The 57671-nt window shown below is 43.0% G+C and carries 52 protein-coding genes and 6 tRNA genes (2 of these 58 only partly in view); 16 read left to right on the top strand and 42 right to left on the bottom strand.

Going from position 1 to position 57671, the window contains the following annotated elements:
- Positions 1 to 152 carry the 5' end (the start) of a hypothetical protein gene (locus BDE36_RS19895; protein ID WP_141816253.1) on the bottom strand. 193 nt of this gene lie to the left of the window's left edge, so 152 of the gene's 345 nt are visible here — the first part of the coding sequence; the start codon lies at positions 150 to 152; its stop codon lies off the left edge, out of view.
- A gap of 165 nt (positions 153 to 317) precedes the next feature.
- The gene (locus BDE36_RS19900) at positions 318 to 851 is read right to left on the bottom strand and encodes a sigma-70 family RNA polymerase sigma factor (protein WP_141816254.1); all 534 of its coding nucleotides are present in this window, start codon (positions 849 to 851) and stop codon (positions 318 to 320) included.
- A gap of 143 nt (positions 852 to 994) precedes the next feature.
- On the opposite strand from BDE36_RS19900, the gene mdh reads away from it, so the two are divergent.
- Genes mdh through BDE36_RS19915 form a run of 3 tightly spaced genes read left to right on the top strand, consistent with a single transcriptional unit; the run spans position 995 to position 2878 of the window.
- Entirely contained in the window at positions 995 to 1924 is a 930-nt protein-coding gene (gene mdh, locus BDE36_RS19905; RefSeq protein ID WP_128768547.1) for a malate dehydrogenase, read from the top strand.
- 46 nt (positions 1925 to 1970) lie between these two features.
- Positions 1971 to 2414, top strand: coding sequence for a retropepsin-like aspartic protease (locus BDE36_RS19910; RefSeq protein WP_128768548.1), 444 nt, complete (start codon positions 1971 to 1973; stop codon positions 2412 to 2414).
- 47 nt (positions 2415 to 2461) lie between these two features.
- The gene (locus BDE36_RS19915) at positions 2462 to 2878 is read left to right on the top strand and encodes a group III truncated hemoglobin (RefSeq protein ID WP_128768549.1); all 417 of its coding nucleotides are present in this window, start codon (positions 2462 to 2464) and stop codon (positions 2876 to 2878) included.
- A gap of 19 nt (positions 2879 to 2897) precedes the next feature.
- On the opposite strand, the gene gyrB is transcribed toward BDE36_RS19915, so the two are convergent.
- On the bottom strand, positions 2898 to 4856 hold the full coding sequence (gyrB, locus tag BDE36_RS19920) for a DNA topoisomerase (ATP-hydrolyzing) subunit B (protein ID WP_128768550.1): 1959 nt from the start codon (positions 4854 to 4856) through the stop codon (positions 2898 to 2900).
- A 198-nt stretch (positions 4857 to 5054) separates the two neighbouring features.
- Here gyrB and BDE36_RS19925 point away from each other — a divergent pair, with 198 nt between their 5' ends.
- Together BDE36_RS19925 and BDE36_RS19930 are read left to right on the top strand one after the other, a co-directional pair.
- A complete protein-coding gene (locus BDE36_RS19925; protein WP_141816255.1) occupies positions 5055 to 5654 on the top strand; it encodes an OmpH/Skp family outer membrane protein in 600 nt (199 codons plus the stop codon).
- A gap of 163 nt (positions 5655 to 5817) precedes the next feature.
- Positions 5818 to 6291 carry a nucleoside deaminase gene (locus BDE36_RS19930; protein WP_141816256.1) on the top strand — a complete coding sequence of 158 codons (474 nt, stop codon included), beginning with the start codon at positions 5818 to 5820 and terminating at the stop codon, positions 6289 to 6291.
- Here BDE36_RS19930 and BDE36_RS19935 read toward each other — a convergent pair.
- Positions 6288 to 6710: an RNA-binding S4 domain-containing protein gene (locus tag BDE36_RS19935; RefSeq protein WP_128768553.1), complete on the bottom strand. Its 423-nt coding sequence runs from the start codon at positions 6708 to 6710 to the stop codon at positions 6288 to 6290. The two genes, BDE36_RS19930 and BDE36_RS19935, sit on opposite strands and share 4 nt — an antisense overlap.
- A gap of 104 nt (positions 6711 to 6814) precedes the next feature.
- Between BDE36_RS19935 and BDE36_RS19940 the strand changes: the two genes are divergently transcribed.
- From BDE36_RS19940 to miaA, 6 genes are all read left to right on the top strand, one after another.
- Positions 6815 to 7633 (top strand): 2,3,4,5-tetrahydropyridine-2,6-dicarboxylate N-succinyltransferase, encoded by an 819-nt coding sequence (locus BDE36_RS19940; protein ID WP_128768554.1) that lies wholly within the window; start codon positions 6815 to 6817, stop codon positions 7631 to 7633.
- Complete coding sequence (locus BDE36_RS19945; protein WP_141816257.1) at positions 7633 to 8631, top strand: glycosyltransferase family 9 protein; 999 nt, start codon at positions 7633 to 7635, stop codon at positions 8629 to 8631. The genes BDE36_RS19940 and BDE36_RS19945 overlap by 1 nt, the downstream gene beginning before the upstream one ends.
- Complete coding sequence (locus tag BDE36_RS19950) at positions 8621 to 9184, top strand: L-threonylcarbamoyladenylate synthase (protein WP_128768556.1); 564 nt, start codon at positions 8621 to 8623, stop codon at positions 9182 to 9184. Before BDE36_RS19945 ends, BDE36_RS19950 begins: the two co-directional genes overlap by 11 nt.
- Positions 9185 to 9316: 132 nt before the next feature.
- Entirely contained in the window at positions 9317 to 10732 is a 1416-nt protein-coding gene (locus BDE36_RS19955; protein WP_128768557.1) for a CCA tRNA nucleotidyltransferase, read from the top strand.
- Between the two features lie 76 nt (positions 10733 to 10808).
- Positions 10809 to 11459: an IS1096 element passenger TnpR family protein gene (locus BDE36_RS19960; protein WP_128768558.1), complete on the top strand. Its 651-nt coding sequence runs from the start codon at positions 10809 to 10811 to the stop codon at positions 11457 to 11459.
- 63 nt (positions 11460 to 11522) lie between these two features.
- Positions 11523 to 12425, top strand: a complete 903-nt coding sequence (gene miaA / locus BDE36_RS19965) for a tRNA (adenosine(37)-N6)-dimethylallyltransferase MiaA (RefSeq protein ID WP_141816258.1) — start codon at positions 11523 to 11525, stop codon at positions 12423 to 12425.
- A gap of 39 nt (positions 12426 to 12464) precedes the next feature.
- Here the strand turns inward: miaA and BDE36_RS19970 are convergent, their stop codons facing one another.
- The 31 genes from BDE36_RS19970 to BDE36_RS20120 all read right to left on the bottom strand — a co-directional run bounded on the left by BDE36_RS19970 (position 12465) and on the right by BDE36_RS20120 (position 46319).
- Entirely contained in the window at positions 12465 to 12776 is a 312-nt protein-coding gene (locus BDE36_RS19970; RefSeq protein WP_128768560.1) for a DUF3467 domain-containing protein, read from the bottom strand.
- A 65-nt stretch (positions 12777 to 12841) separates the two neighbouring features.
- The gene (gene rpoC, locus BDE36_RS19975; RefSeq protein WP_141816259.1) at positions 12842 to 17125 is read right to left on the bottom strand and encodes a DNA-directed RNA polymerase subunit beta'; all 4284 of its coding nucleotides are present in this window, start codon (positions 17123 to 17125) and stop codon (positions 12842 to 12844) included.
- Positions 17126 to 17205: 80 nt separating this feature from the next.
- Positions 17206 to 21012 carry a DNA-directed RNA polymerase subunit beta gene (rpoB, locus tag BDE36_RS19980; RefSeq protein ID WP_128768562.1) on the bottom strand — a complete coding sequence of 1269 codons (3807 nt, stop codon included), beginning with the start codon at positions 21010 to 21012 and terminating at the stop codon, positions 17206 to 17208.
- Between the two features lie 149 nt (positions 21013 to 21161).
- Positions 21162 to 21542, bottom strand: coding sequence for a 50S ribosomal protein L7/L12 (gene rplL / locus BDE36_RS19985; RefSeq protein ID WP_128768563.1), 381 nt, complete (start codon positions 21540 to 21542; stop codon positions 21162 to 21164).
- A gap of 56 nt (positions 21543 to 21598) precedes the next feature.
- Positions 21599 to 22117, bottom strand: a complete 519-nt coding sequence (gene rplJ / locus BDE36_RS19990) for a 50S ribosomal protein L10 (RefSeq protein WP_128768564.1) — start codon at positions 22115 to 22117, stop codon at positions 21599 to 21601.
- 2 nt (positions 22118 to 22119) lie between these two features.
- A complete protein-coding gene (gene rplA, locus BDE36_RS19995) occupies positions 22120 to 22818 on the bottom strand; it encodes a 50S ribosomal protein L1 (protein ID WP_128768565.1) in 699 nt (232 codons plus the stop codon).
- Between the two features lie 20 nt (positions 22819 to 22838).
- Entirely contained in the window at positions 22839 to 23282 is a 444-nt protein-coding gene (gene rplK / locus BDE36_RS20000; RefSeq protein ID WP_128768566.1) for a 50S ribosomal protein L11, read from the bottom strand.
- Between the two features lie 172 nt (positions 23283 to 23454).
- On the bottom strand, positions 23455 to 23997 hold the full coding sequence (gene nusG, locus BDE36_RS20005) for a transcription termination/antitermination protein NusG (protein WP_128768567.1): 543 nt from the start codon (positions 23995 to 23997) through the stop codon (positions 23455 to 23457).
- 13 nt (positions 23998 to 24010) lie between these two features.
- The gene (gene secE / locus BDE36_RS20010; RefSeq protein ID WP_128768568.1) at positions 24011 to 24205 is read right to left on the bottom strand and encodes a preprotein translocase subunit SecE; all 195 of its coding nucleotides are present in this window, start codon (positions 24203 to 24205) and stop codon (positions 24011 to 24013) included.
- Positions 24206 to 24221: 16 nt separating this feature from the next.
- Positions 24222 to 24292, bottom strand: a tRNA-Trp gene (locus BDE36_RS20015).
- Positions 24293 to 24410: 118 nt separating this feature from the next.
- A complete protein-coding gene (gene tuf / locus BDE36_RS20020) occupies positions 24411 to 25598 on the bottom strand; it encodes an elongation factor Tu (RefSeq protein ID WP_128768569.1) in 1188 nt (395 codons plus the stop codon).
- A gap of 58 nt (positions 25599 to 25656) precedes the next feature.
- Positions 25657 to 25728, bottom strand: a tRNA-Thr gene (locus tag BDE36_RS20025).
- An 85-nt stretch (positions 25729 to 25813) separates the two neighbouring features.
- A tRNA-Gly gene (locus tag BDE36_RS20030) sits at positions 25814 to 25886 on the bottom strand.
- Positions 25887 to 26015: 129 nt separating this feature from the next.
- A tRNA-Tyr gene (locus BDE36_RS20035) sits at positions 26016 to 26096 on the bottom strand.
- Between the two features lie 63 nt (positions 26097 to 26159).
- Positions 26160 to 26232 (bottom strand) — tRNA-Thr (locus BDE36_RS20040).
- A 301-nt stretch (positions 26233 to 26533) separates the two neighbouring features.
- On the bottom strand, positions 26534 to 26872 hold the full coding sequence (gene hpf, locus BDE36_RS20045) for a ribosome hibernation-promoting factor, HPF/YfiA family (protein ID WP_128768570.1): 339 nt from the start codon (positions 26870 to 26872) through the stop codon (positions 26534 to 26536).
- Between the two features lie 15 nt (positions 26873 to 26887).
- Positions 26888 to 27766, bottom strand: a complete 879-nt coding sequence (locus BDE36_RS20050) for a tyrosine-type recombinase/integrase (protein WP_141816260.1) — start codon at positions 27764 to 27766, stop codon at positions 26888 to 26890.
- Positions 27767 to 27834: 68 nt separating this feature from the next.
- On the bottom strand, positions 27835 to 28026 hold the full coding sequence (gene rpsU, locus BDE36_RS20055) for a 30S ribosomal protein S21 (protein ID WP_128768572.1): 192 nt from the start codon (positions 28024 to 28026) through the stop codon (positions 27835 to 27837).
- A 620-nt stretch (positions 28027 to 28646) separates the two neighbouring features.
- Positions 28647 to 29174: an adenine phosphoribosyltransferase gene (locus tag BDE36_RS20060; protein WP_128768573.1), complete on the bottom strand. Its 528-nt coding sequence runs from the start codon at positions 29172 to 29174 to the stop codon at positions 28647 to 28649.
- A complete protein-coding gene (locus BDE36_RS20065) occupies positions 29174 to 30085 on the bottom strand; it encodes a ComEA family DNA-binding protein (RefSeq protein WP_141816261.1) in 912 nt (303 codons plus the stop codon). The genes BDE36_RS20060 and BDE36_RS20065 overlap by 1 nt, the downstream gene beginning before the upstream one ends.
- A gap of 50 nt (positions 30086 to 30135) precedes the next feature.
- Positions 30136 to 30936 (bottom strand): polysaccharide lyase family 7 protein, encoded by an 801-nt coding sequence (locus BDE36_RS20070; protein ID WP_141816262.1) that lies wholly within the window; start codon positions 30934 to 30936, stop codon positions 30136 to 30138.
- A gap of 13 nt (positions 30937 to 30949) precedes the next feature.
- Positions 30950 to 33304 (bottom strand): polysaccharide lyase 6 family protein, encoded by a 2355-nt coding sequence (locus BDE36_RS20075; RefSeq protein ID WP_141816263.1) that lies wholly within the window; start codon positions 33302 to 33304, stop codon positions 30950 to 30952.
- Between the two features lie 74 nt (positions 33305 to 33378).
- Positions 33379 to 34968: a hypothetical protein gene (locus BDE36_RS20080; RefSeq protein WP_141816264.1), complete on the bottom strand. Its 1590-nt coding sequence runs from the start codon at positions 34966 to 34968 to the stop codon at positions 33379 to 33381.
- An 11-nt stretch (positions 34969 to 34979) separates the two neighbouring features.
- Positions 34980 to 36566 carry a RagB/SusD family nutrient uptake outer membrane protein gene (locus tag BDE36_RS20085; protein WP_141816265.1) on the bottom strand — a complete coding sequence of 529 codons (1587 nt, stop codon included), beginning with the start codon at positions 36564 to 36566 and terminating at the stop codon, positions 34980 to 34982.
- A 12-nt stretch (positions 36567 to 36578) separates the two neighbouring features.
- Positions 36579 to 39809, bottom strand: a complete 3231-nt coding sequence (locus BDE36_RS20090) for a SusC/RagA family TonB-linked outer membrane protein (protein WP_235904360.1) — start codon at positions 39807 to 39809, stop codon at positions 36579 to 36581.
- 265 nt (positions 39810 to 40074) lie between these two features.
- Positions 40075 to 40827 (bottom strand): SDR family NAD(P)-dependent oxidoreductase, encoded by a 753-nt coding sequence (locus BDE36_RS20095; protein ID WP_141816266.1) that lies wholly within the window; start codon positions 40825 to 40827, stop codon positions 40075 to 40077.
- Positions 40828 to 40838: 11 nt separating this feature from the next.
- Entirely contained in the window at positions 40839 to 42119 is a 1281-nt protein-coding gene (locus BDE36_RS20100) for an MFS transporter (protein WP_128768580.1), read from the bottom strand.
- 12 nt (positions 42120 to 42131) lie between these two features.
- Positions 42132 to 43019 (bottom strand): alpha/beta hydrolase, encoded by an 888-nt coding sequence (locus tag BDE36_RS20105; protein WP_128768581.1) that lies wholly within the window; start codon positions 43017 to 43019, stop codon positions 42132 to 42134.
- 19 nt (positions 43020 to 43038) lie between these two features.
- Positions 43039 to 43380 (bottom strand): cupin domain-containing protein, encoded by a 342-nt coding sequence (locus BDE36_RS20110; RefSeq protein WP_128768582.1) that lies wholly within the window; start codon positions 43378 to 43380, stop codon positions 43039 to 43041.
- Positions 43381 to 43387: 7 nt separating this feature from the next.
- Complete coding sequence (locus BDE36_RS20115) at positions 43388 to 45529, bottom strand: heparinase II/III domain-containing protein (protein WP_141816267.1); 2142 nt, start codon at positions 45527 to 45529, stop codon at positions 43388 to 43390.
- A gap of 46 nt (positions 45530 to 45575) precedes the next feature.
- Entirely contained in the window at positions 45576 to 46319 is a 744-nt protein-coding gene (locus BDE36_RS20120) for a FadR/GntR family transcriptional regulator (RefSeq protein ID WP_141816268.1), read from the bottom strand.
- A gap of 221 nt (positions 46320 to 46540) precedes the next feature.
- Here BDE36_RS20120 and BDE36_RS20125 point away from each other — a divergent pair, with 221 nt between their 5' ends.
- Positions 46541 to 48298, top strand: a complete 1758-nt coding sequence (locus tag BDE36_RS20125) for a GNAT family N-acyltransferase (RefSeq protein ID WP_141816269.1) — start codon at positions 46541 to 46543, stop codon at positions 48296 to 48298.
- Here the strand turns inward: BDE36_RS20125 and obgE are convergent.
- The 5 genes from obgE to BDE36_RS20150 form a co-directional block, all read right to left on the bottom strand.
- Entirely contained in the window at positions 48295 to 49293 is a 999-nt protein-coding gene (gene obgE / locus BDE36_RS20130) for a GTPase ObgE (RefSeq protein ID WP_141816270.1), read from the bottom strand. The genes BDE36_RS20125 and obgE overlap by 4 nt on opposite strands.
- 128 nt (positions 49294 to 49421) lie before the next feature.
- Positions 49422 to 49994: an adenylate kinase gene (locus tag BDE36_RS20135; protein ID WP_128768587.1), complete on the bottom strand. Its 573-nt coding sequence runs from the start codon at positions 49992 to 49994 to the stop codon at positions 49422 to 49424.
- A gap of 62 nt (positions 49995 to 50056) precedes the next feature.
- A tRNA-Arg gene (locus tag BDE36_RS20140) sits at positions 50057 to 50130 on the bottom strand.
- Between the two features lie 171 nt (positions 50131 to 50301).
- Complete coding sequence (floA, locus tag BDE36_RS20145; protein WP_128768588.1) at positions 50302 to 51270, bottom strand: flotillin-like protein FloA; 969 nt, start codon at positions 51268 to 51270, stop codon at positions 50302 to 50304.
- A 22-nt stretch (positions 51271 to 51292) separates the two neighbouring features.
- Positions 51293 to 51754, bottom strand: a complete 462-nt coding sequence (locus BDE36_RS20150; RefSeq protein ID WP_128768589.1) for a redoxin domain-containing protein — start codon at positions 51752 to 51754, stop codon at positions 51293 to 51295.
- A gap of 233 nt (positions 51755 to 51987) precedes the next feature.
- On the opposite strand from BDE36_RS20150, the gene BDE36_RS20155 reads away from it, so the two are divergent.
- Complete coding sequence (locus BDE36_RS20155; protein ID WP_141816271.1) at positions 51988 to 52503, top strand: hypothetical protein; 516 nt, start codon at positions 51988 to 51990, stop codon at positions 52501 to 52503.
- 5 nt (positions 52504 to 52508) lie between these two features.
- Here BDE36_RS20155 and BDE36_RS20160 read toward each other — a convergent pair whose 3' ends face one another.
- Positions 52509 to 53678 carry an SDR family oxidoreductase gene (locus tag BDE36_RS20160; RefSeq protein ID WP_235904361.1) on the bottom strand — a complete coding sequence of 390 codons (1170 nt, stop codon included), beginning with the start codon at positions 53676 to 53678 and terminating at the stop codon, positions 52509 to 52511.
- Between the two features lie 118 nt (positions 53679 to 53796).
- Positions 53797 to 54045 (bottom strand): hypothetical protein, encoded by a 249-nt coding sequence (locus BDE36_RS20165; RefSeq protein ID WP_128768591.1) that lies wholly within the window; start codon positions 54043 to 54045, stop codon positions 53797 to 53799.
- Positions 54046 to 54357: 312 nt separating this feature from the next.
- Here BDE36_RS20165 and atpD point away from each other — a divergent pair, with 312 nt between their 5' ends.
- From atpD to ilvD, 3 genes are all read left to right on the top strand, one after another.
- Positions 54358 to 55863 carry a F0F1 ATP synthase subunit beta gene (atpD, locus tag BDE36_RS20170; RefSeq protein WP_128768592.1) on the top strand — a complete coding sequence of 502 codons (1506 nt, stop codon included), beginning with the start codon at positions 54358 to 54360 and terminating at the stop codon, positions 55861 to 55863.
- Positions 55864 to 55973: 110 nt separating this feature from the next.
- Positions 55974 to 56222, top strand: a complete 249-nt coding sequence (gene atpC / locus BDE36_RS20175) for an ATP synthase F1 subunit epsilon (protein ID WP_128768593.1) — start codon at positions 55974 to 55976, stop codon at positions 56220 to 56222.
- Between the two features lie 544 nt (positions 56223 to 56766).
- Positions 56767 to 57671, top strand: partial view of a dihydroxy-acid dehydratase gene (ilvD, locus tag BDE36_RS20180; RefSeq protein ID WP_141816272.1) — the 5' portion only. Its footprint extends 817 nt past the window's final position; the window shows 905 of its 1722 coding nt (coding positions 1-905); the start codon lies at positions 56767 to 56769; the stop codon falls past the right edge of the window.

Consider the following 57671-nt stretch of genomic DNA (forward strand, 5'->3'; position numbering starts at 1 on the left):
TTTGTTTTATCCCATATTTCCTGGAGTTCTTTAAGCAGATCAGTCCGGGCAGGATCACGATCAAGCCACTCTAACAAATCATTTGTTTCATCCAGCGATAGTTCGTTAGATAAATATCTGTTCATCAGATTCCAGTACTTTTCTTCTCCCATTATATTTAGGCAATAATTAACTGAGCCAGGTACAATACATCCAGTAAATCACTTAGAGGGGTATCATCTTCAAGACACCTGGCAATTGCTTCGTCTATGATCTGTTCATCCATATTTTGTCGTTTTATAGTAATACATCCTGCCTTTATTTTACCCCTATCCGGATTACAAAAAAACATCAGCGAAAAATATAAAAACGACTAAAAGATACTCCTTTAAATACCTGAAGGCCTTTGTCATCTGGCTCTCTACCGTTTTAACTGAAATATCAAGACGTTCGGCTATTTGTTTGTAACATAATTGCTCATAGCGGCTCAGTAAGAAAACCAACCTGGAGGGCTCAGGAAGCGACTTAACCGCCACTTCTACCAGATGACTTTCCTTAAGAGCAGGTGAACGCCCGATAAACCCGACTCCCGAGCCTGGTTCGCGACGAATCTGACTGGAGGGTTTAATAGCATTTCTATATAGTTTAATATAATTAACAGAATGATCAATAGTGCTTTGAAATAAATGAGCTTTAAGCGTAGAACTTACTCTTAATGAGTCTCTTCTCTCCCATAATTTATAGAATACATCCTGCACAATATCTTCGGCTATGTCTTTATCCTGCACAATACGATAAGCTGTTGCGCACAGCGGCTGATAGTTCACCTCGAAAAGTGCCTCAAAGCCCGAAATATCAAGTAATAAAGGCATTGTCTTTCTTCTATGTTTAATCCCTTGTAATACAGACGTAACGGCATTTAAGAACGATACAAATAGAAAAAGAATTTTATTAGTAAGGCCTTTTTTCTATATTGCGCGCATTTAATAAATTATTATTTAAACCCACAAAATAAATGAAAGTTACAGTAGTTGGAGCAGGAGCAGTAGGTGCTACCTGTGCAGACAATATCGCCAGAAAAGAACTAGCCCAGGAACTTGTATTATTAGATATCAGAGAAGGTTTTGCTGAAGGTAAGGCAATTGACATGATGCAGACTTCTGCATTACTTGGATTCGACACCAAAGTTAAAGGTGTTACCAGTGATTACGCTGCTACAGCTGGATCTGATGTAGTTGTCATTACTTCAGGACTTCCACGTAAGCCCGGGATGACCCGTGAGGAACTTATCGGAACAAACGCAGGTATCGTTAAATCGGTTACCGAAAATATCCTGAAACATTCTCCCAATACGATCATTGTTGTTGTATCTAATCCAATGGATACCATGACTTACCTTACTCTTAAAACTTCAGGTCTCCCTAAAAACCGCATTATCGGAATGGGCGGAGCTTTAGATTCATCACGTTTCAAATATTACCTGAGCCAGGAATTAGGCTGTTCTCCTGCCGACCTTAACGCTGTTGTTATTGGTGGCCACGGTGACACTACTATGATTCCTTTAATTAACCACGCTACATGGAACAGTGTTCCTGTAACTGAGTTCTTAAGCAAAGAAAAACAGGATGAGATCGTTGCTGCTACAATGGTAGGCGGAGCAACATTAACTAAACTGATTGGTACTTCCGCATGGTATGCACCTGGCGCAGGTACTGCAATGCTTGTTGAAAGTATCCTCAGAGATGAGAAAAAACTAGTTCCTTGCTGCGTTGCTCTTGACGGTGAGTACGGACAGAGTGATATCGCCATTGGTGTTCCTGTTGTGCTTGGCAAGAACGGCTGGGAAAAAATCGTTGATATTAAACTTAATGACGAAGAGCAGGCTGCATTTGCTAAAAGTGCTGAGGCTGTTCGCAGCATGAACAGTGTATTAGAACTTGCTTAATTCTATACTATTTAACTCTTCGGATTACGAAGATTAAAAAAATTGAATGATAGAAGTTTCTTTAGAAATTTTAAATCTGCACGACGACGGCTTCCACCCTTTAGTGGAAGTCGTTGCTTTTAACAGGCTGTTTAAAGCGGTGGTTGATACTGGCGCCTCGCGTACTGTACTGGATAAAACTACCATTGAGGCTTATATTGACACGGATACCCTTCTGTTGACTGATAAACTATCTACCGGCCTGGGTACCGATTCGATGGAAAGTTATACTATCAGAATCCCAGAGCTGTCTATCGGCGATCTCAGGATCTTTGACTTTGAGGCAGCAGTTCTTGATCTTTCTACAATTAATACTGCATATGAAAAAATGGAAATTACCCCTGTAATAGGAGTAATTGGCGGAGATATTCTTATGAAATATTCTGCGATCATAAACTATCGCGACCAGAAACTATCTTTTTGCCTGCCAGCACTGGATCCGGTCATCTGAATAGAATAACAACGGCTTCTGCTTTCAGGAAGTTTAAACATTACGCTATGGAAAGAGATATTGAATCACGACAGGATATCGAATTACTTGTTAACACCTTTTACGCCAAAGTAAAAGAAGATGATCTTATAGGATACATTTTCGAAGACATTGCAAAGGTAAACTGGGATCTTCACCTGCCTAAGATGTACGATTTCTGGGAAACCATTCTTTTTGGTCAGAAAGGGTTTAAGGGCAACCCCATGGAAGTACATTTTAAGTTAAACATGATACATCCTTTAGAAGCCGAGCACTTTGACCGATGGAAGGAGCTGTTTAATGAGTCTGTTGACGAACTCTTCTCTGGGCCGTTTGCCACCCTTGCAAAACAGAAGGCCGAATCTATCGCCGGGCTGATGTTATTTAAGATGAAAGGTGGGATACTAAACAGGCCAGGAAGTTCTTCCCGGCCTGATAAATTATAGTAACATAAGATATGTTATCTTAAACGTCTATACGTGCATATTTTGCGTTCCGTTCTATAAAGTCGCGCCTTGGTGCTACTTCGTCGCCCATAAGCATAGAGAATATATGATCGCACTGCGCTGCATTTTCGATAGTAGCTTGCCGCATTGTTCTGGTCTCAGGGTTCATAGTGGTATCCCAGAGCTGTTCGGCGTTCATCTCACCCAGACCTTTGTATCGTTGAATGTGAACACTGTCTTCTTTCCCTGCCCCTTTAAGCTTCTGAACCGCAGCATCGCGCTCAACTTCGTTCCACGCATAAACCTGTTCCTTTCCCTTTTTAACAAGATATAAGGGAGGGGCAGCAATATAAATGTATCCGAACTCTATAAGCTCCTTCATGTAACGGAAGAAGAAGGTAAGGATAAGCGTCGTAATATGCGATCCGTCGACGTCAGCATCGGTCATGATCACTATCTTATGATAACGCAGCTTATCAAGATTAAGCGCTTTATCATCTTCCGCAGTCCCGATACTTACACCCAACGCTGTAAAAATATTTTTGATTTCTTCGTTTTCGTAAATCTTGTGCTCCATTGCTTTCTCCACGTTAAGGATCTTACCTCTTAACGGAAGTATTGCCTGAAAATAACGGTTACGGCCCTGTTTGGCAGTACCACCTGCCGAGTCACCCTCGACAAGGAACAATTCGCATTTTGCAGGGTCCTTATCAGAGCAGTCAGCCAGTTTACCCGGAAGACCAGAGCCTCCCATAACAGTTTTACGCTGTACCATTTCCCTCGCCTTGCGTGCCGCTGCACGTGCAGTGGCGGCCAGAATGACCTTATTAACAATCATTCGTGCCTCTTTGGGGTTTTCCTCGAGATAATTACCCAGGATCTCACCCACAGCGACATCAACAGCGCCTATTACCTCATTATTACCCAGCTTGGTTTTTGTTTGTCCCTCGAATTGAGGCTCCTGTACTTTTACAGAGATCACCGCTGTTAACCCCTCACGGAAGTCATCACCGGCTATTTCTATTTTCACATTCTTAAGCAGCCCTGACTTTTCAGCGTATGCTTTCAATGTACGGGTAAGCCCTCTTCTAAATCCGGCTACGTGTGTTCCTCCCTCAATTGTATTAATATTATTCACATAGGAGTGGACATTTTCAGTATATGTATCATTATACTGCATCGCAAGCTCTACCGGGACACCCTGCTTGGTACCTTCGACATAGATGGGCTCAGGAATAAGCGGGGTTCGGGTACCATCAAGATATCTTACAAACTCCTTTAGTCCTCCCTCTGAATAAAACTCCTCTTTCAAGTAGCTTCCGTTTTCCGCCACTTCCCTCTCGTCGGTAAGCGACAAGCGAATGCCTTTGTTAAGGAACGCCAATTCGCGGAGACGAATAGCAAGGGTTTCAAATTTATACTCCCGTGTAAGCTGAAAGATTTCAGGATCGGGCAGGAAGGTTTGAATTGTTCCTGTGCGCTCACTTTCGCCAATAACCTTCACATCGAACAATGGTTTACCCCGCTCATATTCCTGGGTGAAGATCTTTCCTTCGCGGTGAACCACAGTGGTAAGATGTATGGACAGTGCGTTTACGCAGGATACCCCAACTCCGTGCAGCCCCCCGGAAACCTTGTATGTATCCTTATCGAACTTTCCGCCGGCATGGAGGACGGTCATTACTACTTCCAGTGCCGATTTCTTTTCCTTTTGGTGCATGCCGGTGGGGATACCGCGGCCATTATCTTCAACTGTAATAGAATTATCCGTGTGGATGGTTACTTTAATATCAGAACAATACCCTGCAAGGGCCTCGTCGATGGAGTTATCTACCACTTCATAAACAAGGTGATGCAATCCCTTGACACCAACATCACCGATATACATGGCCGGACGTTTACGTACCGCCTCCAAGCCTTCTAAAACCTGTATGTTTTCTGCTGAATAATTACTCTTGTCGTTCTTTTCTTCGCTCATAGTTTGTTTAAAAGCAATAGCTTCAAATTTAACGATTTTTAGCCGCATTTCAGGTAAACTGTTGAGAAAAACAGCGTTTGTGAAGCACTTTATAATAGAGTCGTTACAACTTCGAGCATATGCTTTGCCTCTATTGTATACTCAAACCTAAAGATTATATTTGCGTTAAATTTAAATAGTAAAAGAATTCTTACGTCAATGAACATATCATTCAAATCAATGTCTAAGCTCGCTGCCGGCCTTCTAATGGCAGCAGTTGTAGTTTCATGTAACAACAATAAGGAAAAGGCTAACGATAGCACTCCAGCCGCTGCTGCGGCAGAAGCAAAAGCTGACAAGATCGTTTTTGTAAACTCTGATTCACTGGTAAACAACTACGATTATTTTAAAGAAATAAAATCGAAGCTGGAGGTAAAATCTAAAAATGCACAACAGGACCTTTCGTCAAAAGGAAATGCATTTCAGAGAGAAGTTGCCGAGTATCAACAAAAGGCAAAGGACATGAGTGCTGATGAGCGTGCCTCTACTGAACAACGCCTTGCACGTAAACAACAGGAACTGGCTGCATTTAATCAGAATGCAAGCTCCGCTCTGGCAAATGAATCGGCTGCAGAAAATGAAAAATTGTACGACAAGGTTGCCGAGTATCTTAAAACATACGCAAAGCAAAAAGGATACAAGATGGTTCTTACCTATTCTAAAAGCAATCCTTCGCTCCTTTTCGCCGATGAAAGCCTTGATGTAACGCAAGACGTTGTTAAAGGGTTAAACGAAGCATATAAGAAAGATAAAAAATAGGATTAGTTAAAAAGTCCGTTAAAGAATAAAAGGCTGCAGGAACAACGTCTGCAGCCTTTTATTCTTTAAGCGTACGCCTGCCTCCCTAGAGCCGGCAGACTTTCAACTTTCAACTTTCAACTTTCAACTTGATACCTGATACTTGTTACCTGATACTAAAAACATGACGGAGCACGAAAAGTACATGAGCCTGGCAATCGCCCTTTCTGAAAATAACATACAAGAGGGATCAGGCGGCCCGTTCGGGGCGGTGATCGCAAAAGACGGAGAAATAATTGCCCAGAGCGCTAATACTGTTCTTTCAACTAATGACCCTACCGGTCATGCAGAGGTATCTGCCATACGTTTAGCTGCGAAAGCGCTTAACTCGTTCGACCTTAGCGGCTGTGTTATTTACACTAGCTGCGAACCCTGTCCGATGTGTCTTGGCGCTATTTACTGGGCGCGGATCTCTAAGATCTATTATGGGAATACGAGAACCGATGCCGAAGAAATAGGATTTGATGACAAGTTTATATATAACGAGCTGAGTTTGCCTGCTGAAAAAAGGCAGCTCCCTTCCGAACAGATCCTACATAGTGAATCTTTATCGGTGTTCAGAAAGTGGCAGCTATCAGAAGATAAAAAGCACTATTAATCTTCCTCATTCTCCCAGAATCCCCTCTTCTCCTGTTCGTTATCTAAAAGATCATCTATTTCGCGACGATCTTTTTTTGTGGGGCGCCCCGTCCCTCTGTCGCGGCTTAGCGCAGGAGCGTGAAAAGACGACTTAAATTTGAATGTATCCTCTTCCGGGGTAATATCCTCATAAAAAGTAACGGCAGTTTTAGCATCGGTACGGTTGAAAGAAAGTCCTGTCACTCTTATCTGCTTTCTCTCGATGCCTTTTGAAACGTGGTACACCTCGCCTATCTTCACCTCATACGATGGTTTGATATTTTGTCCGTTAAGTTTTACGCGACCAGCTTTACAAGCTTCGGTGGCAAGCGTACGGGTCTTAAACACACGTATCGCCCATAAATATTTATCGATTCTTAGTTTTTCCTTGTCAGCCATAACCACTCCAAAGTTCACAATTTACAGGCAGCGTGGTGCCTATAATTCCTAATAATGATAAAAGTCATCAAAAAACCTTTATTTTGCTAAAAAAATATTATTAAATGATTGCTCAACTACAAAAACAAATTGAAGAAGCCTGGGGGGACCGTAATCTCCTTAACTTTAGTGAATATGCTAACGCCATTCAGACTGTTATCCTCATGCTGGATAAAGGTGAGTTACGGGTAGCCGATCCTGTGGCCGGAGGATGGCATGTTAATGAGTGGATTAAAAAGGCTGTAATCCTGTACTTCCCTCTCAGACATATGAAAGAGATCGAAGTAGGCCCGTTTGTATTTCACGACAAGATGAAGCTCAAAACCAATTATAAAGAGTTGGGCGTGCGTGTAGTACCACATGGTATTGCACGATATGGCGCTTTTCTTGCTAAAGGGGTGATTATGATGCCGTCGTATGTAAATATCGGCGCCTATGTAGATGAGGGTACCATGGTGGATACCTGGGCTACAGTGGGCTCCTGCGCCCAGGTAGGGAAAAATGTACACCTGAGCGGAGGTGTAGGGATTGGAGGCGTCCTTGAACCCGTTCAGGCTGCTCCTGTGATTATTGAAGATAACTGCTTTATTGGTTCAAGAGCTATTGTAGTAGAAGGAGTGCGGGTTGAGAGAGAAGCGGTAATTGGTGCCGGAGTAGTTCTTACAGGATCAACAAAAATTATAGACGTGACAGGGAGCGAACCGATTGAATACAAAGGCCGTGTTCCTGCCCGCTCAGTTGTAATTCCTGGTTCTTATACCAAGAAGTTTGCAGCAGGCGACTATCAGGTTCCTTGTGCCCTGATCATTGGAACCAGAAAAGAATCAACAGATAAAAAAACATCTTTAAATGATGCGTTGCGCGAACATAATGTTGCCGTTTAATGCATAAGTTCCTCATTATACAAACTGCTTTTATCGGCGACGTCGTTTTAGCAACGGCTGTCGCCGAAGATCTGAAGCTGCATTTTCCGGAGGCACGTATTGACATGCTTCTTCGTAAAGGTAATGAATCACTTCTGAGCGATCATCCTTTTATCGGGAAGGTTTGGATATGGAATAAAAAAAAGAATAAGCTAAGGAACCTGTTCAAGCTTGCAAAAGAAATCCGCAGGGAAGAATATGACGATGTTATCAATCTTCAGCGATTCTTCTCTTCGGGTCTTTTAACAGTGCTGTCGGGAGCTAAAACAAAAAGAGGGTTTAATAAAAATCCTCTTTCTGCTTTTTTTGACATTAAGCGAGATCACATCATGACAAAAGACGGGCTTCTGCATGAGACTGAACGGAACAAACAGCTTATTGACGATATTGTAGGATCATCGATAGCCAGGCCACGCTTGTACCCCAGTGAAATTGATTATGAGAAAGTAAAGCACCTTAAGCAGAACCCCTATATTTGCTGTGCCCCGGCTTCCGTTTGGCATACAAAACAATACCCCAAATCACATTGGATTTCTTTTATTAATGCAGTTCCCGCGGAGATAGATGTTTATCTCCTGGGCGGCCCGGGCGACCAGAAACTTTGCCAGGAGATTATTTCAGGCTCCGCTCATTTAAAGGCTCGCGACCTTTCTGGTTCTCTTTCTTTTCTTGAATCCGCCGCCTTAATGAAAGGTGCTCTTATGAACTATGTAAATGATTCGGCACCTATGCATTTTGCTTCTGCTGTAAATGCGCCGGTTACGGCCATCTATTGTTCAACCGTAACAAATTTCGGATTTGGCCCTTTATCTGATAAAAAACATGTCGTTGAAATTGACTACGACCTCTACTGCCGTCCCTGCGGCTTGCATGGCTACAAATCCTGCCCTCAGAAGCACTTTAAATGTGCCCATGATATTCCACATAACCGACTTATAGAAATATTAAATGAACGCTGATATAGTAAATGCACTTGAAGTACTGAACGCCGGAGGACTGATTCTTTATCCAACTGATACCATTTGGGGTATCGGCTGCGACGCTACAAATGAGAAAGCTGTCGAACGAATATTCAAGCTAAAAGGCAGGGACGCTGGAAAAAGCCTCATCGTACTCCTCGACAACGAGAACAAGCTAGAACGCTACGTGAAAGAAGTTCCGGCCCTTGCTTACGATCTGATTGAATATTCCGAAAAACCGTTAACGATCATCTATTCGCAGGCAACGAACCTGGCTTCTAATGTAATTCATGCCGATGGAAGCGTAGGAATCCGCATTCCAAAACATCCTTTCTGCCAGCAACTTATTCAGCGTTTTCGCAAGCCAATTGTCTCTACCTCCGCTAATTTAAGTGGCGAAAAATCGCCGTCCAATTTCCTCGATATTGCACAGGAGATCATAGAGGGCGTTGATTACGTTGTAAACTTCGAACAGGATGATACCAGCCCTAAAACCCCATCCACCATTATGAAACTGGAGCCTGACGGAAAATTCGTATTTATAAGAAGGTGAGCTGCTGGATTCTAAAATACGGATGCTGCATTACGTTTCCCCAGGCTGGCACTCGTCCATTAAATAAAATAAGCTAAATGCGTTTTAGGCTTCATCATTTAGCTAATTCCATTATTTTTGCAAGTCAGGGTTATGGAACATTACCTTCAACATGCGGTATTTAAAAAACTTGGTAAACTTGCTGATGAGGCAGGTGTACCTATTTATGTGATAGGCGGCTTTGTAAGAGACATCTTTCTGGACCGGCCTTCGAAGGATATAGACATCCTTGTTGTAGGTAATGGAATCGAATTCGCTGAAAGGGCTGCTAATGCCCTTAAATGTCAGCTTTCGGTGTTCCGGAACTTTGGGACCGCAATGCTGCGGTATAAGGACGTTGAAATAGAATTCGTAGGTGCCCGTAAAGAATCTTACAGATCGCACTCCAGAAAACCGATAGTGGAAAACGGAACGCTTGAAGATGATCAAAAACGAAGGGACTTCACCATCAATGCGATGGCCATTTCGCTAAACAAGGAGCATTATGGCCAGCTGATAGATCCTTTTGACGGGATAAAAGATCTGGAAGACCGTCTTATCCGAACTCCATTAGACCCTTTGGAAACTTTTTCCGATGATCCGCTAAGGATGATGAGGGCAATCAGATTTGCATCGCAGTTAAGTTTTAAGATTGATGAGACGGCTTTGGAGGCTATCTCTAATAATAAACAACGCATTTCTATCGTATCGGAAGAAAGAATAAGCGATGAACTGAATAAAATCCTTCTCTCACCCTTACCCTCTGTGGGTTTCAATTACCTATTTGATACAGGCCTGCTTCATCTTATTTTCCCGCAGATGACTGAATTGTATGGCGTAGAGTACATTAATGGCAAAGGACATAAGGACAACTTCTATCATACGCTCGAAGTTCTTGATAACATTGCCCTGTACAGCAACGACCTTTGGCTGAGATGGGCGGCGGTTCTGCATGACATCGCCAAACCAGCTACAAAACGTTTTGATGAAAAGCAGGGATGGACATTCCATGGCCATGAGGACCGGGGAGCGCGCATGGTTCCTAAGATATTCGCACAGCTTAAACTCCCGCTGAATGAAAAGATGAAGTTTGTTCAAAAAATGGTACAACTTCATCTTCGACCGATTGTACTTGCACAGGACGTAGTGACAGATTCGGCAGTACGAAGATTATTATTCGATGCCGGAGAGGATATCGAAGCCCTGATGATGCTCTGCCATGCCGATGTTACTACGAAGAACGAATACAAAAAGAAAAAGTACCGACAGAACTTCGAACTTGTAAAACAGAAATTAAAAGACGTTGAAGAACGCGACCAAATCCGTAACTGGCAGCCTCCTGTTTCAGGAAACGACATCATGAACGCTTTTGGTATAAAGGCAGGAAGAGAAGTTGGTATCATTAAAAACCAGATAAGGGAGGCTATTCTGGAAGGAGAGATCAAAAACACAAGGGAAGAAGCTGTAGGTTTTATGATTGAAAAAGGGAAAAAGTTAGGCCTACGGCCGGTGAATGATATAAATAATTAATTTTCAAACTTTCTTAAAAAAAAGACGTTATTGTTACGCCAATTTTTTTTTATTTCGCATATAATTAAGATCAAGCATGGCTATTTACAGGTTCAGAGTTTCTTTTGAAGATTATGATGATGTTGTACGGGATATTGATATCAAATCAACTCAAACATTTGAGGATCTGCATCTTGCTATCCATAAAAGCACAGGATACAACCCTGAGCAATCCTCGTCTTTCTACGTCAGCAATGATCAATGGATAAAGGGCGACGAGATAGCATATCTGCCCAACCAGCGAAAAATCGACCGGGGAGTAACCCTCATGACGGGAACTAAGCTCAATAGATTTATTGAAGACCCTCATCAGAAGTTTTATTATACCTACAATTTTGATCGTCCTTTTGACTTTCACATAGAACTCATTAAGATATTGGATGAAGAAGCCAATAAGGAATATCCTTCTCTGGCCCGCTCTGTAGGAGAAGCTCCAAAACCAGCAGGAGCTGTTGTGGCTCCGGCGGTCGCTTCAACTGAAGACACCGAAGAATATGACTTTCTTAACGAGACTGAATACGGAGTAGGAGATGAAGATACAGAAGACATGGAAACTGTTGCCTCTGTAGACGAACTGGATGCTCCCGTAGACGTTGAAGAAGAAGAGGAAAAAGAAGAATTCATGGATGAATTCTCTGACAACGACAACTTCGAAAGTGACGAATATTCCAATAAGGACGATTATTGACGTCTCACAAATACTAACAGCCTTTCGCTTAATAAATAAGTATTAAGCGAAAGCCGTTTGACAATGACTGATCAATCCAATAAAAAGCTCATCGTAATAGCCGGCCCGACAGCCATAGGAAAAACAGAGCTTGCAATCAGAGTTGCACTCCATTTTAAAACTGAGGTCTTATCAGCCGACTCCAGGCAATTCTACCGTGAAATGAGCATTGGCACTGCTAAACCATCTCTGGAAGAACTCCGTGCTGTTAAACATCATTTTATAGATTCTCTATCCATAACGGAAAATTACTCGGCCGGGGACTTTGAAGACCAGGGACTTAATATTCTGGCTGATATATTTTCTAAAAACGACTATGCGGTACTGGCTGGCGGCTCCGGGCTTTTTATTAAAGCTATTACAGAAGGTTTCGACGAACTACCGAAAGCCGATGCTGAAGTTCGAAATAAACTAAATCAGATTTTAGCCGAACAAGGTATTGGCGTGCTGCAACAACAATTAAAAGAGCTGGATCCGGAATATTACAGACAGGCCGATATACATAATCCTCAGCGGATAATCAGGGCGCTGGAAGTAAGCCTGTCTACAGGAAAACCATTCTCCTCCCTTCATCTGAAAAAAAAGAGGGAAAGGCCGTTCTCTGTCGTGAAGATCGGACTAAATGCCGATAGGGACTTGCTCTACCAACGCATTAATCATCGGGTCGATCTCATGGTAGAAGCGGGATTAATAGACGAAGTGAAACAACTTTTACCCTATCGCCATCTCAATGCACTTAACACAGTAGGCTACTCCGAAATATTCAGTTACCTCGATGGAGAAATCAGCTTGCAGGAAGCATTAGATGCCATAAAACAAAACACCAGAAGATTTGCAAAACGTCAGCTGACCTGGTTCCGAAAAGACCCGGATATAAAATGGTTTAAGCCCGATGAACAGGAAGCCATCCTGGAATATATTCACTGATCCAAACATCCTGGCTACAGCAGGATTCCACTTGTTTTTTTACGCCTGAGCTGTTGGCCCGCCAAAATTCATAGGGAAGCCTCCGCCCTCTTCCGGTATCCTGATCCTTCCGTTTATTGTTTCAAACTTGGCAATATTGTCTTCAAGAGCAAGTAAAAGCCTCTTTGCATGCTCAGGAGTTAATATAATCCGCGATTTAACTCTCGCCTTTGGCACTCCAGGCATCACACGAATAAAGTCGACAACAAACTCAGTGTTTGAATGGGTAATAACAGCAAGGTTTGAATATGTTCCTTCAGCAACTTCTTCCGAAAGCTCTATGTTTAACTGATTATCTAGGTTTTCTTCCATCGTGTAAAAATAAAAAAGTCCTCCTATAACAGGAGGACTTCTATAAAGTTTTATGATATAAAGGATCAGACTGCCTCTTCTTGTTTAGAAGCCATCAGCTTATCGTATTCTTCCTGCGATCCAACGATGATACGCTCGTAGCTACGTAAGCCGGTACCCGATGGTATCAGGTGTCCTACAATTACGTTTTCTTTCAAACCTAACAAGTTATCACGCTTTCCGCTGATTGCCGCTTCATTAAGGACCTTCGTGGTTTCCTGGAATGATGCAGCCGAAATAAACGACTTAGTTCCTAAAGATGCACGGGTAATACCCTGCAGTACCGGGCTCGAAGTAGCGGAGATAGCATCCCTGGCCTCTACCAGCTTCATATCTTTACGTTTGAGAAGAGAGTTTTCGTCTCTTAACTTTCTAACGGAAATAATCTGCCCTGCCTTAACTGTAGTTGAATCTCCCGGATCAGTTACAACCTTCTTATCATAGATCTCGTCATTCTCCATCATGAAGTCCCAACGATCCACTGCATCCTTTTCAAGGAAGCGTGTATCACCCGGATCCTCAATCTGAACCTTCTGCATCATCTGGTGAACAATCACCTCAAAGTGCTTGTCGTTGATCTTCACACCCTGCAAACGGTAAACTTCCTGGATACCGTTAACAAGATATTCCTGAACTGCAGCAGGACCTTTGATCGACAGAATGTCTGCCGGAGAAATTGAACCGTCTGATAAAGGCATACCGGCCTTTACAAAGTCGTTATCCTGTACCAGGATGTGCTTAGAAAGAGGCACAAGATACTTCTTGATCTGGCCGTCTTTCGATTCAATAGAAATCTCGCGGTTTCCACGTTTTACACCTCCTAGTGTAACAACACCATCAATTTCGGTAACAACAGCCGGATTAGATGGATTACGAGCTTCAAAGAGCTCGGTAACACGTGGAAGACCACCTGTAATATCCCTTGTCTTACCAGTAGAACGCGGAATCTTGGCAATTACCTCACCCATCTTCACACTTGTGCCTTCATCAACTGCGATATGCGCACCTACCGGAATATTATACCCTTTTATGATATTTCCTTGTTTATCAGCTATGCGGATTACTGGATTCTTGGTTTTATCGCGTGTATCGATAATTACCTTCTCCCTGTGTCCGGTCTGCTCATCCGATTCCTCACGGAAGGTTACACCTTCTATAACGGCTTCGAAATCAATTTTTCCGCCAAACTCGGAGATAATCACAGCGTTATATGGATCCCAGCTACAGATACGGTCGCCTTTCTGAAGCTTATCTCCTTCTTTCACATACAAGTATGATCCGTAAGGGATATTGTTTGTCATAATCACGCGACGAGTTCCAGGCTCAAGGATCCTGAACTCACCTGAACGGCCAAGAACAACTTCAACCGGACCATCTTCAAGCTCATAAGGAACTGTCCGAATGTTTTCAAATTCGATAACACCCTCGAACTTAGCATTGATCTGTGATTCAGCTGCGATGTTCGATGCAGTACCACCCACGTGGAATGTACGAAGAGTTAACTGAGTACCCGGTTCACCGATAGACTGTGCGGCAATTACACCCACGGCCTCACCGGCCTGAACGCGTTTACCAGTTGCAAGGTTACGACCATAACACAATGCACAAACCCCTCTCTTACTTTCGCAGGTTAATACAGAGCGTATCTCAATTCCTTCAAGGGCCGAATGATCGATTTTATAACCAATCTCTTCATCAATATCCTGATTTGCTGCTACTAGCAGCTCTCCTGTGATAGGGTCAAATACGTCATGCAGCGAAGTCCGCCCTAATATACGTTCGTATAATGGCTCAACGATATCTTCGTTATCCTTCAGTGCTGTAGTATAAATTCCTCTTAAGGTACCGCAATCTGTTTCTCCAACGATCATATCCTGCGCAACGTCGTGTAAACGGCGGGTCAGATAACCGGCATCGGCCGTCTTAAGAGCCGTATCCGCAAGACCTTTACGCGCACCGTGTGTAGAAATGAAGTATTCGAGTACCGATAAGCCTTCCTTAAAGTTAGAAAGAATTGGGTTCTCGATGATTTCCCCACCTGATCCCGACTTCTGAGGCTTCGCCATCAGTCCACGCATACCGCATAACTGACGGATCTGTTCCTTAGAACCACGGGCTCCTGAATCAAGCATCATGAATACTGAGTTGAATCCCTGGTTATCCGTAGAAAGGATTTCCATTACATTCGCAGTAAGCCTGTTATTGATACGGGTCCAGATATCGATGATCTGATTATAACGCTCGTTGTTGGTAATGAATCCCATGTTATAGTTATTCATCACTTCTTCAACCTCCTTAGACGCCTGATCAATTAACTTCATCTTGGCTTCAGGAATATTAAGATCCTGAAGGTTGAATGATAAGCCTCCACGGAACGCCATCTGGAATCCTAATTCCTTAATATCGTCAAGGAACTGAGCAGCACGGGCCATACCAGTGATCTTCACCACCTCGCCGATAATATCACGAAGTGATTTCTTGGTAAGCAGTTCATTGATATAACCTACTTCTACCGGAACCATCTGGTTGAACAATACTCGTCCTACCGTAGTATCAATCAGCTTATTAACGATAGTACCATCCTGCTCTTTTACATTAGCTTTAACCTTAATGAACGCGTGCAGGTCTATCTTCTTTTCGTTATAAGCAATAATAACTTCTTCGGCAGAATAGAACGTTTGTCCCTCACCCTTTACAACTCTTTTATCATCCGTCTTACGGCCTTTGGTAATATAATAAAGACCAAGAACCATGTCCTGTGAAGGAACGGTGATAGGAGTACCATTCGCCGGGTTGAGGATATTGTGAGAAGCAAGCATTAAAATCTGTGCTTCAAGTATAGCAGCATGACCAAGAGGTACGTGAACAGCCATCTGGTCACCGTCAAAGTCGGCGTTGAATGCAGTACAAACCAATGGGTGCAACTGAATCGCCTTACCTTCAACCAGCTTAGGCTGGAACGACTGTATACCTAAACGGTGTAGTGTTGGAGCACGGTTTAGAAGAACCGGATGTCCTTTAAGAACGTTTTCGAGAATATCCCAAACAATCGGGTCCTTCCTGTCAACAATCTTTTTAGCCGACTTCACTGTCTTAACAACGCCTCTTTCGATCATCTTACGGATGATAAACGGTTTAAACAGCTCTGCAGCCATATCTTTTGGCAAACCACATTCGTGGAGCTTCAGACTTGGACCAACCACAATTACGGAACGTGCTGAATAATCCACACGTTTACCTAACAGGTTCTGACGGAAACGACCTTGCTTTCCTTTCAGGATGTCTGAAAGAGATTTTAATGCTCTGTTTCCTTCTGTCTTAACCGCATTCACTTTACGTGAATTATCGAATAACGAATCTACAGCTTCCTGTAACATACGCTTTTCATTACGTAAAATTACCTCCGGAGCCTTGATTTCAATCAGACGCTTCAAACGGTTATTACGAATGATCACACGACGATAAAGGTCGTTAAGATCCGATGTAGCAAAACGGCCACCTTCCAGAGGCACCAACGGGCGCAGTTCAGGAGGAATAACCGGAACAATCTTTACAATCATCCATTCAGGATGATTCTCAATATTTTCGCGTGCGCTACGGAACGCTTCAACAACCTGCAGACGCTTCAACGCCTCGTTTTTACGTTGCTGAGATGTTTCGTTAGCTGCCTGATGGCGCAGATCATAAGATTGCTGATCTAAATCCAGACGCTTAAGCAGCTCTTCAAGTGCTTCAGCTCCCATTTTAGCAACAAACTTCTGCGGATCTTTATCATCAAGATATTGATTTTCCTTAGGAAGGGTATCCAGAATATCCAGGTACTCTTCTTCTGTAAGGAAATCCATCTTGTTAATGCCGTCAGCCTCTTTGATACCTGGCTGAATAACTACATATCGTTCATAGTAGATAATAAGATCCAGCTTCTTAGTGGGAAGGCCCAGCAAATAACCGATCTTATTAGGCAATGAACGGAAATACCAGATATGAGCAACAGGAACAACAAGATTGATATGTCCCATACGCTCACGACGTACTTTCTTTTCTGTTACTTCAACACCGCAGCGATCACATACGATTCCTTTGTAGCGGATACGTTTATACTTACCGCAATGGCATTCGTAATCCTTCACAGGACCAAAAATACGCTCGCAGAATAAACCATCCCGCTCCGGCTTGTAAGTACGGTAGTTGATGGTTTCTGGTTTTAAAACTTCCCCACTTGAACGCTCAAGGATCGACTCCGGAGACGCTAAGCTGATGGTAATCGAGGTGAAGTTGCTTTTTATTTTATTATCCTTTTTATAAGACATAGCTCTTTTTTCAAGTTAAAAGTGTAAAGTATAAAGTTGAAAGTGACAGAACTCTGAACTTTCAACTTTTAACTCTCAACTTAGTCCAGTGTGATATCCAAACCTAAACCTCTTAATTCATGAACCAATACATTGAATGATTCAGGAACAGAAGGCGTTGGAAGGTTCTCACCTTTAACAATCGCTTCATATGTTTTGGCACGTCCTACCACGTCATCCGACTTCACAGTAAGGATTTCCTGGAGGATATTCGATGCACCGAATGCTTCCAGTGCCCAAACTTCCATTTCACCAAAGCGCTGTCCACCAAACTGAGCTTTACCACCCAGAGGTTGCTGCGTAATAAGTGAGTACGGGCCAATTGAACGGGCGTGCATCTTATCATCAACCATGTGACCCAGCTTCAGCATATAAATAATGCCCACAGTGGTAGGTTGGTCAAAGCGCTCTCCTGTCAATCCATTGTATAGATAAGTACGTCCGGAAGCAGGTAGTCCTGCCTTTGCAACCCACTCTTCCACTTCCTCATGAGTTGCCCCGTCAAAGATTGGAGTAGCAAACTTCATCCCCAGTTCCTTACCTGCCCATCCAAGAACAGTTTCGTAAATCTGTCCAAGGTTCATACGGGAAGGTACACCGAGAGGATTAAGAACGATGTCAACAGGTGTTCCGTCTTCAAGGAAAGGCATGTCTTCATCACGAACGATACGGGCTACAATACCCTTATTTCCGTGACGTCCTGCCATCTTATCCCCTACTTTCAACTTACGTTTCTTAGCGATGTAAACCTTAGCCATCTGAACAATTCCCGATGGTAGTTCATCTCCTACGCTGATAGCGAACTTATCACGTTTGTACGCTCCAAGTTCCTCATTCAACCGGATATTATAGTTATGAAGTAACTGCTTGATCAGCTCATTCTTATCCTCGTCTGTTGTCCACTTAGTAGGATTAATATTCGCATATTCAAGATCAGCCAGCATCTTCTGAGTAAACTTGGCGCCCTTTGGAACAAGGAGCTCCTTGTAAACATTATAAACCCCCTGTGAAGTTTTACCGTTAACGATAGTAAATAACTTTTCTGTCAGGGTATCCTTTAAATGCTTAACGGCTTTATCATGTGCCGAATCCAGTTTATCCAGTTGTGCTTTTTCTTCAGCTTTCGAAGTCTTCTTAGCACGTGAGAAAAGTTTGGTATCAATTACAACACCTCCGATAGAAGGAGGAGTTTTCAATGAAGCATCCTTCACGTCACCGGCTTTATCACCGAAAATTGCACGAAGAAGTTTCTCTTCCGGAGAAGGATCCGACTCCCCTTTAGGAGTAATCTTACCAATCAGGATATCTCCTTCTTTTACTTCTGCACCTACACGGATAATTCCATTTTCGTCAAGGTCCTTTGTAGCTTCTTCCGAAACGTTCGGTATATCAGGAGTCAATTCTTCTTCACCGCGTTTGGTGTCACGAACTTCCAGCTCAAACTCTTCAATGTGAAGAGATGTAAAGATATCCTGTGATACCACACGTTCTGAGATTACAATCGCATCCTCAAAGTTATAACCCTGCCATGGCATGAAAGCAACTTTCATGTTTCTGCCCAGAGCGAGCTCGCCGTCCTGCGTTGCGTAACCTTCACAGAGAACCTGGCCTTTATCCACCCTTTGACCTTTTCTTACAATAGGTTTAAGGTTGATACAGGTACTCTGATTGGTCTTCTTAAACTTAATCAGACTGTACGACTTAGTTTCACCTTCAAATGAAACAAGCTTATCATCTTCATTGCGATCGTATTTAATACGGATCTCGTTGGCATCAACATACTCAACAACTCCGCTTCCTTCAGCATTGATCAGGGTACGCGAGTCGCGGGCAACTCTGCCCTCCAGACCTGTACCTACAATCGGAGCTTCAGGACGAAGCAATGGAACAGCCTGACGTTGCATGTTCGAGCCCATCAGCGCACGGTTAGCATCATCATGTTCAAGGAACGGAATCAATGAAGCCGCGATAGAAGTGATCTGATTAGGCGCAATATCCATCAAATCAAGCCTTTGAGGCTCGATGACCGGGAAGTCACCTTCAAACCTTGCCTTTACGCGCGGAGTTTCAAAGTTACCATGCTCATCATACAAAGCGTTTGCCTGAGCAATGGTCTTTCCATCTTCATCTTCAGCAGATAAGTAAATTACAGGCTCTTCAACAACAACACGACCATTATCAACTTTCCTGTAAGGAGTTTCGATAAAACCGAGGTTATTGATCTTTGCATGGACGCAAAGAGAGGAAATCAAACCGATATTCGGTCCTTCCGGCGTTTCGATGGTACACAAACGGCCGTAGTGGGTGTAGTGAACGTCACGAACCTCAAAACCGGCACGCTCTCTTGAAAGACCACCAGGGCCTAAAGCTGAAAGACGTCGTTTGTGAGTGATCTCAGCAAGAGGATTGGTTTGATCCATAAACTGAGATAACTGATTTGTTCCGAAGAAAGAGTTTATCACTGACGATAGCGTACGGGCATTGATCAGGTCAGTTGGCGTAAATACCTCGTTATCGCGTATATTCATACGCTCACGGATGGTACGTGCCATACGGGCCAAACCAACTCCAAACTGAGCATACAGCTGTTCACCAACTGTACGTACACGACGATTTGATAAGTGGTCGATATCATCCACTTCAGCCTTCGAATTGATCAACTTGATCAGATACTTAACAATAGCTATAATATCAGCTTTGGTAAGCACCTTGGTTTCTTCAGAAGTTGTAAGTTTAAGCTTACGGTTGATGCGGTAACGACCTACATCACCGAGATCGTATCTCTTGTCTGAAAAGAACAAACGGTCGATAATACCGCGTGCTGTTTCTTCATCAGGTGGTTCAGCATTACGCAACTGGCGGTAGATATGTTCAACCGCTTCTTTCTCTGAATTGGATGTATCCTTTTGCAGAGTATTATATATAATCGAATAATCAGCATTGTTAGAAGCATCTTCCTTAGTCAGGATAACACTTTTAACACCTGCATCAATGATCATGTCGATGTGGTCGTCTTCAAGAATGGTTTCCCGTTCGAGAATAATCTCATTTCGGTCAATGGAAACTACTTCGCCGGTATCTTCATCCACAAAGTCCTCTACCCACTTCTTCAGCACCCTGGCAGCAAGCTTGCGGCCTACGAATTTCTTCAAGCCTGATTTGCTTACCTTTACTTCGTCGGCAAGTTCAAATAATTCGAGAATGTCTTTATCCGAATCATAACCGATAGCGCGAAGCAGAGTAGTAACCGGGAATTTTTTCTTACGGTCGATGTAAGCATACATCACGTTATTCACGTCTGTAGCAAATTCAATCCATGAACCTTTAAACGGAATTACACGGGCAGAATATAACTTGGTCCCGTTGGTATGACGGCTCTGGCCAAAAAACACACCGGGCGACCTGTGCAACTGCGATACAATTACACGTTCAGCTCCGTTAATAACAAATGTTCCTTTCGGCGTCATGTAAGGGATAGTTCCCAGGTAGACATCCTGAACAATTGTTTCAAAGTCTTCGTGCTCCTCATCATTACATGACAAACGTAATTTAGCCTTTAAGGGAACACTATAAGTTAAGCCACGCTCAATACATTCCTGTATATCATAACGCGGCGGATCAATAAAATAATCAAGAAACTCTAAAACAAAGATATTTCTTGAGTCAGAGATTGGGAAATTTTCAGAAAAAACCTTAAACAAGCCTTCCTGGTGGCGGTTGTCAGAGGTCGTTTCAAGCTGAAAAAACTCCCTGAAAGATTGCAATTGCACATCCAGGAAATCGGGATAATCGATCACGTGCTTGCTGGTTGCAAAATTTACTCTTTCGCTTTGATTTTTGTTTGCCAATGGATTAAGATTTTAGTTTAATATAAACTGTGACTTATTTTCGGGATCCTCCCCAATCTTGTAAGTCAAACAAAAATGGGTATAATACAAACAACAATAGACCCCGGCGAAAACCGGAGTCTAAAGTATCATTTTATCGAGTTAAGAGCTTACTTAATCTCAACAACAGCTCCTGCTTCTTCTAATTGTTTTTTAAGAGCTTCAGCTTCGTCTTTAGCGATACCGGTCTTAACTTCCTTAGGAGCACCGTCAACTAAATCTTTAGCTTCTTTTAGTCCAAGACCAGTAAGGTCCTTAACTAATTTAACAACTGCTAACTTCGCGCCACCTGCTTCTTTCAGGATTACGTCAAATGCAGTCTGTTCTTCAGCTGCAGCAGGTGCATCGCCACCGGCAGCAGGAGCAGCAACTGCAACCGCAGCAGCAGCAGGTTCAATACCATACTCGTCTTTAAGGATCTGAGCTAACTCGTTAACTTCTTTTACTGTTAAGTTTACCAATTGTTCAGCAAACGCTTTTAAATCTGCCATTTTATTTAAATTTTACTTTTTACTAATTTATGTGACTGAGCTTTCAGGTGTCTGTCTTAACCTCTATCTTGTAATGTTTTAACTATACCTGCAAGCTTATTTCCACCTGATGAAAGGGCCGAAATAACGTTCTTAGCAGGCGACTGCAATAATCCAATGATTTCGCCGATAAGCTCTTCCTTAGATTTGAGGGTTGCCAGTGCATCTAATTGATTGTCACCTATGAAAAGTGCAGAATCAATGTAGGCGCCTTTTAAAACCGGCTTATCACCTTTTTTTCTAAGTTCTTTGATAAGCTTCGCAGGAGCATTTGCTACTGACGAAAACAAAATCGTAGAAGAACCTTTTAATGCTTCATCTAACTCCGGAGCTTCTAATCCAGCAGCTTCCATTGCCTTACGGATCAGAGTATTCTTTGCGACCTGGATAGGAATCCCGCTCTCAAAGAACTTCCGGCGTATTGCATTGATCTTAGCAACTGAAAGATTTGCAGTATCGGTAATGTAAAAGTTCCCGTACTCCTTAATCTGCGCAGCAAGGGATTGAACAATCTCGTGTTTCTCTTCTTTTGTCATGATTAGATCCCCGCTACTGTTTTAGTTTCAATTTCGATTCCGGGAGACATAGTAGAAGAGATATGAATGCTCTTAAAATATGTTCCTTTTGCTGCTGATGGTTTCAATCTCGAAAGTGTCTGGAGTACTTCCAACGCATTTTCATAGATCTTATCAGCAGGGAAAGATACTTTTCCTATTGAAGTATGAATGATTCCGGTTTTGTCAACCTTAAAATCAATTTTACCACCCTTTACATCAGTTACTGCCTTTCCTACTTCCGTAGTAACAGTACCAGACTTAGGATTTGGCATCAAGTTACGCGGACCGAGAATACGACCCAGCCTACCAACTTTCGCCATCACACTTGGCATGGTGATAATGATATCCACATCGGTCCACCCACCTTCTATTTTTGAAATATACTCATCCAGGCCAACATAATCCGCACCGGCTGCTTTCGCTTCTTCTTCCTTCTCAGGTGTTACCAAAGCCAGAACCCGCACAGTTTTACCTGTACCATGAGGAAGGGTAGCAATACCACGAACCATCTGATTTGCCTTACGCGGATCAACGCCCAAACGAACATCGATATCCACAGAAGCATCAAACTTGGTCGTCGTTACTTCTTTAACAAGAGCAGATGCATCTTGTAAAGAATACGCTTTACCCGCCTCAATCTTGGAGAGTGCCTTTTTTTGATTTTTTGATAATCTAGCCACTTCTTAACTGATTTAATTAATTAACTGTTCCATGGTGCATTACCGGAAACGGTAATTCCCATACTACGTGCTGTACCGGCAACCATTTTCATCGCCGACTCTACAGTAAAAGCATTTAAGTCAGGCATTTTATCTTTAGCAATAGCCTCAACCTGCTCCCAGGATACCGAAGCAACCTTCTTGCGGTTAGGCTCTGCCGACCCACTCTTAATGCCTGAAACTTCAAGCAACTGTATTGCTACAGGAGGGGTTTTAATGATAAAATCAAATGACTTATCAGCGTATACTGTAATTACAACAGGTAATACTTTACCTGGCTTATCCTGGGTGCGTGCATTGAACTGCTTGCAAAACTCCATGATATTCACCCCTTTTGCACCTAGAGCAGGTCCAACCGGAGGTGATGGATTCGCAGCGCCACCCTTGATCTGTAATTTTACTAACGCACTGACTTCTTTTGCCATTTTTGTTTATTTATTTATTACTCAATGTTAGTAAGTGGAAGCTATGTAACATTTAAGATTTTTATTCAGTATCAAGATTTTAGTATCAGGTAGCAAGATTTCCATTTTAGACGCCAAGTAAGAATCTTGCTGTTTGTGTCTTGATACTTGATACTAATATCTTGATACTATATTATTCTTTCTCTACCTGCATATAATTCAACTCCAGAGGAGTACGGCGTCCGAAGATCTTCACCATTACCTTTAACTTCTTCTTCTCTTCGTTTACTTCCTCTATAACACCGGTGAAACCATTGAACGGACCATCCATTACCTTAACATTCTCGCCAACATAATACGGGATGTTCATGGTTTCGCCCTGCTGGCTCATCTCGTCTACTTTTCCCAGTATACGGTTTACCTCCGCCGGACGTAATGGAACAGCGTTGCCCCCCTTGTCGCCAAGAAAACCAATTACACTGTTTATATTTTTTATAACGTGTTCGAGCTCTCCGTCTAAAGCTGCTTCTATCAGAACATACCCAGGATAAAAATTCCTTTCTTTAGCAATCTTCTTCCCTTCACGCATCTGATAGTATTTTTCCATAGGTATCAGAACCTGAGGTAGTAAATGAGAAATACCAAGGCGGTTAACCTCGGTTTCTATATATTGCTTTACTTTCTTTTCCTTACCACTAACTGCTCTGACAACGTACCACTTCAGTTGATCACTCATTGTATTGTTCATTTTAAGCAACCGACCTGTAGAAAAATTTCAAAAGATTGCCGGCAGATTCATCCATAGCTAAAATCATCAGCGCAATAATCACTGAGGCTACAAGCACAATGACCGCTGAATTTTGTAACTCTGTCCAGGTCGGCCATGATACCTTATGGAGCATTTCATCATAAGACTCTTTTATAAATTCAACTACGTTAGCCATTTTTTGCAAACTTAAGCACGGGCACAAGGATTCGAACCCTGATCAAAGGTTTTGGAGACCTCTATTCTACCATTGAACTATGCCCGTAATTTTATCTCCCTCAGAAGATTTAAGATTGATTTTTATTTTTTAGAACAAAGTACCCAGAGATTCTGAGTACTTTGTAATTTATCTATTCATCCAACCGCGTTAACGGTGTCGAATGTTATTTTAAAATTTCAGTTACCTGACCGGCACCTACAGTTCTACCACCTTCGCGGATAGCGAAACGTAAACCTTTTTCCATCGCAATCGCGTTGATAAGTTTTACAGTGATAGTAACGTTATCACCAGGCATAACCATTTCTACACCTTCAGCCAGTGAAATCTCACCAGTTACGTCTGTGGTACGGAAATAGAACTGAGGACGATATTTGTTGAAGAATGGAGTGTGACGACCACCTTCAGCTTTTGATAAAACGTAAACCTCAGCTTTGAAATCTGTGTGAGGAGTTACTGAACCTGGTTTACAGATAACCATACCACGACGGATATCAGTCTTTTCAATACCACGTAACAATAAACCTACGTTGTCACCAGCTTCACCTCTGTCAAGGATCTTACGGAACATTTCAACACCTGTTACTGTTGATTTCAGGTTTTCAGCTCCCATACCCAGGATTTCAACCGGCTCACCAGAGTTGATAACACCACGCTCGATACGACCAGTTGCTACTGTTCCACGACCAGTGATAGAGAATACGTCTTCAACCGGCATTAAGAAAGGAAGGTCAGTCAGACGTGGAGGAATTGGAATATAGCTATCTACAGCTTCCATTAATTCCATGATCTTAGCTACCCACTGTGCATCTCCATTCAGTCCGCCTAATGCAGAACCACGGATTACAGGAATATCATCACCAGGGAATTCATAGAATGATAATAATTCACGAACTTCCATTTCTACTAAGTCTAATAACTCAGGATCGTCTACCATGTCAACCTTGTTCATGAAAACAACAAGTGCAGGTACACCTACCTGACGCGCTAACAGGATGTGCTCGCGAGTCTGTGGCATCGGACCGTCAGTTGCAGCAACTACCAGGATAGCTCCGTCCATCTGAGCCGCACCAGTAACCATGTTCTTTACATAGTCAGCGTGTCCGGGACAGTCAACGTGTGCATAGTGACGATTTGCTGTTGCATACTCAACGTGTGCAGTATTGATAGTGATACCTCTTTCTTTTTCCTCAGGTGCAGAGTCAATAGAATCAAATGAACGAGCCTCAGACAAACCGGCATCAGCTAATACTTTAGTGATAGCAGCAGTAAGAGTGGTTTTACCGTGGTCAACGTGGCCGATAGTACCGATATTTAAGTGCGGTTTACTGCGGTCAAATTTTTCTTTTGCCATGTTTTTATACTAATTAGTAGGTTATTATTTTTATTGTATTTGATTATATACCTTCCTGAGCCAATGATGGGACTTGAACCCATGACCTCTTCCTTACCAAGGAAGTGCTCTACCGCTGAGCTACATCGGCTTATTCATCTTTTGCAGTTTCATTTATCAGTTCTTGGAAATAACAAACTGCAAACGACAAACTGCCGGCTGCTAAATTTAAAATGAGCGGAAGACGAGGTTCGAACTCGCGACCTATAGCTTGGAAGGCTATCGCTCTACCAACTGAGCTACTTCCGCTTATTTTTATTACATTCCGATTCTAGATGATCAACAAAAACACCAGTTTCAATAAAACTTAAAACCTGTTTGCTTTATATGATTAAGAAACAAAGTTTCTAATCGTGATTCTAAAATCCAAAACATCTGTGGGGAGAGAAGGATTCGAACCTTCGAAGCCGAAGCAACGGATTTACAGTCCGTCCCATTTAGCCACTCTGGAATCTCCCCAGCCTGATTTCCATTTTAACCTGTCGCCACAACCGCAACATCAGATCAAAACTGTAAACCCGGAGCCTCCTATCGGGATCGAACCAATGACCTACTGATTACAAGTCAGTTGCTCTACCAGCTGAGCTAAGGAGGCTTTTATCTCTTATCTTTACCTTTTATTCTATTGAGTAACGGCCTGCAAAGGTAAGAGTTTTTTTTGATATTTTATTGTAAATTTAAACTTTTAAAGAACACCTCCCTTTCTGCTAAATTCTACGCTTAGAACCTCTCCAAAAGGGATTGCAAATCTACACAAAATACCCTTGCAACAAAATTTTTTTCAAAAAAAATCCGGCAGTCTGAAAACTGCCGGAAAACCTATTAAAGTTACACATTAGATGCAGCTCGAATCCCCGCTCTGCCTGCGCAAAACGAAAGAGCTGTAACATCTTCCGTTATTCTTCCTCAATCAGTAGTTCTTCGGTCTTCTGACCAACAACACCTCTCGACTTCGCTTTGTGCTTATCAACCTGTCGTCTCAACGACTCAATTGCCAGATCCGTGGCCTCCTCAAACGATTTACATTGTTCTTTTGCGAACAATTGATTACCCGGTAACATTAGTTTTATTTCGGTGATCTTATTCTGCTCATCTTCGGTTTTTTCCAGCTTCAGATAAACTTCAGCGCTTATTATCTGATCGAAGATTTGGTCAAGCTTGTCTGCTTTCTTTTGAATAAAGGCCAACAACTTCTTGTCGGCAGTAAAATGAATGGATTGAACTGTTATTTTCATCTTTTCCTCCTTTTTTTAAGCCTTTGGATGGGCTTGTTTGTAAATCGATTTTAACCTTTCAACAGAATTGTGTGTATACACCTGAGTGGCAGCCAGACTGGCATGCCCCAGCAGTTCCTTTATCGCGTTTAAGTCAGCTCCGTTATTCAACAGACTGGTAGCAAAGGAATGACGCAGCACGTGTGGGCTTCGCTTCCCTGCAGTTGTAATAAACGACAAATATTTCTTTACTATCCGATAAATTAATGATGGATATGCCATTTTCCCCTCATCTGTTACAATCAAAGCTACAGAATCATTCCCAAATTGTTGCGCCCTTTTTTCCTGTATATATTGCCTGATCAGCTTCAGCAGAGACGAATTTACAGGGACGATCCGCTCCTTACCACGCTTTCCCATAATACGGATATTCTGCTCATAGTAATTAACATCCCCCTCTTTTACAGCAATCAGCTCTGAAAGACGCATACCGGTACCAAACAGTAGTTCTACTACCATTTTATTTCTGATACCACTAAAATCTTCTGTAAAAATATCGCTGCTGTCCAGCAACGAATTAAGTTTATCTTCTTGTACTACAACGGGCAGATGTTTTGGAATCTTAAGCGCCTTTACACGCAATACCGGATTTTCATCCAACAGATTTTCACGGTTCAGGAATTTATAAAAACTACGGAGAGTAGATAATTTTCGATTGATGGTTCTGGCATCCGAATACTCCATCAGCTCTACAATCCATGCACGGACATCGGGATACTTTGCTGATGAAAACGCTGTCTCTCTTAAAGACAAGAACGAGTCGAATTGTTCAAGGTCCCTAATATAAGCACTGATCGTGTGCCCCGAGTATCGTTTTTCGTATTTAAGATAATTGCCGAACTGCTCTATAAACATCAAAAACTATTTGCATATCACAAAGGCAATATACAAATAGTTTCAATTCAAAAAAATTATGAAGAAATTTAAACGATATCCTGGTTGAGAGTTTGTTTGTACACGGCACGTTTAACGACGTTCCGACGAGATACAGATTTCTTTTCAAAAGCCTGACGGCTACGTAGTTCTCTCAATACTCCGGTTTTCTCAAATTTCTTTTTGAAGCGTTTCAGGGCTTTATCCAAAGACTCGCCATCTTTTACGTTGATAATAATCATATGCTTATATACCTCCTCTCTTTTTTAAGGACTGCAAAAATATGTAAAATATTCTAAATTAGAACATTCAATTTTACTTTTCTTTACTTCCGCATCTCTGGGTTACCTTTCCTGTATTAAGGTTGAAATACACTGATACCTCATGATTAATAAAAAGAATGTGATATCAATCTTCCCAAGGTATGATCTCAGTCATATGAAAAAAATGTTATAACCTGCATTTTTGTAGTGTAAATAATTGATTCAATTGTTTACACTACATTGATTTGTTTACATATTGATTTTGTTTTGAGTTAGTTTGGTTGATGAAGCGGCTTCCCACAATAAGAAGCCGCTTTTTTTTACCCCACTGCGGGCAGAACGATGGCAGGCTGACGGCAGGCTGCTGGCACATTTGATCGAGAATTCATCGACTGGGCATGCTGATTTCATCGACAATTCATCGACACGGAGTCGAATAACCAGGCTCGGGCCGTAGTATCGCTAAGGAATAAACCTGAGAGCAGTCTGCCGTCAGTCTGCCAGCAGTCCCGAACCAGTCTCCCAAAGCCCACTACTACCCCAACATTCATCCGAATAAAACCGCCCAGGTACTAATTACAAGGAAATTGCAGGTATACCTAAAAAGAGGTGAGACTCACTATATTCTCAGAAAACGTATCAAGCGACTTTCTACCATTAAGAAAATCCAGTCCAATCACAAAGGCAAAGCCTGCAACAACACCACCGAGTTCAGTTACCAGGTGGGCGGCAGCCTGCGCTGTACCACCTGTAGCCAGCAGGTCGTCATGTATCAGAACGTGGCTCCCGGGTTCAAATGCGTCGGTATGAATCTCTATGGATGCAGAACCGTATTCCAGCTCATATGATTTTTTCACGATCGTAAATGGAAGTTTTCCCGGCTTACGCACAGGAATAAAGGGAACCCCCAGCTTGTTAGCTAACATCAGACCGAAAAGGAAGCCACGGCTTTCAATGCCGGCGACAACGTCAACCTTCGTACCTTTTAATTGTTCAACAAATGCCTCGATCACTTCTGTACAAAGTTGAGCATCTTTAAAAATGGGCGTAACGTCCTTAAAGATTATTCCCGGTTTAGGGAAATCAGGAATGTCGCGGATTACAGATTTCAGTCTCTCACTAATCATCAGAAAATTAAATAAGGCGCAATTTTACGCAAAATTTCCTCGTTTAGGATGGCTATTTTTTTAAGATCATTTATTCCGCTGTAGGGCCCATGTTGCTTGCGGTATTGAATAATAGCGTTCATCTGTTTATAGCTCAAATACGGATAACCCTTTATTTCGTCGAAGGTAGCGGTGTTAAAATTCAATTTCCTTACCGGGCCGGAGTTCACTATTATTTGCCCCTCCAGAGAACTATACCTGACTGAATCTATACCATAAACCTCTCTAAGCTGTTCCTTCCGGCAAAACCCTCCCAGCCTGTCGCGGTATCTTACGATCCGTGAAGCCAGAACCGGTCCTATTCCCCTTACAGTTTGCAACGTTGCCGAATCGGCGGAATTGAGGTCAACTACCACCGCAATATTTTTGAAATATTTCCGGGCACCGCCGCCTTCTTCAGTAACCCGGCCATACGCATGATATTCTTCAGGAATATTAATGTAAGGTTCAAGCTTGCTGTACATGAGGGCGTCAATGGAATAAATTCTCTTCAGGTCCTCCTTCTTCCAAAACTTACCACCTTTTGCCTCGTAATTCTTAATAACCCTGATCTGTTTTTTGCTTAACCCCAATTTCTGCCAGTCGGCTTCAGGGAGCTGATTGGGATTAAACCTGAAATAAACAGGAGCTTTCGCTAAGGCTTCAACATCCTCATAATCTTTATGATAGTTATGCCCGGAGCGCTTTATTTCTGATGCCCTGAATTCGGCTATTTCCTTCTTGAACCGGCTGAAATCATACGTCTCCTGAGAACGGAACCAGGAGGCCGCCAGCGGGACTAATAACACGATGAGCAGCAGCATGCAAAACACCAGAAGGCCATTCAGCTCTTTCCGGGTGAAGCTAAAAAACTCCGTCAAATACTTAAACATAAGGATAAGGTATTATTCGGAGCTAAATTACGGAATATTACAAAAATTCCTTACTCGTGTTTCGTCCACACGTTAAAGATCTCTACTTCGCCATAAGCCGTACACGATTCGCCCGCAACCTTTTTCGCGCCCTGACAAGAAGACTGTACATATGCGCCTGCTTTAAAATAGGCATCTGTAAAATGTCCTTCAAATGTATATTTGAGCTTTTCGTTGTAATAGCATTGCGTCTTATCATTAGCGACGACAAATTTAACGCTAAACCGCGTTCCTAATTGATAATTATCGTCAAGCGTTATCCTGCTTCCGCCGTTCACAGATACAAGCAGTTTCCGGTCTTCGAGCCTGAAAAAGATCACATATTTATCGGCATCATGGATCTGGCCGATCACAATGTGTTTCCTTACATCGGGAAGATGGGTAACACGCTGGTCTATGAATAAGGTATGCGTACCTTCAGACGACGACCATGCAGCCGATGTCTTCCCATTGTTTAGCATCTCTCTGAGCTCTGACCGCGGGAAGTTGGATCCGCTCGTTGTAGCCCCTCCGGTTTGCGCACGAAAAACCACGCCATCTCCCCCCTTGTTCACATGAAAGTAATCAGCACTCGAATACGTGTTCAGTTCAGGCTGTTTTATCTCATCGGGGTTTCCTGCATGATCCGTATTGACGGGCAGGGTAAGTTTCCAGTTTGTCAGATCGAGTACCTTTGCAGGGTAAACTCCCGGCGTGTCTGAAGGTGTACTTTCATTTTTGCCCGGCAGTGTATTTACCGGACCAGACGCAGCGCTTTCTTTCTTTGAGCAGGCTGTCAGGATAAAAAAGAATATGGATAATATTATGTTCATCTTCATCGAGTTTTTAATTTAATACCAGCTTTCCGGGCTTGATTACCATCGCACCAAGTATTCCTCCCGAGGAGGACTTGTTTATCAGCTCAGAACCGGCTTTCAGCGAAAAGTTCCGGTTTTGCCGGTCTTCAAACTGCGGATCTAACTGATAGATGTTTCGACCGGTAAGTCTTCCGTAAAAAGATTGTATCCGGCCCGACTGGTAAAGATTACAAAAGTCGACTTTAAGATGATCATAACGCGACTCCTGGAACTGTACAGAACGACCGCCCTGACCGCTAAAAGAAAAGATAGAATTTGTAATACTTGCGCTCTGAACACCTAAAAGTCGTAATACAGCTCCCTGCTCGCGGTTATCCACCTCATTAAAGGTACAATGATCTACTACCAGAAAAGGGCCCAACGTACTTTCATCATTGCCGCCACGGTACAGGTTAAGGGCAGAGCCAAGGATATTGGTAAAAATGCAGTTCTTAATAATTGTATATTCAGCATTATAAGTCCCTTTATCGTCCTTTTCCGCTGCCAGGTCGATACCGCTGCCCGAAATATTTCTGAACATAGAATTAACAACAAGAATACTGTCGGCATAAGTGCTTTTTAAAGCCTTAATTCCGGCAAAGGAGCTCTCGTTAAAATCATAAAACTCGCAATTATCGACACTCAGCTTGTAGTGCCGAACCATCGGCTTAGCCGAAGTTATAATACCGGCGCCGACATCACCAAATCCTTCGGTACTCCCTGCAAAGGCGATACCCTTCACCGACAGGTCAGCACCATCTTCAATAACCATAAAAGCGGTGAGATTTTTCTCTGATGCATTTTGTAGCAGAGGCCTGGAACCAGTCCCTTTCGCGGCTGTGATCAACAGAGCCTTTGAAATACGCAGTTCTTCCGTAATTTTATAATTTCCAGCTTCCGAAAGTTCTATTGTGTCGCCCGCAGCAGCCGAAGCAACAATCCCGGCTAATTTAGTGCTGTTCATGAGCGGGACTATGATTCTTTTATTCCGAACCCCGGTTTGCGTTTCCGAAGGTTTCCACCATGAAGCCCCTGCGGCCTGCAGTTTAAGCAGCGGCAGCTTCTGTGTATTAGCTCCTGCGTCGGCCACAGGAAGAGGCAGATCCATAGATTTTATTCGGGCAATTTTAACAGACACCGGTTTAAAGCCCGCAGGCAAACTCTTCATTTTAGCTTGCGCGACAGCATTATTCATAAACAGGATACCAGTCCCCCCGTTATTGTCTTTATATATGGTATCGCGCGGAGCCACTATCAGGTTATTCCTGAATCGTACATTTTCGGGAGCAAGTGTCCGCTCTGCATCTTTCCCGGCACCAAAGAGTATACTGCTGCAATTAATATAGGTATTGTGATGAATATCTGCATCTTTGACCTGGTAATAGCGGTTAATAAGGGAATTAGGCACCCCATTCATCACAGACAGGGCAGCTCTGAAATCATCACCTTCCAGATCCCGGAACACATTATTAAAAACCTGATGCCCGGGATTAATCACCCTTACGCCTCCGGTAAAAGGCTTTTTATTCCCTAGGAACAGATTCCCTTCAACTATATTTCTGCTCCCGTGTCTGAGTACCACGCTTCCCTCGCACTCGAAGAAAGTGTTGAAGCTAACCTGGTTTTCGCCTGATTTAACAGATACGATTTCTACTTCCCCGTTACAGCGCACAAAATAGTTACTCACAACTCGCGTCCGCGAAGGAGTAAGCGAATATTTAGAAACGCCAATCCTCATGGTTTCACCTCCGTTTGAACCCAACCGTTGCCTGCCTTTAAAGTAGTTACTGTCTATACTATGATAGTTCTCCTGGCTGCGCTCGTCGTTTAACTCAACAATGAGCGTAGGACCCATATTCATCTTGTTCACGAAAGTACAATGGTCCACACGGTTATTTTTACCCCAGAGCACCACCCAGTTATCATTTGCAAAACGGTCGGGCTGACTGTAATTATCAATTACAAAACCAGTAATGCGACAATGGTTTGCAAGATTATCGTTATTCAGCCTGAAATTAATAACATCGTTTTTCCGGGCTGTACCGTTTGTAAAATGAAGATCCTTCACAACAAGGTATTCTCCCGCAATGTCCAATGTTGAACTGCCGGTAAGCCTGACACCGCCAGGGGTTTGCGGCCGCACTAAAATCGGCCTTCTCTCCGTTCCCCTGCCTTGCAGCACTAACCTGGCATCTTTCCATTCGCCATTAGCCAGTATGATTACATCGCCTGGCTTCGCTGCAGATACAACGTTTTTAAGCGCTGCAGGGTCTTTAACGGTGATTGGCTGAGCAATACACTTTATATATAAGGCCAAACACACAACAACAATAAATACTCTCATTATAATTAAGTTTTGATACCTCTCTCCTTCTAACATAATTAACCTGGATCTAATTTTTTTACCCGAACCGGCTCTTACTTCTGAACGATGATATCAAATTTGATAGTCGACAAGCCCGGCGTCGTTGCGTTTATATTCACCTCCTTTACCCTCAAAAGACAGTTTTTACTGGAGCCATTTGCCTGTGGTATGCGGAGCCATAAAAGATACGCAGAGGTAACATTAAATATATTGGATGCGGGCGCTGCAACAGCGTCATATTTCGTAGAGCTGCTGCCCGGTACGCTAATTCCCGTAAACAGGTTATCGTCCAGATTATCAATATTACCAGCGTTATATAAAGCATATATGTTATCGGCAACAGTGTTCCCTGCCGTAGTCGGCACCAGTACTCTGAACCTTGTGGCTTTTAAATTTGCAGTTACCGGCACCCAACTAACCCCGCTGCATTTATAATTTGAAGCAGCAGAACTGGTATTAGTAGGACTATAAAAAGAAAGTACGCCGACTGTACTACTATAGATCAGAAAATCAAGTTTACTCTCATTCCCGCTTACAGCGCAATTCCCGAACACCGCACCGGTAGAAACATCGAAAAAGCTTCCCGGCGTTTCAGCCGTTTGTGACGACATCACTACATCTCTGTATACCTCGGTTAAATAAGTAACATTTAGGGGAATGATAATCTCTGAAGGCAGGTTATCTGAATCTGTAGCAACTATTCTTAGGTTCTTTGCGCGCTTCCTGAACAAATAATTATAGCTAAAAGCATAGTCTTTTGAGTTATTGAGGTCAGCAATACTTTGAACCAAAGTGTAGCTTCCTTCAAAATCATCATAGACTTCGACCTTGGCAAGTCCTGTAATGGAGGTTATCTTCCCTGTTACGTTTGTTGTCCCGCCGCTCACATCAGGGGTAACAGTTGCAGGAAAATCCGCAAACTTAGGTTTGAAGTTATTGATATCAACCGGCATATCAATTACTGTTTCCATTACCTGTCCGAAAATATCGGTAGCGCTTACTTTAATATGCTGGGCTGCCTTACGGTATGTGTACGCAAAATTTACATTGTAATCTTTACTCCCCGAAAGTGGGATACTTTCTACCAGGGCAAATGTACCTTCTGTTTGATAATCATCGTAGACATCCACCTTGGCTATTCCGCTTTCTGACGTAATTTTTCCGGTAATTGCAGTAGTTCCCCCGTTAAGGTCAGGGGAAAGGCTTACCGGAAAGTCGGTAAGAAACGGTTTCGACGGATCGTAAATATCAATCTTGACAAAGCCTTCGTATGAGCTATTATCATCCTGCTTCACCATAACTTTTACCCCCCTTACCTTCTTAATACTGCTAAACGGAAGTTTTGAAGCAGAGATATGAAATGTATAATCCTTTGCGTCCTTCTGATCAGGCTTACCTATAAAGATCAGGGAATCCTGAACATTACTGCGAACGAGATAACAATAAACGATGTTAACGGCGCCTGAAGATGTCACTTCTGCTGTTAATGCCGTATCCGGGTTAAAGTTCTTTGTGGCAAGATTGTAAATAAGATCTTTAGCCGTAAGTGCCCCCGTAGACGGGCCAGAGTCATCTTTCTTACAGGATATGAGGCTTGTAACAAGCATTAATATCCCGATTAACGGTTTCAATGTGATTTTCATAACTGAATATTTTAATAACCCGGATTCTGTGGAATACGCTGCTGATCGTTTGTATCTATTTCTCTTTGAGGTATCGGCAGCAGTGTCTTTTCTGCCGTAAGATTGGCTTTCAAAGCATCAACTGTAATAGCTGGCCTATATCGACGGTAATGAACCTGATACTCGCTTTCAAAATAATTACCGATAGTTCCCAGAAGCTTATCTGTTCTTACCAGGTCGAAAAATCGTTGATTCTCAAATGCCAGTTCAAGCCTTCTCTCATGCAAAAGGTTATTCCAAAACGCTTGTTCACTCTGAACTGAGAAACTTCCGTCGGCAGCATACTTATAAAAGATCTTACTGAAATCGCCGCCATCATAGTCTATAGCACCCGCCCTTTCTCTTATTTTATTAATCAGCGATACCGACTCACCTGCAGGGCCATCATATCCAATAGCTTCAGCTTTCATTAAAAGCACATCGGCAAAGCGGATCACGGGAAAGTCGTTCTCCGCGTCATTTTCTACCTGAACTGCCGACATAAACTTCTGAATATAAGGTCGGCCAGAATAGGTATTAATGTTGACTGCTTTGCGCTGATCTGAAGCTCCTGTGGTGGGTGTGATATAGGCGCCCGAAAGGTTATCTGTCGGCGTGTTGTATCCAAGACCGTCTCCATTAACGACAGCGTTTCCGCTGCTGTTTGGAGCAAATGTATTCGCCATAAAGTTGCCTAGTCCCAATCCTCCCGCCTTAAAGCGTACAGCAAAAAGGATCTCTTTATTCATCTCATTATCTATCGAAAACACCCTGCCGTAAGAACTTTCAAGGCCATATCCACTGTTATTGATCACATCGTTCAGAAGAGGCAGGGCACTCCCGGCCTGATCAAGGGTAAGATACACTTTCGCAAGAAGAGCTTTTGCGGCCCATGCGTTTGCTTTTCCAACGTTTTGAGAAGCTATCGATCCGTAAGATGTTTGCGACAAGTTATCCTTAGCCGCGTTAAGGTCAGCAACAATCAGCTTATAAACATCAGCCACCGGCGACCGCCCCAGCTGCTTAGCTTCCTGCGGTATTACAGGTTTGGTAACTACGAAAACATCCCCAAATAATCTTACCAGATTGAAATAATGATAGGCACGCAGAAATAAGGCCTGCCCTGCAAGATCAGCTCTCTCCGCATCGGTTAACACAGCTGTGCCATTGCCAAAAACAACCTGACCATTCTCATAAGTTACGCCAAGACTTTGTAACACATAGTTAATGCTGCGGATATTAAGATAAACACTAATCCAGTAATTATATATCTGCTGATGTTGCGAGCTTTGGGTATACATATCGAATGCATTCAATTCCAGCCTTTGAACTGCAGTGCTGGTGGGCGAATTCTGCCGCGAGTTATCGGTTCGTTGCTCTGTAAGCATCCATTCGGTAACCAACGGTTCGTGTAAACCGTTGTAACAACCAGTTAGTGCCGTTTGAACCTCTGCTGCGTTGCGATAGAAGTTATCCGTACCAACATTCGAAATAGGTTCTACATCCAGCACTTTGTTACACGATGTCATTCCGCCGGCTATCACCATTGCGGAGATGATTATATATTTTAAACTTTTCATGGTGGTCATTCTTTAAAAAGTAAAATCAATACCGAAAGTAAAAGTGCGCGTCACGGGAAAAGCTCCCCGCTGATAACCGGATGTTAACGGTGACGCATATTGATTAGATGTAACTCTCGCTTCGGGATTTATCCCGCGGTATGAATCACCCGTTATAAACACGAGATTATCACCTGAAGCATATACTCTTAAGGTGTTGATCTTTACCTTCCCGATTAACTTAGCAGGGAAGGTATATCCTATAATCACATTTCTTAATGAAGCATAAGAAGCATTTTCCATTACATAATCTGTGAGCATCCAATCTCCCCCGACGTTATTGTAGGGAGTCTTTCCGTCTCCGGGATTCGCCGGACTAATCCAGCGGTTTTTTGTATAGTTGCTGTTAAGTCTTTTGGTTTCGGTATAAAAAGCATCGCCGTTTATCATATTGCCGCCCTGCACCCCTTGTATAAGGAAACTAAGATCAAAGCCTTTATACTTCATGCTATTGGTAATACCCCAGGTGAAATCCGGAAAAGGTGTTCCTAAAGTAGTCCTGTCGTTTTCGTCTATCCGGTTGTCTCCGTTAATATCTTTCACTTTAATCCCGCCCGGCGTATAATAATTCTGTATAACGGCGGTCTGACCTGCATTTTTTGCCTCATCTACCTCTGCCTTCGACATCCATACCCCGTCTGTCTTATATCCGAAAAACTGGATAGAGGGTTTACCAACTATCGCCGCATACACTTCATTTCTTTCTCCATAAGTGTATTGGAAAGGCTCGCCCCCCAGTTGCATAAGCTTGTTGCTGTTTGCAGCAAGATTGAGGTTAGTGCTCCACTGGAATTTTTTTGAACTGATATTATTAGAGGTTAAGTCGATTTCAACCCCGGTATTGCGCACTTTGCCAGCATTATTCCAGAAAGTGTTCGACCCGCTGAACGACATCGTCCCTTGTTGAAATAGAAGACGGTCGGTTTCGGAGCGGTATAGTTCCATCGAAAGACTTAGGCGATCTTTAAACAAGCCAAGATCGAGTCCTGTATTTAGCTCGAATGTGCGTTCCCATGTGATATATGGATTAGCAAGAACATCACCATTAGGAGCCAAACCAAGATTCAAGGTACCCGTGCCTCCTCCGAAAGAATAATTTCCGGGATAAAGGAGATTTTCATAGGCAAAATCCTGAATGCGGTTATTTCCCGTGGCTCCGTAACTGGCTCTAAGTTTGAGATTGCTTAGCCAGTTTGAAGTGCCCTTCATAAAAGGCTCAGTGTTTACTCTCCACCCGGCGGACACAGAAGGGAACCATCCCCACTGATTTGGCTTTTTGAAATAGGTACTACCGTCAGTTCTCAGACTGGTAGAAAAGAGATACCGGCCTTTGTAATCGTAAGTGATACGTCCAAGGTAAGAAACCAGCCCAGTAGGAATTCTGTTGGTATAAGTTCCTGCCTGATCAATCTGTGCAGCCTGGCTCAATGTTTCGAAGTCATCTGTCGGGAAATTTCTTGCCAGAATGTTAGACGCATCACTCGTAGTCTTCTGTACAGTATATCCCAGCAAACCGGTAAAGTTATGATTTCCAACTTGTCTGCTGTAATTAAGGGTATTTTCCCAAAGCAGGTCGATTGTCTTGTTTGTATACTGCTCGCCCGAACTTACGTCGCCATCACTTTTTGCATTACTCCTTGTGAGTGTTAAATCTTCGCGATTATTATAGTAGCCACTAAAGGCCGTCTTAAATGTAAGCCCCTTCACTATATTATAGGAGATATCACCTCCTCCCATTACCCTATAATTTTTAGAGCTCCGGCTGATACGCGAAGCTATAGACAATGGGCTGTTATTACTTGTACCCCATGGAATAAGCGTTTCGTTGCTCGTCCAGTAAGACCCGTCAGGCATATACCCCGAATAATACATATTTGCAAAATGACGAGCCTGAGCCCAATCACCTGGCCTTACAGAAGCCCATTGAGGGTTCTGATTAACAAACGCCGCTGTAAAGTCCGAATGTCTTACAGGAAGGAAAGAATAGGTACGATAGTAATCAGTAAAGTTTGCGCCAGGGCGCTCAAGATTAGAATACGTTGGATTAAGGTTTACTGAAAGACTTATTTTCTTACTCAGATTCGCGTCAAGCTTTACTTTAAAATTCCCCTTATTGTTTTCGCTGAACTTCATGATCCCCTGGTCCCTTTGTACATTACCTGATACATAGTAACGAAGGTCCTTATTCCCACCCGAGGCATTTAATTGTACATTATAGATTCCGGCACTGTGCAAAGCTTCGTCCTGCCAGTCGGTTGAAGCTCCTGCTATCTGGTTCTCAAGAATATAAGCAGCTCTTTCGTTGGGTGTGATATCGTTATAATCATCAAAGTCGGCAGGGTTCACGCTGGCGTCGTTGCGTCTCAAATCAGCTTCAGAATATAGCAGTTTGGTATACTCAGTGATCGACATTATCGGATTAAGTTTATAAGTATCCTTAAATCCATAATAGCTTTTCACGGCATAACGAGGTTTGTTTGCGGTACCTTTCTTGGTCGTGATAATAATTACGCCATTTGCGCCCCTCGAGCCGTAGATTGCCGAAGAGGCAGCATCTTTAAGCACTTCTATGGATTCAACATCGTAGGGATTAACAAATGCAAGTCCGTCGGGTACCGGATGCCCATCCACGACTATGAGGGGCGAAGAATTAGCGCTGATAGAGCTCAGTCCCCTGACTCTGACTGTTGGCGCAGCCCCGGCCTCTGAAGTAGTATTCTGCACTGACACTCCGGCCATCTTACCGATGAGGGCATTATCTAGCCGCGAAGTTGGAATCTCATCAAGGTTTTCGTTCTTTAATTTGGTGACCGACCCTGTTAAATGCGATTTCCTTACAGTACCATACCCAACAACCACCACTTCATCCAGCGATTTCACATCTTCCTCCAGGCCGGCGTCTATCGTCCTCCGGCTTTTTACTGCTATCTCACGCGGTTTATATCCCATAAAGCTAAACACAAGCGTACCTTCTGCAGGCACCCCTTTCAGTGTATATTTTCCCTTGATATCGGTTGAGGTCCCAATCCGGGTACCTTTTACCAATACACTTACTCCCGGAAGTGTCTCTCCTTTAGCATCTGTTACCGTCCCCGAAACGCTTATGTTCTGGGCGAAGGAACTGAAGCTCCAAAGAAGAATAACTCCAAAAACGGCAGCAGCGCTCCCGCTCCTGCACATTTTCAATAGTTTTTGTTGAATCATATTTAATTCAGTTTATTGGTTATGAATAACTTATATTTTCTTTCGTATACTGTCGAAGCCTCTGTTCTGAAGGGTCGCTGAATTAGATATCACATCTTCTGACAATAGCTTCCCTATTCAGATTATATCTTTATATGTCGTTTAATGGCTATTGGTTAATGGCTGGTTATGCCTGCTTAAGACTCTTCTTTACGGTCTATCTGTTCTTATTCTATTCGCGTCAGCGAATAATGCCTGCGCAACAGAATACGCAGGCATTAATTATTTAAGAGAACGCCAATCCTCCGTTAATATCAATATTGGTTCCGCTTAAGAAGCTCGATTCATCTGATGCCAGATAAGCAACCAGATCAGCAACTTCCTGAGCAGTGCCTTCGCGGCGTAATGCAGTTGCATTACAAATATTTGCCCTTATTTGAGGCGTGCTGTGAATATCGTGGAACGTGGTTGCGATAACGCCCGGCGCCAGCGCATTTACGCGGATGCCCTGTGGCCCAAGCTCTTTTGCCAGCGAACGGGTATAAGTCATAACTGCACCCTTTGCTGTAGCGTAGGCGCTTGCTCCAGGGCCGCCGCCATCACGTGCTGCCAAAGAAGAAAAGTTGACGATTGAAGAACCGGCCGGCATAAAAGGAACGATAGCCTTACTTACCAGAAATACCGACTTAAGGTTGAGATCCATAAGGAAATCCCAGAACTCTTCTTCCATTTCAACCAGTTTCTTTCGGCCAACAAGTCCCCCGGCAACATTTACCAGCACGTGAATTTCATCACCAAAGGCTTCTCTTGCTTTTGCAGCCAACACATTGGCATCGGCGGCTTTAGTCATGTCGCCATAAACCAGGATAGCCTCACCACCTTCGCTCTTAATCATCTCAAGAGTTTCAACCGCTTTCTCTTCCTGATCAAAATAGTTTATAACCACTTTAGCACCCTGACGGGCTAATTCGCATGATACAGCACGGCCGATATCTCTCGCACCGCCTGTAACTACTGCTACTTTATTTTTTAAACGCATTGTATGATATATTAATTTATTTTTTTTGAACTCATAAACTTGACAGACAGCCAGGTAACCGGCACCAGCACCGCGGCCAGCACGAAGAAAGAAACGTAGCTTGTCTGTGTAATTACCGGAACTGCCCAGGTAGTAAAGAGTGTACCTACCACAGCAGCAGTGCCACCCATGCCAGCTACTGTACCTACATTTTTACCATTGTAGTAATCGCTGGGTAGGGTTTGAAGATTACCTATCAGGAATTGAAACCCAAACAGGGTAACACCGATAAGACACATCGCCAGCATTGGGTGATCTTTAAGAGAACTGAGATAAAACAGGATGGCCAGCAGTGCGGTAAGCATCAGTACACATCCTATGGTGATTGCGCTTTTCCTCGCCTTCTCAGGCTCCATCCCGTTCTTAATCAATCTCGACGAATAAAAGCCCCCGCTTAAACTTCCAACCGCAGCGAAAAGGTAAGGCACCCATGTGAATGCCCCTATTTGTTTTATATCGAACAGAAACTGTTCTTTCAAAAAAGTTGGAAGCCATGTGACGAATAACCACCATACCGGGTCGATAAAAAAACGTCCTAATATGATGCCCCACGTACTTTTAAACTTGAGAAGTTCTGTCCAGGTAAGTACAGGAGCATTTAAAGCGGCATCGGGCGCGGCCACTTCGCATGAAAGAATATGTTCTTTTTCTTCATCCGTAATCCAGGGATGCTTATCGGGATTGGCTTTATTTATATATAGCCACGGGATAACCCAAAGTATGCCAAATGCGCCGATCAGAAAAAAAGTAGCTTTCCATCCAAAGGCAATGAACAACAAGGCGATAATAGGCGCCGAGATTACCGAACCAAGAGACGCGCCTGCACCGAAAATACCCTGTGCTATGGCCCGTTCCTTCGCCGGAAACCATTCCGCATTGCTCTTAGTCGCTCCAGGCCAGTTTCCCGCCTCAAAAAATCCAAGGAAAAACCTGAAGATATTAAAGGAGAAGAGTGTCCGGGCAAGGGCATGCAATGCTATCGATATACTCCATCCGGCGATGGATATCGCCATCCCCAGCCTTGTGCCGATAGAATCCATCAGCTTGCCCGTAAACGTCTGGCCAAGGGCGTAAGCGATCATAAAGAACGTGGTGATTAACGCGAGCGTACTTTTACTATCAACCTCTGCTATACCAAATTCATGGTATATATAAGGCCACATAATATTTATGGCACTCCTGTCAATATAATTGATAACCGTTGCCAGCCCAATTAACAGGATAATATACCATCTTAAACCTTTTATTTTCATTAGAATACCTGATTATTTATGGATTCCTAACTCTTTAAGAAAGTCCATTATCCGGGCGTTTACTTCTGAATTCTTCTCTTTCGGGAACTTTCCGTGTAAGCCGCCTTCAACTGTAATAAATTTGGTTTTCACCCCCGCCTCTACCAGTTTCTTGTGGAGAGCTACCGATTGCTGATAGGGAACTGTGGGATCAGCATCGCCATGAACTATAAATACCGGCGGACTGGTCTTTTTTACGTACGTAATGGGAGAGACAGAATTAATAAAAGCTTTATCCTTTGCCTTATCTCCCAACCACCAGGTAGCCGATTTACTGGTAATATTAGGGCCATAAGCCCAGTCATTCACGTCAGTAATACCATACTTATCGATGATCGCAGCTACTTTGACATTCTCTACACCTTTGCAGTTGGTGTCGAAAATGTGGTCATTCTCCAGCAGGCCTCCCATAAGTGCAAGGTGTCCGCCGGCAGAGCCTCCCATGATCACAATTTTGTTTACATCGATATTCAGCTGTTTGGCATTCTTAATGAGGTAGATCAGCGCACAGCGGGTATCCTCTATTGCAGCCGGTGCCGGAGCCACCTGCACCAGGCGGTATCCGATATTCGCCACGGCGTAGCCCTTTTTAAACCACGAATTAAACCCGGTCTGCGATTCTTTGCTTCCTTTATTCCAGCCACCGCCATGTATATTGATCATCACTGGCGAAGGCCCTTTCTCTTTAGGAGGAAGGTACAGGTCCATCTTTCCATCCCAGCCGTTTACCTGAGTGTATACTACATTCAATTGCGACGAATAACCTTCCGGGTATTCCACCGGCTTAAACTCGGTTTCCTGACCCAATGATTTAACAACCACCAGAGCCAGGCAGAATAATGTTATTAATATCCTTTTCATTTAATTTAGGGTTAGTAGTTTACTTGTTTAGAAAATCTTCTCTATGGGGACTGAATACATCGATCAGGATTCCAGGCTCAACACAAACGCAACCATGTATTACATGAGGAGGCACATAATATCCGTCTCCTTTTTTTATAGTCTTTTTCTCCTCCCCGATGGTCATTTCAAATACGCCACTTTCTACGTACGTTACCTGTACATGATGGTGCTGATGTAAGGTACCTACGGCTCCGGCTTCAAACTTTGCCTTTACCAGCATTATCTGATCATCATAACCATAAACTTGTCTTTCAATACCTTCACCTGCCTTTTCCCAGGGAATTTCCTTTTCGATCTGAAATAAATTACTTTGTATCATGACTTAATTATTTTATTAATTGAATGAAATTGTTCTTGTCGGTATAGTTCATTATCAGCTGGTACACTTTCCCTTGCACTTCAAATGAAAAGCTCGTCCCATCTCTGTCAGCCTTAATTACCTTAAGCCCCGATACAGTGCTTTTGGCGCCAGTGGTTGTTTCCGCTATAGCATCAACAAGGCCATGACTTTCTGTAATAGAAATAAATGTTTGATCGTGTGACTGTGACCGTGAAAGAATAAAAGCCTTTGCATTTAACAGGTTATAGTTCGGATCATTTGCGCCCAGGGAGACCGTTTTCACGTTCAGGACTGACCCGCCTGCAAAATGCGTAGTATAAAAGCGCTTATTATTCATCACTGTGATATATCCGCTTCCTCCGGGAACAGAGTCGTTACTGTTCATCCACAGGTGTTCATACCCATATTTAGTTCCTGCCGGCCTGAGCTGATCAGTAAAGGCATTGATTTTAAAAGAAGCGTCAGTGACATACCCGTTATACCAGAAGGGAAGATCGTATGTGTGTGCAGCGCTCGACTCGGCTTTATAGACGTCAACAAGCAAAGCCTTTGTCAACTCCGGGAGATGAAGCAATACGGATGTCCGTACCATTGAAACGCCGGGGAATGCCTTGTCTTCCCTGGCACTTACAGCCTGTACCTCTCCGTCGCCTTTGAAGTATAAGATTTCGGGATAATGGCTCTGCGCTTCATTGAGATTGGCTTTAAATGCCGACGTTTTATCGACTACCAGCGTATTATGAGCAACGGTTTGCTTCGCCCAGGTTTTGTTTTCAGGGAGATATTCGCCGTCGTTCTTCGACTCTATATTAATGAAGCGAGCCGCACCGTAATCTGAAAACACTTCAGATCCATTATCATAATAGAGAATATTCAGGCGATCGAAATGCCCGTGTCCCATTCCCTGTGATGCAGCTTTAAAAACCAAACACTGCTGGTCATTATTAGATCCGGATCTTAGCACAGCCAGTCCGCCCTCGTTGCCTGCGGCTCCATCTGTTATTATAAGGGATTTGTACTGGAATGGCTTCGCTTTACCCTCTGTTATATCCTTAGCGACCTTTAGTCCCGCGTCAGACACAATAACTCTTCCTTGTTTTTGTGCTACATCGAGCAAGTCGGCTTTTCCACCCATTTCTGCATAAATGAGGTCAACCCCATAAACCAGCTCGGCCGACTCAAATGTTTTATCTTTAATAGCATCATTTATAGGGAAGAATACACCAGTGCTGTACGTGCTTTGTAATGAAGTATTAATCGCTTTTTCAAGCACCTTGTTCCGGTACTCATATATATGCCGCTCTGGCTGATATTGGTTAATCGCTTTGGCAAATATTACGAAAGGCAATAAAGCATACCGCTGATAATAAGGGCCCTCTGTATAATACCCGTCGGGAGAAAACAACTGGTCCAGCTGCGCCAGATAACCTGTTTTGCCGGATTTATCAGAACCTTTTAATGCCATTTCGACGTAGTCGGGCTTGTTTAATACATAACCGGTAAGACCAACAGCAGCAACAGCCCAGGTACCATGGTTGTGAATACGGTTAAAAGTTTCTTTTGAATTTTCGGTAATAAACTTCAGGACGGGTACAAATAGTTTGTTCTCAATAGTCTTCCTGTCGCGGGGTGTGATGGCATCATAAACCATGTCGTATCCTTGAATCACATTTACCTGCCATACACAATCATTCAGGATCTGCCAGAAAATCCTGCCCGCCTGATTACTGGCCTTGCTTTTCGGATGTACTACCAGCCATTTTTCATACTGAGCAGCATAGCCAAGTAAAACATCTCTTACGTAAGAAGCATATTTGGCATCGCCGCTGATCTGATAAGCTACACCACAAGCTAAGACATTCTGATAATTTCTTTTATGCTGCTCATGCGATGGCCCTCCTCCACCGTCTTTGGGTACTGGTATATTGATTTTTCCCTCAACAGCTTTGTCAGCAGCATCCTTCACCTGCGCAAACGACTGCTGAAGCAAGGGATATTGCGTACATCCTTTCCTTACATTATCTATCCCAGCCTTTGTCAGCATGATATTGGGATGCTCCTGCGCTGCTAGGAAAAGCGAAAACTGAAGGCAAAAGATAACAAGTACCACTTTTTTTAAGTAGTTCATATTTTGAATATTTTAATATCTGGTCTTTTAGATTTACTTAAGCCGGCTATTCTGCGTTATTATCTAAGAGCTTCTTTGCATCATATCCTGCCCTGCTTATTTGAAAAATTTCATTTAAATGATTAGCCATCGCTTTTTCCGCTGCATCACTGTCCTTTTCTTCAAGCGCTTTTAAAATAGCACGATGCTCGGGTATTGACAATAATCCCCGCTCTTCGCCACAAACCTTGTTTTCATTAATGCTCTTAACAAGATCGGGAATAAGAATCAGCAACATCGATTCTATAACAGGATTTTTAGTGGCACGGGCAATTTTAATATGGAACAGTAAATCCTCTTCCACGCCGTTCAGGCCTTGTGCAATCTTATATTCGTACTCATCCAAAGCACGCTCCATTGCATGCAAATCTTCCTCTGTTCTTCTTTCAGCCGCTACACGCACAGCACTCAGTTCGAGGTAGTACCTGGCTTCGATTAATGCATTGAAATCATCCTTATTGAAATTAATAAGATCTGTAAGGAGATTATCCAGCACATTAATACTGAGGCCCGAAACATAGGTTCCGCTCTGGGGACTTGTTTTCAGAAGCCCGTAGAACTCCAGTTTAAGGATGGCTTCACGAACGTAACTTCTACCTACACCAAACTTTTCGGCAAGAACTCTTTCAGCAGGCAACCTGTCGCCCGGTTTTAACTGTCCGGATACTATTAGGTGCTTTAATTGGCGAATAATCTTTTCCACCGGGGTTTCCACTTCTATCGCTTTTATCGTCTCTATTAACGGGTTCATTGGTTGACCAATTATTGGTTGACCAAATGTATAGAAAAGAATTACATCTCCAAAATCTTTCTTAAACAAAATTTCAGGAATATGATATCAATCAATTTTGATGCTTGCGTGCAAGAGGCCAGTTAATTAAAATTCATACAAGTTCTTTTAATTTTGCTAATTTCATCTTTGATTTTTATCGATTGAAGTGTAGCTCCTGTAAACCATTCCTGTACTAAAACATGAAAGTAATAAGCAAAGAAGAGTTCGCTAAAGCGACGCGAATTGATAAGCTTCATCTTCCCGGGCTTGCTTCATTATTAATGGAGATAATGAAAATCAATGATGTGAACGCGGCTTTCTCTAAAGCCCACCATCTTGAAGGCATTGATTTTATCGACAAGATCCTTGAGATCCTGGGCATTAGAGTTGAATTCGACGAGGCAGAACTTAAGAACATCCCTCGTAGCGGTGCATTCATTGCAATTGCTAACCATCCTTACGGAGGTATTGAAGGGTTAGTACTTCTTAAGATACTATGTACAGTGAGACCCGAAGCGCGGCTTATGGCAAACTTCATTCTAAAAAAGATTCCCAATCTTAGTGAGTACTTCATAGCAGTAAATCCATTCGAGAATATTGAGCATTCTTCCAGTATCAGTGGTATCAAGAGCACGATGGCGATACTGAAGAAGGGGGACCCGATCGGTATTTTCCCGGCCGGCGAAGTTTCTACATATAAGATTGGATCACAGCAAATAACGGATAAACTATGGCATCCTGTAGTCGGCAAAATAATCACGAAAGCGAAGGTGCCGGTTATACCCATATACTTTCACGGCAATAATGGCCTGCTTTTCAATATTATTAGTTTAATCCATCCTGCTTTACGTACAGCAAAGCTTCCATCCGAACTCTTCAATAAACAGGGCCATAAAATAAGGTTGCGCATTGGCAAACTAATACCTGCCGAAGACATTCCATTCCAGAATAACACGCCAAAGCTCCTTGCCTATCTGCGGGCCAAAACGTACAGCCTGGGTACCAGCCTCGAAAATGAGAAAAGGATATTCAATCCACGGTATCTTTTCAAGATCAGGAAGCGGGCAGAACCCGTTATTCCGGCTATTGATCCTTCAATTCTGGAAGCGGAGATCGATACCCTGAGAAAGAGCTGCAGAATCTGCGAAGAAAAGCAATACGAAGTGTTCGTATCCCCCACCTCGAAGATCCCTCATATTATTAAAGAGATCGGGAGGCTCCGGGAAGTAACATTCAGAGAGGTGGGTGAAGGCACCAATAAGTCGGTAGACCTCGATGGCTACGACATCTATTATCACCATCTTTTTATCTGGGATAAAGAAACCAAACAAGTCGTAGGAGCTTACCGCATCGGCAAGGGGGATGAAATATTCTTCAGCATGGGCAAATTAGGTTTCTATACCGCCGGCCTGTTTAAGATTAAGGAACAGTTTTACCCGGTTTTACGGCAAAGTCTCGAACTGGGAAGGTCGTGGGTGAGGAAGGAGTATCAGCAGAGACCGCTTCCTCTATTCCTTTTATGGAAGGGGATTCTCAAATATCTGCTTGATAACCCAAAATACCGTTACCTGATCGGGCCGGTAAGTATTAGCAACAGCTTTTCTAAGTTTTCGAAATCGCTTATTGTCAGCTATATTTCGAGATACCATTTCGATCATGACCTGGCAAAGTATGTAAAACCAAGGAAGAAGTTCAAAGTTGACTTTTCTAAGATCGACACCAGCCTTTTATTCGAACCGAAAGACTCACTGAAATCGCTCGACAGTTTAATCTCGGAGATAGAGGTAACTCATATGAAAGTGCCGGTATTATTGCGGCAGTATATTGCCTTGAATGCCAAAATCATTTGCTTTAATATAGATCCGAAGTTTTCTGACAGTCTGGATGGATTCCTGATACTTGATCTGGAGAACGTACCAAAAGAAATGGTTGAAAAGTTAGGAAAGAATCCTTCCTAATTCTCGTTTATGGCCTTCCAAAGCATATCTTTCAACTCCAGCAGCCCTCTTTGTGCTACCGATGAAATGAATATGTAAGGAATCGGTGGAACATCAGCCTCCATTTCCTGCATTAATTCAGCATCGAGCATGTCTGATTTACTGATTGCCAGGATCCGGGGTTTATGCATCAACTCGGGATTGTAATCCTCTAATTCTTTCAATAGAATGTCGTATTCCTGATGAATAGTCCGGCCGGTATCGGCAGGAACCAGAAACAGAAGAACCGAATTTCTCTCTATATGTCGTAAAAACCGGAGTCCAAGGCCCTTCCCCGTAGAAGCGCCCTCTATAATTCCCGGAATATCGGCCATAACAAACGACCGGTTGTCCCTGTAAGAAACGATTCCTAGATTAGGCACTAAGGTTGTAAACGGATAATCAGCGATTTCAGGTTTAGCCGCAGAAAGGACTGAAAGAAGAGTAGATTTCCCGGCGTTAGGAAAACCAACGAGTCCAACGTCGGCCAGTACCTTGAGTTCGAGTATCATCCACTGCTCCAAGCCCGGTTCACCCGGTTGTGAAAACCGCGGCGTTTGCAGCGTTGGAGTTTTGAAGTGCCAGTTCCCCTGCCCCCCTCTGCCACCCGGGGTCAGGATCCTTGTTTCTCCATCTTTTGTGATTTCAAACAGGATCTTGCCGGTTTCAGCATCCCGCGCAATAGTGCCCAACGGAACTTCGAGGATCTCATCTTTACCGGTCTTTCCCGATTTTAATGCGCTGCCACCCGGTTCACCGTTCTCAGCAATAACATGCTTACGGTATTTCAGGTGTAAAAGGGTCCATAGCTGACTATTTCCCTTCAACATCACATGACCGCCGCGACCACCGTCTCCTCCATCGGGACCGCCCTTGGAGGTAAACTTATCCCGGTGTAAATGCGCGGAGCCTGCTCCTCCCTGACCAGAACGGCAACATATCTTTACGTAATCTACAAAGTTCGATCCCTGGGCCATAGGAGGTTGTGAGTTGTGGGTTGTGAGTGATGCTTTAGTTATGAGATATGAGTGATGAGATATGAGTTACGTCTATTTTAAAATTACAAATTATGAAATATTATGGCTTTCCACTCATATCTCACAACTCATAACCCATCAACGATCTTGCTTATTTCTGTAAATATTTCGTCAATGCTGCCAATACCATTAATACTATAGTATTTTCCCTGCGCTTTATAGAAGTTAGCAACAGGCGCAGTTTTATTATTATACTCCTCGATTCTCCGGCGGATAATATCTGGGTTTGCATCGTCAGGACGGCCTGAATCCTTCCCTCTCAAAAGAAGACGATTCTGAAGCTCTTCCGAATCTACGTCCAGCGCAACCATTCCTGATATCGCCGTGTTTTTCGAGATCATCAGTGCATCCAACGCTTCCGCCTGCGCTACTGTCCGTGGAAAGCCATCAAATATGAAACCATTAGCCTCTTTATTGGAGTCCAGTTTATTGCTGATCATACCAATAACCACTTCATCAGGAACGAGAATTCCCTGATCCATCAGCTTCTTTGCTTCAAGTCCTAATTCAGTACCGTTAGCAATTTCACTCCGCAGGATGTCTCCTGTTGAAAGATGAACAAGCTGATATTTCTCAATAAGCTTCTGAGATTGAGTTCCCTTACCGGCTCCCGGAGGGCCAAACAAAACAAGATTTAGCATCAGGATTATTTTTAAATTTAAAAAGCCTTTCCGTGTATCGAAAAGGCTTTTTAAGTAAGTCGTGGACTTGAAGGGAGTCGAACCCCTAACCTTCTGATCCGTAGTCAGATGCTCTATCCAATTAAGCTACAAGTCCCTTTGTTAATGGACTGCAAAGATAGAAGTAAAAATTTAACATCTGCAAAAAAATTTCAATTTTCACACCCTTTGCAATCCCTTATGAATGTATTTGCCTCTATTCATGAATCTTACGAATGCAACTCCTTTATCTTTTTTCTTAACAGAGGGTACTATATGCGCAACTTGACTATTGTTTTCCCTTATTGGGCTTTGAAATCGACTCACGCATGTCGGTATCCGATTTCAGGTTCTGCATTTTGTAATAGTCCATTACGCCAAGATTGCCGGATCGGAACGCTTCTGCCATAGCCAGAGGAACCTGGGCTTCTGCTTCAATTACTTTCGCACGCGCCTCCTGAGCTTTCGAGCGCATTTCCTGCTCTGATGCAACGGCCATTGCACGACGTTCCTCTGCGCGGGCATTTGCAACTTTAAGATCTGCTTCTGCCTGGTCTGTTTGAAGTTTTGCACCAATATTGTCGCCGATATCAATATCCGCGATATCAATGGACAGGATCTCAAAAGCGGTACCGCTGTCTAATCCTTTTTCTAATACTGTTTTTGAGATCCTGTCTGGATTCTCCAATACTTCTTTATGATTTATGGCAGAGCCGATGGTAGTAACGATGCCCTCACCTACTCTCGCCAGAATCGTTTCTTCACCGGCGCCACCTACCAGCTGATTAATATTCGCGCGCACCGTCACCCTCGCCTTGGCAACCAATTGTATCCCATCTTTTGCAACAGCTGCAACCGGCGGGGTATTAATTACCCTCGGATTAACAGACAGCTGAACAGCATCGAATACATCGCGGCCTGCAAGGTCAATTGCGGTTGCCAGTTTAAACGTAAGGGGAATATTGGCTTTATCTGCTGAAATAAGCGCTTTGATTACACTGTTTACGTGTCCTCCTGCTAAATAATGAGTTTCGATCTCGTTCGAATTAATATTTAGCCCCGCTTTTGTAGAAGTGATCATTGCGTTTACTACAAGCGAGGGTGGTACTTTCCTAAGGCGCATCAGGAAAAGATTAAGCAAGCTAACCCTCACTCCCGAAAGCTGGGCGGTAAACCAGAGGTTAACCGGCAAAATATACAGAAAGAAGAACAGGGCGACAATAACCCCGAGTACTGTAAACAACAAATTATTATCCATTTTAAGTATATATTAAGTATTATTATTTTACTGCGTTCTGAATAGCTTCGAAATCAGGAAGATCGCCGGCTGACTCAAGTACTTCAGCATATACAATTTCCTGTTCTTCGTTTATTACAAATGCCGCACGTTTTGCCACCCCCCGTAGCCCGAAAACAAACTCATCGTAATAAGCGCCGTATGCCTTACACACTTCTTTATTGAAATCGGATAACAAAGGAAACTGATATTGATTCTCTTCTTTAAACTTCGCAAGCGTAAAAGGCGAATCAACAGAGATTCCCACAACATCGGCCCCAAGCTCTTCGTAGTAACCAAACGAATCGCGCATTGTACACAACTGGGTGGTGCATCCCCCCGTGAAAGCCATTGGAAAGAAGTGGATCACCAGTTTCTTTCCAGCATAATCACTTAAAGAAATTTCTTTGAGCTCGGAACTGTAGAGATTAAAAGAGGGTGCTTTTTGACCTTTTGTTAATGCCATAGATAATCAGGTGTTGGATATGTAAATAACGGAATTAAACTGGCTGAATTATTTTGCTAAATATACCGTTAATTCAGATAAATAGAAAATCTGTATCAAATACAGTGAAATTAACTAAATTGCGCTGTGTTACAGTTTTCCGGCAAATCCTGGACTAAGTTAAAATTACTGGGGACCACTGTAACTCAATAACCGGCGCGAGTCTACAAACTAAATCACTTTAAATTAAACGCATGAAATCCAGAGGTACAACATTTCTCGTCGTTGCGATACTATTGATCGTTTTAATTAAGGTCCTTCACGTAAATACCAGCTATTGCAACAGCACAGTATCTACGAATGTTTCGAGCAGCTGGAGCAGTTGGAACAACTCAAACGCCAGTACAGAAAGCATACGAAATCCCGCGTCTTCAATCCCGGTTGTGGTGATTTATAAATCAAAAATAATTGGAGATATAAAGTCCCCTGCTCCCGTCAGAATTGATATTTCAGATAAAAACATCGGTTCGCTCTGGGTTCCCCTGTTCAAAACGTCAAGTTTTAGTTTTTCAGTAGATTGTAAGAGCACGCCTAAACTAGCAGAAGCTCAAGGCGTTGCAACCGTATTCGAGGGTAAAATCAATATTTCGGGAAAATACAGCTTAATCGGACTGTGTCCATCAGAGACCGCTGATAAGCTGGTAGTAGAGAATATAATGAATCGTATTTATGATGAGGCAAAAACGAACATAAAAAGCTTCTCTAAATAAAAAATTCAACAGTAGCGATCATCCCTCTTTTTGATTTGAGCATCGAGTATAGTTAATCCTTCCCTAAAAGAATGAGGCTGGTATCCCAGATCAGCAATGGCCTTATCCAGAACAAAGCCAGTTCGTTTTGGCCTTTTTGCTGTCTGATTTAAGGATTCTGATGACACCGGCTTCATAAGAGAACTATCGAGATGCCAGAACGCAGCTACATGCTGCACCAGTTCATAAACGCTCATCATGTCTTTTCCGGAGATATGATAGATTCCAGGCGCCTCTCTTTCAGCAGCGAGAAGACATGCCTCGGCCAGATCTTCGGCCAATGTCGGCATCCTCCACTGATCAGCCACAATATTGAGCGGTTCGCCTTTTTCAAGGGCCGACTTCGCCCAGAGCACGATATTGGAGCGGCTCATATCTGTAGTTATTCCGTAAACAAGAATCGTACGGATGATGGTCCAGCGACATGAAGAATTAAACAAAATCCTTTCCGACTCTGCTTTGCTTTCGCCATAAACACTGACCGGACTTACATCCGCCTCCTCTGCATAAGGCCCGTTCCCGCCGTCGAACACAAAATCGGTAGATAAATGAATAAGGTGGATGTCATTTTCTTCACAAACCACCGAAAGCGACCGTACCGCTTCCACATTCATGAGGCGACATAGGTCCTTGTCCTGTTCACAGATATCTACATTGGTGACCGCAGCAGTATGAATAATCACATCGGGCGAGAACCGTTGAATAACATCCCGCATGCGAGGTGTATCGCAGATATCCATTTCAGCGTAAACGTATCCCTCCTCTGCAGGATACCTGTTCCGTCCTTTTGATGTCGCGATGAGCTGAGCCCTGTTCGATGAAAGGATAAGCTCTGTAAGCTTCTGCCCCAGAAGCCCGTTACTACCGGTTACCAGTATTTTTTTCATTGTTGTAAATATCTGGAATTTATACCAGATCCGCTTCGGACCCGCATTTAAAAGGCTCCAGAGTGGAAAGGGAGCACTTAGCGACCATACTTTGTCTTCCTCCTGTGCTTCTTCGAGTAAAAACCGGAGAAGCACGGAAACGAGTGGCTGTCTGGACCGAAGATAGCCAAAGCCGGATATGAGCCGGACCGCACTGTCCAACAAAACCGGTACCTTTTCCTGACCATGTTCGTAGTGGCAACTACTCACCTTCTGGCTGGCTATGACTTGGCTTCGGTCTGGGTATTGGATTTTTTAGAAGAACTGTAGAAGAAATCCCATAGCCGTGCCGAACCCAGCCGGGGCAGGGTGCGGAAAACTTCCGGACTCAGTGAAGTCCTTTTTCTGTTCCTTCATCCAAGTTCTTTCTCTCATTATTTTTGCTGTAACAGGCAATGCAAAGAATAATCAGAGCGACAACAACAGCCCAGGCCCAGGGCTGCAAATACCAAACCGTATCGCTGCTTATAATATCCTGATCCGGAATGTCTGAATTGGTTTGCGCGAAGGCAAACGTGTTTAAACAACTAAGAAGCGCAATAAAAACAGATCTTCTTAAAATTTCCTTGGTTTCCATGACACAAATCATTTTCTTTTAATAAGAACAGCATTATTTTCGTCTGGTTTTATGATAAATTCACAGGCTTCATTTTTTCACGGGTTTATCAAAAGTGCTATAAGTCTCAGGATAGCGCACCGGAAGAAAGTGAAAAATAAGGGCGTTTGAGCAAAAGAAAAAACGCGATATAAATGAATAGTCATAAAAATGAAAATCTTTTCATTCCAGACATTTAATTTTAAAAGATAAAACGTATTATTGCAGACCCAAAAAGCGACCTTAAAAGTGGCTTTAAAACATTGAAAAATAACATATTTACTCCAAAATTATATGCCAAACGTTGGAAAAATAGCGCAAATCATTGGAGCGGTAGTTGATGTAAGCTTCGCCGATGGCGCCAAACTCCCCAAAATTTACGATGCATTAGAGGTTATTAAGCCTAATGGACAGTCTATTATCTTCGAAGTACAGAACCACCTTGGAGAAGACAGGGTTCGTGCGATAGCAATGGACTCTACAGACGGGTTGGTTCGCGGAATGGATGTAACTGATACAGGAGCTCCGATTAAAATGCCTGTTGGAGATGGAATTAAGGGCCGCGTATTTAACGTGGTAGGTGATGCAATAGATGGCATTCCTAACCTGGATAAAACAGCCGGGCGTCCTATCCATAGTCACCCTCCGCGTTTTGAAGATCTTTCTACAGAAACCGAGGTTTTATTTACCGGAATTAAAGTAATTGATTTGCTGGAGCCTTACTCAAAAGGTGGAAAGATTGGATTGTTCGGTGGTGCAGGTGTTGGAAAAACCGTATTGATCCAGGAGTTAATCAACAATATTGCAAAAGCATATTCTGGTTTATCTGTATTCGCAGGTGTAGGAGAACGTACCCGTGAAGGGAACGACCTTCTTCGCGAAATGCTCGAATCGGGCATTATTAAATACGGAGAAGAGTTTATGCATGGCATGGAGAAAGGCGAGTGGAACCTTGATACCGTTGATGCCGAAGAGCTGAAAGATTCTAAATGTACCTTTGTGTTCGGTCAGATGAACGAGCCTCCCGGTGCACGTGCCCGCGTTGCGTTATCAGGTTTAACTGTTGCTGAATACTTCCGCGATGGAGATGGACAAGGCCAGGGACGTGATATCCTGTTCTTTATTGATAATATCTTCCGTTTCACTCAGGCAGGTTCTGAAGTATCTGCTTTGCTTGGACGTATGCCATCAGCTGTAGGTTACCAGCCAACACTTGCAACGGAAATGGGTTTGATGCAGGAACGAATCACTTCAACCAAACGCGGTTCAATCACTTCCGTTCAGGCGGTATATGTACCTGCGGATGACTTGACCGACCCTGCTCCTGCAACAACGTTTGCCCACCTTGATGCAACAACCGTATTGTCGCGTAAGATTGCTGAGCTTGGAATTTATCCTGCGGTTGACCCGCTTGATTCTACCTCGCGGATCCTTAGTCCGATGGTTCTTGGCGACGAGCACTACGGAACGGCTCAGCGTGTAAAAGAAATTCTTCAACGCTATAAGGAACTTCAGGATATCATCGCCATCTTAGGTATGGATGAACTTTCTGAAGAAGATAAGCTTGTGGTTGCCCGCGCACGTCGCGTTCAGCGCTTCTTGTCGCAGCCTTTCCACGTTGCTGAACAGTTTACAGGATTAAAAGGCGTACTGGTTGATATTAAAGACACTATTAAAGGCTTTAATATGATCATGGACGGAGAAGTAGATGAATATCCTGAAGCTGCATTCAACCTCGTTGGTACGATTGAAGATGCAATAGAAAAAGGTAAGAAACTGCTTGCTGAGGCAAATGCGTAGTAAGTAGCAAGTATTTAGTAGCAAGTAGCAAGACACATATTACAGTACCAAGTATCAGAAAAGAAGATAAAATCTTAATACCTGATACTTGATACTAAGTACTAAATAACATGACATTAGAAATTTTAACACCTGATCAGACCGTTTTCGAAGGAGAAGTTAACTCGGTTACCGTACCTGGTACTCAGGGTTCTTTCGAAGTACTGAATAATCACGCTCCTATTATCTCTACACTGGAGGATGGCAAAGTGATTATCCGTACCGGTGGAAAAAGCGAAGAGAGCTACTTCATAAAAGGCGGTGTTGTTGAAGTACTCAACAATAAAATAACTGTTCTTGCTGAAGGAATTGTAAAATAATATAACCTTTGTTAAAGGGTAAAGGGCTTCTGAAAAGAGGCCCTTTTTTTGTGGTCCTTTGGCTGGTTTTCCACAATGAAAAATAACATTTTAAACTATTATAAGCAGCTGCCTTTTTCACTTAGCGCCGTCCCCTCGAACAAGAGTCAATCGCTATGTTAAGCAAATATAATTTTTAATGATTTCTTTCAACTTTTTCTCTTATTCACGCCGTTTCAGGAAGAAAACAGCCCCTTTGCTCACCTAAACCAAATATTTAAACCGTATACCAAAACGTGATTTGGTATAGTGATTCCAAATTTTCCGAACAGAAAACCCATACGATTCCAAATTTTATTCCGGAACGATTAATATGATAGAATAATATACTAATTGAAAATTTCTGTTGCATCCTATTGATTGATATAGATCAAGTCCCTACCTTGAGGATAGATAAAAAGGACAGATGCCGCAGGGCTCAATGTTCATTAAAAATAAAGAGTTTTAATCAATTTATATTCATTTATTAAGACGGGGTAATACGATAAAATATTACTAACAAAACATGAAATCATCAACAGATTTGCAGGGTACAACCGAAACACAGGAAGAGTTAAACCGCTACAGCAGCACACTTACACAGGACCCAACACAGCCTGCTGCACAGGCTATGTTATATGGAATCGGGTTAACCGACGATGACATGAATAAAGCACAGGTGGGTATCGTGAGTATGGGTTACGACGGGAACACCTGCAACATGCATCTGAATGACCTGGCGAAGCTGGTGAAAGAAGGTGTATGGAAGGAAGATCTGGTAGGGTTAATATTCCATACCATCGGGGTAAGTGACGGGATGGGTAATGGGACTCCCGGCATGCGTTATTCTTTAATCAGCAGGGATGTTATTGCTGATTCAATTGAAGCGGTATGCGGAGCTCAGTACTACGATGGCTTAATCGCGCTTCCAGGCTGCGATAAAAACATGCCTGGTTCTGTGATCGCGATGGGACGGCTTAACCGCCCGGCTATTATGGTGTACGGCGGAACAATAGCTCCCGGACATTATAAAGGTGAAGACCTGAATATCATTTCTGCATTCGAGGCTTTAGGGAAAAAGATTGCAGGGCAAATTGATGAAATAGATTTTAAAGAGATTATAAAGCACTCCTGCCCTGGTGCGGGCGCCTGCGGTGGTATTTATACTGCAAATACCATGGCTGCTGCTATCGAGGCACTCGGAATGAGCTTGCCTTATTCTTCTTCAGCACCAGCCCTGAGCCCCAATAAAAAAGAGGAGTGCTTAAGAGCTGGTAAGGCGATCCGCTTATTGCTGGAAAGAGATATCAAGCCAAGAGATATCATGACTAAAGAAGCATTTGAAAATGCTATCGTCACTTTAATGGTACTTGGCGGTTCTACCAATGCAGTGCTTCACCTGATCGCTATGGCTAAGAGCGTGGACGTGAA

This window comes from Arcticibacter tournemirensis (assembly GCF_006716645.1).
In the GTDB taxonomy this organism is placed as follows: domain Bacteria; phylum Bacteroidota; class Bacteroidia; order Sphingobacteriales; family Sphingobacteriaceae; genus Arcticibacter; species Arcticibacter tournemirensis.

What these genes read in the sequence shown, in the direction of transcription:
- rpsU (WP_128768572.1), bottom strand. Translation starts at nt 28,026, where the DNA reads ATGATTATTATCAACGTAAAAGATGGCGAGTCTTTGGATAAAGCCCTG.
- BDE36_RS19960 (WP_128768558.1), top strand. Translation starts at nt 10,809, where the DNA reads ATGGCTATTTACAGGTTCAGAGTTTCTTTTGAAGATTATGATGATGTT.
- BDE36_RS20115 (WP_141816267.1), bottom strand. Translation starts at nt 45,529, where the DNA reads ATGAACTACTTAAAAAAAGTGGTACTTGTTATCTTTTGCCTTCAGTTT.
- BDE36_RS20165 (WP_128768591.1), bottom strand. Translation starts at nt 54,045, where the DNA reads ATGGAAACCAAGGAAATTTTAAGAAGATCTGTTTTTATTGCGCTTCTT.
- BDE36_RS20105 (WP_128768581.1), bottom strand. Translation starts at nt 43,019, where the DNA reads ATGAAAAGGATATTAATAACATTATTCTGCCTGGCTCTGGTGGTTGTT.
- secE (WP_128768568.1), bottom strand. Translation starts at nt 24,205, where the DNA reads ATGGCTAACGTAGTTGAATTTATAAAAGAGTCTTATGATGAAATGCTC.
- miaA (WP_141816258.1), top strand. Translation starts at nt 11,523, where the DNA reads ATGACTGATCAATCCAATAAAAAGCTCATCGTAATAGCCGGCCCGACA.
- hpf (WP_128768570.1), bottom strand. Translation starts at nt 26,872, where the DNA reads ATGAAAATAACAGTTCAATCCATTCATTTTACTGCCGACAAGAAGTTG.
- BDE36_RS20070 (WP_141816262.1), bottom strand. Translation starts at nt 30,936, where the DNA reads ATGAACATAATATTATCCATATTCTTTTTTATCCTGACAGCCTGCTCA.
- mdh (WP_128768547.1), top strand. Translation starts at nt 995, where the DNA reads ATGAAAGTTACAGTAGTTGGAGCAGGAGCAGTAGGTGCTACCTGTGCA.
- BDE36_RS20125 (WP_141816269.1), top strand. Translation starts at nt 46,541, where the DNA reads ATGAAAGTAATAAGCAAAGAAGAGTTCGCTAAAGCGACGCGAATTGAT.
- BDE36_RS20110 (WP_128768582.1), bottom strand. Translation starts at nt 43,380, where the DNA reads ATGATACAAAGTAATTTATTTCAGATCGAAAAGGAAATTCCCTGGGAA.
- nusG (WP_128768567.1), bottom strand. Translation starts at nt 23,997, where the DNA reads ATGAGTGATCAACTGAAGTGGTACGTTGTCAGAGCAGTTAGTGGTAAG.
- BDE36_RS19925 (WP_141816255.1), top strand. Translation starts at nt 5,055, where the DNA reads ATGAACATATCATTCAAATCAATGTCTAAGCTCGCTGCCGGCCTTCTA.
- atpC (WP_128768593.1), top strand. Translation starts at nt 55,974, where the DNA reads ATGACATTAGAAATTTTAACACCTGATCAGACCGTTTTCGAAGGAGAA.
- rplJ (WP_128768564.1), bottom strand. Translation starts at nt 22,117, where the DNA reads ATGACAAAAGAAGAGAAACACGAGATTGTTCAATCCCTTGCTGCGCAG.
- BDE36_RS20085 (WP_141816265.1), bottom strand. Translation starts at nt 36,566, where the DNA reads ATGAAAAGTTTAAAATATATAATCATCTCCGCAATGGTGATAGCCGGC.
- BDE36_RS19945 (WP_141816257.1), top strand. Translation starts at nt 7,633, where the DNA reads ATGCATAAGTTCCTCATTATACAAACTGCTTTTATCGGCGACGTCGTT.
- BDE36_RS19955 (WP_128768557.1), top strand. Translation starts at nt 9,317, where the DNA reads ATGGAACATTACCTTCAACATGCGGTATTTAAAAAACTTGGTAAACTT.
- rplL (WP_128768563.1), bottom strand. Translation starts at nt 21,542, where the DNA reads ATGGCAGATTTAAAAGCGTTTGCTGAACAATTGGTAAACTTAACAGTA.
- rplK (WP_128768566.1), bottom strand. Translation starts at nt 23,282, where the DNA reads ATGGCAAAAGAAGTCAGTGCGTTAGTAAAATTACAGATCAAGGGTGGC.
- BDE36_RS19970 (WP_128768560.1), bottom strand. Translation starts at nt 12,776, where the DNA reads ATGGAAGAAAACCTAGATAATCAGTTAAACATAGAGCTTTCGGAAGAA.
- BDE36_RS20120 (WP_141816268.1), bottom strand. Translation starts at nt 46,319, where the DNA reads ATGAACCCGTTAATAGAGACGATAAAAGCGATAGAAGTGGAAACCCCG.
- BDE36_RS20155 (WP_141816271.1), top strand. Translation starts at nt 51,988, where the DNA reads ATGAAATCCAGAGGTACAACATTTCTCGTCGTTGCGATACTATTGATC.
- tuf (WP_128768569.1), bottom strand. Translation starts at nt 25,598, where the DNA reads ATGGCAAAAGAAAAATTTGACCGCAGTAAACCGCACTTAAATATCGGT.
- BDE36_RS19915 (WP_128768549.1), top strand. Translation starts at nt 2,462, where the DNA reads ATGGAAAGAGATATTGAATCACGACAGGATATCGAATTACTTGTTAAC.
- atpD (WP_128768592.1), top strand. Translation starts at nt 54,358, where the DNA reads ATGCCAAACGTTGGAAAAATAGCGCAAATCATTGGAGCGGTAGTTGAT.
- BDE36_RS19900 (WP_141816254.1), bottom strand. Translation starts at nt 851, where the DNA reads ATGCCTTTATTACTTGATATTTCGGGCTTTGAGGCACTTTTCGAGGTG.
- BDE36_RS20075 (WP_141816263.1), bottom strand. Translation starts at nt 33,304, where the DNA reads ATGAGAGTATTTATTGTTGTTGTGTGTTTGGCCTTATATATAAAGTGT.
- gyrB (WP_128768550.1), bottom strand. Translation starts at nt 4,856, where the DNA reads ATGAGCGAAGAAAAGAACGACAAGAGTAATTATTCAGCAGAAAACATA.
- BDE36_RS20100 (WP_128768580.1), bottom strand. Translation starts at nt 42,119, where the DNA reads ATGAAAATAAAAGGTTTAAGATGGTATATTATCCTGTTAATTGGGCTG.
- BDE36_RS20150 (WP_128768589.1), bottom strand. Translation starts at nt 51,754, where the DNA reads ATGGCATTAACAAAAGGTCAAAAAGCACCCTCTTTTAATCTCTACAGT.
- obgE (WP_141816270.1), bottom strand. Translation starts at nt 49,293, where the DNA reads ATGGCCCAGGGATCGAACTTTGTAGATTACGTAAAGATATGTTGCCGT.
- BDE36_RS19950 (WP_128768556.1), top strand. Translation starts at nt 8,621, where the DNA reads ATGAACGCTGATATAGTAAATGCACTTGAAGTACTGAACGCCGGAGGA.
- BDE36_RS20065 (WP_141816261.1), bottom strand. Translation starts at nt 30,085, where the DNA reads ATGTTTAAGTATTTGACGGAGTTTTTTAGCTTCACCCGGAAAGAGCTG.
- BDE36_RS20050 (WP_141816260.1), bottom strand. Translation starts at nt 27,766, where the DNA reads ATGTTTATAGAGCAGTTCGGCAATTATCTTAAATACGAAAAACGATAC.
- BDE36_RS19930 (WP_141816256.1), top strand. Translation starts at nt 5,818, where the DNA reads ATGACGGAGCACGAAAAGTACATGAGCCTGGCAATCGCCCTTTCTGAA.
- floA (WP_128768588.1), bottom strand. Translation starts at nt 51,270, where the DNA reads ATGGATAATAATTTGTTGTTTACAGTACTCGGGGTTATTGTCGCCCTG.
- BDE36_RS20080 (WP_141816264.1), bottom strand. Translation starts at nt 34,968, where the DNA reads ATGAAAATCACATTGAAACCGTTAATCGGGATATTAATGCTTGTTACA.
- BDE36_RS19935 (WP_128768553.1), bottom strand. Translation starts at nt 6,710, where the DNA reads ATGGCTGACAAGGAAAAACTAAGAATCGATAAATATTTATGGGCGATA.
- BDE36_RS20095 (WP_141816266.1), bottom strand. Translation starts at nt 40,827, where the DNA reads ATGCGTTTAAAAAATAAAGTAGCAGTAGTTACAGGCGGTGCGAGAGAT.
- BDE36_RS19910 (WP_128768548.1), top strand. Translation starts at nt 1,971, where the DNA reads ATGATAGAAGTTTCTTTAGAAATTTTAAATCTGCACGACGACGGCTTC.
- BDE36_RS20060 (WP_128768573.1), bottom strand. Translation starts at nt 29,174, where the DNA reads ATGATTAGTGAGAGACTGAAATCTGTAATCCGCGACATTCCTGATTTC.
- BDE36_RS19940 (WP_128768554.1), top strand. Translation starts at nt 6,815, where the DNA reads ATGATTGCTCAACTACAAAAACAAATTGAAGAAGCCTGGGGGGACCGT.
- rpoC (WP_141816259.1), bottom strand. Translation starts at nt 17,125, where the DNA reads ATGTCTTATAAAAAGGATAATAAAATAAAAAGCAACTTCACCTCGATT.
- BDE36_RS20090 (WP_235904360.1), bottom strand. Translation starts at nt 39,809, where the DNA reads ATGATTCAACAAAAACTATTGAAAATGTGCAGGAGCGGGAGCGCTGCT.
- BDE36_RS20135 (WP_128768587.1), bottom strand. Translation starts at nt 49,994, where the DNA reads ATGCTAAATCTTGTTTTGTTTGGCCCTCCGGGAGCCGGTAAGGGAACT.